At 63.3% G+C, this 55,448-nt stretch carries 60 protein-coding genes and 1 pseudogene (2 of these 61 running past the window's edge); 35 read left to right on the top strand and 26 right to left on the bottom strand.

The annotated features are described in order from the left end of the window. Positions 1-469, bottom strand: partial view of a helix-turn-helix domain-containing protein gene (locus AWB70_RS27235; protein ID WP_053569973.1) — the start only. It extends 635 nt beyond the left edge of the window; 469 of the gene's 1,104 nt are visible here — the first part of the coding sequence; the start codon lies at positions 467-469; its stop codon lies off the left edge, out of view. A 158-nt stretch (positions 470-627) separates the two neighbouring features. Between AWB70_RS27235 and AWB70_RS27230 the strand changes: the two genes are divergently transcribed. Continuing rightward, a complete protein-coding gene (locus AWB70_RS27230) occupies positions 628-1,488 on the top strand; it encodes an AraC family transcriptional regulator (protein WP_235024361.1) in 861 nt (286 codons plus the stop codon). Between the two features lie 40 nt (positions 1,489-1,528). On the opposite strand, the gene AWB70_RS27225 is transcribed toward AWB70_RS27230, so the two are convergent. Next, on the bottom strand, positions 1,529-2,590 hold the full coding sequence (locus AWB70_RS27225; protein ID WP_053569972.1) for a Glu/Leu/Phe/Val dehydrogenase dimerization domain-containing protein: 1,062 nt from the start codon (positions 2,588-2,590) through the stop codon (positions 1,529-1,531). A gap of 46 nt (positions 2,591-2,636) precedes the next feature. Continuing rightward, a complete protein-coding gene (locus AWB70_RS27220; protein WP_235024360.1) occupies positions 2,637-3,662 on the bottom strand; it encodes a dihydrodipicolinate synthase family protein in 1,026 nt (341 codons plus the stop codon). A gap of 225 nt (positions 3,663-3,887) precedes the next feature. Between AWB70_RS27220 and AWB70_RS27215 the strand changes: the two genes are divergently transcribed. The 4 genes from AWB70_RS27215 (at position 3,888) to AWB70_RS27200 (ending at position 6,685) form a co-directional block, all read left to right on the top strand. Then, positions 3,888-4,655, top strand: a complete 768-nt coding sequence (locus tag AWB70_RS27215) for an SDR family NAD(P)-dependent oxidoreductase (protein ID WP_053569970.1) — start codon at positions 3,888-3,890, stop codon at positions 4,653-4,655. Between the two features lie 127 nt (positions 4,656-4,782). Further along, entirely contained in the window at positions 4,783-5,529 is a 747-nt protein-coding gene (locus AWB70_RS27210; RefSeq protein ID WP_053569969.1) for an enoyl-CoA hydratase-related protein, read from the top strand. A 51-nt stretch (positions 5,530-5,580) separates the two neighbouring features. Further along, positions 5,581-6,009, top strand: a complete 429-nt coding sequence (locus tag AWB70_RS27205; protein ID WP_053569968.1) for an RrF2 family transcriptional regulator — start codon at positions 5,581-5,583, stop codon at positions 6,007-6,009. Between the two features lie 220 nt (positions 6,010-6,229). Next, entirely contained in the window at positions 6,230-6,685 is a 456-nt protein-coding gene (locus AWB70_RS27200; RefSeq protein ID WP_053569967.1) for a RidA family protein, read from the top strand. Positions 6,686-6,713: 28 nt separating this feature from the next. On the opposite strand, the gene AWB70_RS27195 is transcribed toward AWB70_RS27200, so the two are convergent. Continuing rightward, on the bottom strand, positions 6,714-7,598 hold the full coding sequence (locus AWB70_RS27195) for a LysR family transcriptional regulator (RefSeq protein WP_053569966.1): 885 nt from the start codon (positions 7,596-7,598) through the stop codon (positions 6,714-6,716). A 124-nt stretch (positions 7,599-7,722) separates the two neighbouring features. Here AWB70_RS27195 and argC point away from each other — a divergent pair, with 124 nt between their 5' ends. Further along, positions 7,723-8,655, top strand: coding sequence for an N-acetyl-gamma-glutamyl-phosphate reductase (gene argC / locus AWB70_RS27190; protein ID WP_053569965.1), 933 nt, complete (start codon positions 7,723-7,725; stop codon positions 8,653-8,655). Between the two features lie 33 nt (positions 8,656-8,688). Here argC and AWB70_RS27185 read toward each other — a convergent pair whose 3' ends face one another. Together AWB70_RS27185 and AWB70_RS27180 are read right to left on the bottom strand one after the other, a co-directional pair. Then, positions 8,689-9,522, bottom strand: coding sequence for an AraC family transcriptional regulator (locus AWB70_RS27185; RefSeq protein WP_053569964.1), 834 nt, complete (start codon positions 9,520-9,522; stop codon positions 8,689-8,691). Continuing rightward, positions 9,519-10,241 (bottom strand): NAD(P)H-dependent oxidoreductase, encoded by a 723-nt coding sequence (locus tag AWB70_RS27180; RefSeq protein ID WP_053569963.1) that lies wholly within the window; start codon positions 10,239-10,241, stop codon positions 9,519-9,521. The genes AWB70_RS27185 and AWB70_RS27180 overlap by 4 nt, the downstream gene beginning before the upstream one ends. A 267-nt stretch (positions 10,242-10,508) precedes the next feature. Between AWB70_RS27180 and AWB70_RS27175 the strand changes: the two genes are divergently transcribed. Next, on the top strand, positions 10,509-11,051 hold the full coding sequence (locus AWB70_RS27175) for a cytochrome P460 family protein (protein WP_053569962.1): 543 nt from the start codon (positions 10,509-10,511) through the stop codon (positions 11,049-11,051). A gap of 26 nt (positions 11,052-11,077) precedes the next feature. Here the strand turns inward: AWB70_RS27175 and AWB70_RS27170 are convergent, their stop codons facing one another. Both AWB70_RS27170 and AWB70_RS27165 read right to left on the bottom strand, forming a co-directional pair. After that, positions 11,078-11,992, bottom strand: coding sequence for an alpha/beta fold hydrolase (locus AWB70_RS27170; RefSeq protein WP_053569961.1), 915 nt, complete (start codon positions 11,990-11,992; stop codon positions 11,078-11,080). A 61-nt stretch (positions 11,993-12,053) separates the two neighbouring features. Then, a complete protein-coding gene (locus tag AWB70_RS27165) occupies positions 12,054-12,701 on the bottom strand; it encodes a cysteine hydrolase family protein (protein WP_053569960.1) in 648 nt (215 codons plus the stop codon). A gap of 409 nt (positions 12,702-13,110) precedes the next feature. Here AWB70_RS27165 and AWB70_RS27160 point away from each other — a divergent pair, with 409 nt between their 5' ends. Beyond that, positions 13,111-14,016, top strand: coding sequence for a helix-turn-helix domain-containing protein (locus AWB70_RS27160; protein WP_053569959.1), 906 nt, complete (start codon positions 13,111-13,113; stop codon positions 14,014-14,016). A 20-nt stretch (positions 14,017-14,036) separates the two neighbouring features. On the opposite strand, the gene AWB70_RS27155 is transcribed toward AWB70_RS27160, so the two are convergent. Further along, entirely contained in the window at positions 14,037-15,053 is a 1,017-nt protein-coding gene (locus AWB70_RS27155; RefSeq protein WP_063786710.1) for a LysR family transcriptional regulator, read from the bottom strand. Positions 15,054-15,176: 123 nt separating this feature from the next. On the opposite strand from AWB70_RS27155, the gene AWB70_RS27150 reads away from it, so the two are divergent. Then, positions 15,177-16,880, top strand: a complete 1,704-nt coding sequence (locus tag AWB70_RS27150; RefSeq protein ID WP_053569958.1) for an arylsulfatase — start codon at positions 15,177-15,179, stop codon at positions 16,878-16,880. Continuing rightward, the gene (locus AWB70_RS27145; protein WP_053569957.1) at positions 16,858-17,928 is read left to right on the top strand and encodes a formylglycine-generating enzyme family protein; all 1,071 of its coding nucleotides are present in this window, start codon (positions 16,858-16,860) and stop codon (positions 17,926-17,928) included. The genes AWB70_RS27150 and AWB70_RS27145 overlap by 23 nt, the downstream gene beginning before the upstream one ends. Positions 17,929-17,964: 36 nt before the next feature. On the opposite strand, the pseudogene AWB70_RS39395 reads toward AWB70_RS27145, so the two are convergent. Together AWB70_RS39395 and AWB70_RS27140 are read right to left on the bottom strand one after the other, a co-directional pair. Continuing rightward, positions 17,965-18,054: pseudogene (locus AWB70_RS39395) on the bottom strand (alpha/beta hydrolase); the annotation flags it as partial. Positions 18,055-18,110: 56 nt separating this feature from the next. After that, on the bottom strand, positions 18,111-19,019 hold the full coding sequence (locus AWB70_RS27140) for an alpha/beta fold hydrolase (protein WP_053569956.1): 909 nt from the start codon (positions 19,017-19,019) through the stop codon (positions 18,111-18,113). 86 nt (positions 19,020-19,105) lie between these two features. On the opposite strand from AWB70_RS27140, the gene AWB70_RS27135 reads away from it, so the two are divergent. After that, entirely contained in the window at positions 19,106-19,492 is a 387-nt protein-coding gene (locus tag AWB70_RS27135) for a MerR family transcriptional regulator (protein WP_045458169.1), read from the top strand. Between the two features lie 13 nt (positions 19,493-19,505). Here the strand turns inward: AWB70_RS27135 and AWB70_RS27130 are convergent, their stop codons facing one another. Continuing rightward, a complete protein-coding gene (locus AWB70_RS27130; protein ID WP_053569955.1) occupies positions 19,506-20,918 on the bottom strand; it encodes an aminotransferase-like domain-containing protein in 1,413 nt (470 codons plus the stop codon). Between the two features lie 302 nt (positions 20,919-21,220). On the opposite strand from AWB70_RS27130, the gene AWB70_RS27125 reads away from it, so the two are divergent. The 10 genes from AWB70_RS27125 (at position 21,221) to AWB70_RS27080 (ending at position 27,892) form a co-directional block, all read left to right on the top strand. Then, positions 21,221-21,856, top strand: coding sequence for an FMN-dependent NADH-azoreductase (locus AWB70_RS27125; RefSeq protein ID WP_053569954.1), 636 nt, complete (start codon positions 21,221-21,223; stop codon positions 21,854-21,856). 9 nt (positions 21,857-21,865) lie between these two features. Further along, the gene (locus AWB70_RS27120; protein WP_075644276.1) at positions 21,866-22,159 is read left to right on the top strand and encodes a DUF3331 domain-containing protein; all 294 of its coding nucleotides are present in this window, start codon (positions 21,866-21,868) and stop codon (positions 22,157-22,159) included. 13 nt (positions 22,160-22,172) lie between these two features. Further along, positions 22,173-22,883 carry an SDR family NAD(P)-dependent oxidoreductase gene (locus tag AWB70_RS27115; protein WP_053569953.1) on the top strand — a complete coding sequence of 237 codons (711 nt, stop codon included), beginning with the start codon at positions 22,173-22,175 and terminating at the stop codon, positions 22,881-22,883. Between the two features lie 31 nt (positions 22,884-22,914). Beyond that, positions 22,915-23,871 carry an AraC family transcriptional regulator gene (locus tag AWB70_RS27110; RefSeq protein ID WP_053570304.1) on the top strand — a complete coding sequence of 319 codons (957 nt, stop codon included), beginning with the start codon at positions 22,915-22,917 and terminating at the stop codon, positions 23,869-23,871. Between the two features lie 159 nt (positions 23,872-24,030). Then, positions 24,031-24,666 carry a nitroreductase family protein gene (locus AWB70_RS27105; protein ID WP_053569952.1) on the top strand — a complete coding sequence of 212 codons (636 nt, stop codon included), beginning with the start codon at positions 24,031-24,033 and terminating at the stop codon, positions 24,664-24,666. An 89-nt stretch (positions 24,667-24,755) separates the two neighbouring features. Further along, positions 24,756-25,301 carry a carboxymuconolactone decarboxylase family protein gene (locus tag AWB70_RS27100; RefSeq protein WP_053569951.1) on the top strand — a complete coding sequence of 182 codons (546 nt, stop codon included), beginning with the start codon at positions 24,756-24,758 and terminating at the stop codon, positions 25,299-25,301. A 32-nt stretch (positions 25,302-25,333) separates the two neighbouring features. Continuing rightward, a complete protein-coding gene (locus AWB70_RS27095) occupies positions 25,334-26,251 on the top strand; it encodes an NADP-dependent oxidoreductase (protein WP_053569950.1) in 918 nt (305 codons plus the stop codon). Between the two features lie 24 nt (positions 26,252-26,275). After that, entirely contained in the window at positions 26,276-26,725 is a 450-nt protein-coding gene (locus tag AWB70_RS27090) for a GNAT family N-acetyltransferase (protein ID WP_053569949.1), read from the top strand. A gap of 127 nt (positions 26,726-26,852) precedes the next feature. Then, positions 26,853-27,380 (top strand): YkgB family protein, encoded by a 528-nt coding sequence (locus AWB70_RS27085; RefSeq protein ID WP_053569948.1) that lies wholly within the window; start codon positions 26,853-26,855, stop codon positions 27,378-27,380. 56 nt (positions 27,381-27,436) lie between these two features. After that, positions 27,437-27,892, top strand: a complete 456-nt coding sequence (locus tag AWB70_RS27080) for a DUF3788 domain-containing protein (RefSeq protein ID WP_053570303.1) — start codon at positions 27,437-27,439, stop codon at positions 27,890-27,892. Positions 27,893-27,965: 73 nt separating this feature from the next. Here the strand turns inward: AWB70_RS27080 and AWB70_RS27075 are convergent, their stop codons facing one another. From AWB70_RS27075 to AWB70_RS27035, 9 genes are all read right to left on the bottom strand, one after another. Beyond that, positions 27,966-28,205 (bottom strand): hypothetical protein, encoded by a 240-nt coding sequence (locus AWB70_RS27075; RefSeq protein WP_053569947.1) that lies wholly within the window; start codon positions 28,203-28,205, stop codon positions 27,966-27,968. 277 nt (positions 28,206-28,482) lie between these two features. Then, positions 28,483-29,310: an ABC transporter permease gene (locus tag AWB70_RS27070; protein WP_053569946.1), complete on the bottom strand. Its 828-nt coding sequence runs from the start codon at positions 29,308-29,310 to the stop codon at positions 28,483-28,485. A 1-nt stretch (position 29,311) separates the two neighbouring features. After that, a complete protein-coding gene (locus AWB70_RS27065; protein WP_053570302.1) occupies positions 29,312-30,607 on the bottom strand; it encodes an ABC transporter permease in 1,296 nt (431 codons plus the stop codon). 12 nt (positions 30,608-30,619) lie between these two features. Then, positions 30,620-31,660, bottom strand: a complete 1,041-nt coding sequence (locus AWB70_RS27060; RefSeq protein WP_087086348.1) for an ABC transporter substrate-binding protein — start codon at positions 31,658-31,660, stop codon at positions 30,620-30,622. Between the two features lie 29 nt (positions 31,661-31,689). Then, positions 31,690-32,796: an ABC transporter ATP-binding protein gene (locus tag AWB70_RS27055; RefSeq protein ID WP_014192882.1), complete on the bottom strand. Its 1,107-nt coding sequence runs from the start codon at positions 32,794-32,796 to the stop codon at positions 31,690-31,692. Positions 32,797-32,804: 8 nt separating this feature from the next. Further along, positions 32,805-33,869, bottom strand: a complete 1,065-nt coding sequence (leuB, locus tag AWB70_RS27050) for a 3-isopropylmalate dehydrogenase (protein ID WP_053569945.1) — start codon at positions 33,867-33,869, stop codon at positions 32,805-32,807. Continuing rightward, positions 33,866-34,456 (bottom strand): 3-isopropylmalate dehydratase small subunit, encoded by a 591-nt coding sequence (gene leuD / locus AWB70_RS27045; RefSeq protein ID WP_053570300.1) that lies wholly within the window; start codon positions 34,454-34,456, stop codon positions 33,866-33,868. Before leuD ends, leuB begins: the two co-directional genes overlap by 4 nt. Beyond that, positions 34,434-35,855: a 3-isopropylmalate dehydratase large subunit gene (gene leuC, locus AWB70_RS27040; protein WP_053569944.1), complete on the bottom strand. Its 1,422-nt coding sequence runs from the start codon at positions 35,853-35,855 to the stop codon at positions 34,434-34,436. Before leuC ends, leuD begins: the two co-directional genes overlap by 23 nt. A gap of 132 nt (positions 35,856-35,987) precedes the next feature. Continuing rightward, on the bottom strand, positions 35,988-36,950 hold the full coding sequence (locus AWB70_RS27035) for a LysR family transcriptional regulator (protein WP_143281710.1): 963 nt from the start codon (positions 36,948-36,950) through the stop codon (positions 35,988-35,990). Positions 36,951-37,158: 208 nt separating this feature from the next. Between AWB70_RS27035 and AWB70_RS27030 the strand changes: the two genes are divergently transcribed. The 14 genes from AWB70_RS27030 to AWB70_RS26965 all read left to right on the top strand — a co-directional run bounded on the left by AWB70_RS27030 (position 37,159) and on the right by AWB70_RS26965 (position 51,091). Continuing rightward, positions 37,159-38,205, top strand: a complete 1,047-nt coding sequence (locus AWB70_RS27030; RefSeq protein ID WP_053569943.1) for a Gfo/Idh/MocA family protein — start codon at positions 37,159-37,161, stop codon at positions 38,203-38,205. Beyond that, positions 38,202-39,017 (top strand): shikimate dehydrogenase family protein, encoded by an 816-nt coding sequence (locus AWB70_RS27025; RefSeq protein WP_053569942.1) that lies wholly within the window; start codon positions 38,202-38,204, stop codon positions 39,015-39,017. Before AWB70_RS27030 ends, AWB70_RS27025 begins: the two co-directional genes overlap by 4 nt. Before the next feature lie 66 nt (positions 39,018-39,083). Next, positions 39,084-40,112 carry a LacI family DNA-binding transcriptional regulator gene (locus AWB70_RS27020; protein WP_041732450.1) on the top strand — a complete coding sequence of 343 codons (1,029 nt, stop codon included), beginning with the start codon at positions 39,084-39,086 and terminating at the stop codon, positions 40,110-40,112. A gap of 211 nt (positions 40,113-40,323) precedes the next feature. Beyond that, positions 40,324-41,310 (top strand): TRAP transporter substrate-binding protein, encoded by a 987-nt coding sequence (locus tag AWB70_RS27015; protein ID WP_053569941.1) that lies wholly within the window; start codon positions 40,324-40,326, stop codon positions 41,308-41,310. A gap of 23 nt (positions 41,311-41,333) precedes the next feature. Then, positions 41,334-41,903 (top strand): TRAP transporter small permease, encoded by a 570-nt coding sequence (locus AWB70_RS27010; RefSeq protein ID WP_053569940.1) that lies wholly within the window; start codon positions 41,334-41,336, stop codon positions 41,901-41,903. Further along, positions 41,900-43,165, top strand: coding sequence for a TRAP transporter large permease (locus AWB70_RS27005; RefSeq protein ID WP_014192872.1), 1,266 nt, complete (start codon positions 41,900-41,902; stop codon positions 43,163-43,165). The genes AWB70_RS27010 and AWB70_RS27005 overlap by 4 nt, the downstream gene beginning before the upstream one ends. Next, complete coding sequence (locus AWB70_RS27000) at positions 43,141-43,932, top strand: 3-ketoacyl-ACP reductase (protein WP_053569939.1); 792 nt, start codon at positions 43,141-43,143, stop codon at positions 43,930-43,932. Before AWB70_RS27005 ends, AWB70_RS27000 begins: the two co-directional genes overlap by 25 nt. A gap of 20 nt (positions 43,933-43,952) precedes the next feature. After that, entirely contained in the window at positions 43,953-45,119 is a 1,167-nt protein-coding gene (locus AWB70_RS26995) for a dihydrodipicolinate synthase family protein (protein ID WP_053569938.1), read from the top strand. A 10-nt stretch (positions 45,120-45,129) separates the two neighbouring features. Next, positions 45,130-45,888 (top strand): enoyl-CoA hydratase/isomerase family protein, encoded by a 759-nt coding sequence (locus tag AWB70_RS26990; protein ID WP_053569937.1) that lies wholly within the window; start codon positions 45,130-45,132, stop codon positions 45,886-45,888. Positions 45,889-45,892: 4 nt separating this feature from the next. Continuing rightward, positions 45,893-46,711: an aldo/keto reductase gene (locus AWB70_RS26985; protein WP_053569936.1), complete on the top strand. Its 819-nt coding sequence runs from the start codon at positions 45,893-45,895 to the stop codon at positions 46,709-46,711. A gap of 13 nt (positions 46,712-46,724) precedes the next feature. Beyond that, a complete protein-coding gene (locus tag AWB70_RS26980) occupies positions 46,725-47,183 on the top strand; it encodes a MaoC family dehydratase (RefSeq protein ID WP_167351006.1) in 459 nt (152 codons plus the stop codon). A 1-nt stretch (position 47,184) separates the two neighbouring features. After that, positions 47,185-48,714: an acyl CoA:acetate/3-ketoacid CoA transferase gene (locus AWB70_RS26975; protein WP_053569934.1), complete on the top strand. Its 1,530-nt coding sequence runs from the start codon at positions 47,185-47,187 to the stop codon at positions 48,712-48,714. A gap of 6 nt (positions 48,715-48,720) precedes the next feature. Then, positions 48,721-50,319 carry an acyl CoA:acetate/3-ketoacid CoA transferase gene (locus AWB70_RS26970; protein ID WP_053569933.1) on the top strand — a complete coding sequence of 533 codons (1,599 nt, stop codon included), beginning with the start codon at positions 48,721-48,723 and terminating at the stop codon, positions 50,317-50,319. Continuing rightward, complete coding sequence (locus tag AWB70_RS26965; protein ID WP_053569932.1) at positions 50,312-51,091, top strand: enoyl-CoA hydratase/isomerase family protein; 780 nt, start codon at positions 50,312-50,314, stop codon at positions 51,089-51,091. Before AWB70_RS26970 ends, AWB70_RS26965 begins: the two co-directional genes overlap by 8 nt. A 25-nt stretch (positions 51,092-51,116) precedes the next feature. Here the strand turns inward: AWB70_RS26965 and AWB70_RS26960 are convergent, their stop codons facing one another. The 5 genes from AWB70_RS26960 to AWB70_RS26940 form a co-directional block, all read right to left on the bottom strand. Then, positions 51,117-51,962 carry a sugar phosphate isomerase/epimerase family protein gene (locus AWB70_RS26960; protein ID WP_053570299.1) on the bottom strand — a complete coding sequence of 282 codons (846 nt, stop codon included), beginning with the start codon at positions 51,960-51,962 and terminating at the stop codon, positions 51,117-51,119. 9 nt (positions 51,963-51,971) lie between these two features. Beyond that, positions 51,972-52,739, bottom strand: a complete 768-nt coding sequence (locus tag AWB70_RS26955) for a 3-ketoacyl-ACP reductase (protein WP_082378121.1) — start codon at positions 52,737-52,739, stop codon at positions 51,972-51,974. 2 nt (positions 52,740-52,741) lie between these two features. Next, entirely contained in the window at positions 52,742-53,875 is a 1,134-nt protein-coding gene (locus tag AWB70_RS26950) for an acyl-CoA dehydrogenase family protein (protein ID WP_200826441.1), read from the bottom strand. Between the two features lie 116 nt (positions 53,876-53,991). Continuing rightward, positions 53,992-55,209, bottom strand: a complete 1,218-nt coding sequence (locus AWB70_RS26945) for an MFS transporter (protein ID WP_053569930.1) — start codon at positions 55,207-55,209, stop codon at positions 53,992-53,994. 38 nt (positions 55,210-55,247) lie between these two features. Continuing rightward, positions 55,248-55,448 carry the end of a hypothetical protein gene (locus AWB70_RS26940; RefSeq protein ID WP_045458247.1) on the bottom strand. The gene runs 351 nt beyond the window's last position, so 201 of the gene's 552 nt are visible here — the last part of the coding sequence; its start codon lies off the right edge, out of view; it ends in the stop codon at positions 55,248-55,250.

Here is a 55,448-nt window from a genome sequence, read left to right as displayed (position 1 = left end):
AGTCGACCTGCGCCGCACCTCCGCTCTGCATCACAATAGCCGGCGCGCTCGTGCCCATCGCCTCCTCCGACAGATCGACGCCGACGCGACACCATTGCCGTACGAGCTCGCCCGATGCCGGGTGTTCGGAACCCGCGTGAATGACGACGCCCGCCGGATCGAGAAGCGACATCACACAGCCCGTATGCGTGAGCGCAGCGTCGAGCTTGCGCAACGCCGGATCGGCCGCATCGACGATCTTCTGGCTACGCCGCAGACTGTGCTTCATTGCGTGCTTCGGCAGGAGCGTCGGCACAACGCATTCGTGCGTCGAACGGCCCCGGCTCAGGCAACGTTCCCACGATTGAATGATCGACTCGCTGACCAGACCTGAAGGACGCTGTCCGTCGAGCACGAATCGTTCGCGCGCGCGTATCTTGCGCAGTTCCGCGCCGAATATCGTCGACAGGCCGTCGCTCCCGCTGCTCATGCATCACCTCCCTCTCCCGATGAATGAAGTATGCAAAGTCATTTCAGCGATCGATAGAACGATTTTGCGCACGCGCATCTGCGCGCAATCCGACAAAAACGTTCTATCATCCGCAACGAGATCGCCCGATACTTCGACGAATACCCGCGACCCTGACGATGCGTTCAAAGAACGGTTCGACCACTGACTTCGTGCATTTCACCGCCGGTGCGCACTTGCGCGCGGGCGTGGAAGTCATGCACGCGAGTTTTGGCACACACCGTTTCGCGCCGCATCTGCATGAGACGTGGTCGTTCGGTGCGGTATTGTCCGGCGCGCAGAACAATGCCATCGGGCCTGAGCGCAACATCATCGAGACAGGGCAGTTGATCCTGATGCCGCCGTATCGGCCGCATGCGGGCTGTGCGGTCGGCGAGCAGCCCTGCCAATACGTCATGCTCTACGTCAGCGACGAGCAGTTGCGCGAGCGCGCCGACGCCCTCGGCCTTCATGAAGTCAATTTGCCCGCCACTGGTGTAAGCGATCCGTGGCTCGTCGATTTAATGGCGTCGTTCGTGTTCGCGGCAATCGAGAGCGAGCGCGCCGGCAAGCATCCGTCTCCGTCGCTGGACCGCGCGTTCGAGCGTGTCGTCGATCAGATTCTGATCCGTCACGCATTCGCGCCGGTCGATTCCGACGATTTCTACGCGCAACGATACGAACGTCGCCTCGACGCCGCGCTCGCACATCTGAAGGCGAATCTCAATGAAGCGATCCCTTTGAACGAACTCGCACGCCACGCGTCGCTCTCGCCCGCGCATTTCTGCCGGCGCTTCAGTCAGGCGTATGGCTTGCCGCCGCATCGCTATCAACTCGTGCTGCGCATTGCGCAAGCCAAGTCGATGTTGTACGCAGGCGAAGACATCAGCCGCGTCGCGTTGCTCGCAGGCTTTGCCGATCACAGCCACTTCGGCCGCCAGTTCAAGAGTTGTTTCGGCTTTCCGCCTGGGCATCTCACGAGAAGGTTCACCGCACGCTAGCCGCGCTTTGCGCATGCGGTGAAGCTTCGATTGTGCGACGTCAGACTCGCTTGCTTGCGGCGTCGAGACGCGCGAGTGCGAGATCGATCGCGGCGGAATGCGTTGATATCACCGACCGCTCCGCTTCGCTCAGCACGATATCGACATTGCGGGCGATACCTTCGCGCGTGTGCGTCTCCGAGCCAGCCTCCGAGCGGTGATGAAACTCGATGCCCGACGCGTACATCAGACCGCCCGCATTCGCGATGAAATCCGGAACATAGACGATGCCGCGCGCCTTCAACGCATCGGCGACATCGTCGGTCGCGAGTTGATTGTTCGCGGCGCCGCAGATGATCTTCGCCGACAAATTCGGCACCTTGCAGTGCGTCAGCACGCCGCCGAGGGCGCATGGCGCGAGCACCTCGCAATCGGCAAGCATCGCTTCTTCCGGCTCGACCCACTTCGCGCCGATTTCCTCCGCAAAATCCCTGCGCGACCGATCGATGTCGGACACCGTCAGCGTTGCGCCCTCCGCCGCGTAGTCGCGCGCGATCAGCGTACCGATCCCGCCCAGACCGACGATGCTCACGCGCGAGCCCTTCATCGACGTCTTCTTCAGCACGCGCCGGACCGCCGTGCGGATCGCCGTATCGAGACCGATGTACGTGCCGTACGTCGTGCCGCCCGCCCCGCCCGCTTCCTTCGAATAGCCACCCGCAAACGGTGTGCGACGGCGAATCACGTCGATATCGAGCGGCCCCGTCCCGACGTCCGGCGCAACGTGATAGTTGCCGCCGAGCGCATGCACGTGATCGGCTACGTCGAGGAGAATCGCTTCCTTGATCTGCGGCGTCAACATGAAGTCTTTCGGCAAGGGAACAACCGTCTTGCCGCCGCCGCTGCCGTTGTCGATGGCGGCCGCCTTCAAGGTCATCGCCTGCGAAAGGCGCAACACGTCTGCGATGCCCGCGGCACTGTCGTCGTAAGTCTTGATCCGCAAGCCGCCGATTGCCGGACCCAGCGCAGTCGAATGCACACCGATCATCACGGGTAGTCCCGTGCGTTTTCCGGGCTTGATTTGAAATACTTCGTGATCGGTGGGAATAGCGAGGTTGCTCACTTCAGGCTCCAAGAATGAATTTAAATAATGCGGAATCGTCGAACGCTTACGACATGAGCCGCTCGACAGCGGCCTTCATCGCCCGGTCCTTCAGGATCGAATCGAGCTCCAGCAGACGGATTGTCCTGAGCGGCATGCGCGAGGGACCGCAGTCCACGCCGGCCAGGACGCTGATGGCCTTGAGTACGTTGGTCAGTCCATACTGCATCGCCAGCTTGAGCAGATTGCTCACGTCGGCTTGCATATCTTCGACTTCGACATCGCGTTCGCGCGTATAGGCGTCGAACATGCGGTGGAAATACTTTCCGGAAAAGTTGTAGCTCATTCCGACTGCGCCACGCACGCCGATCTGAAGCGCCTTGAGCAACAGATCGTCGCGTCCGAAATAGACTTTTCCTTGCGCGCCTAGCTGATCTTGCACACGCGCAAGTTCAGAGAGATTGTCGTCGGTGAACTTGACGCCGGCGAAGTTGGGAATACGTTGCTGCGCACGCACGACGATCTCCGAGGCCGGCACATTGAAGTTCGTCAGCATCGGGATATGGTAGTAATACAGATCAGTGTCCGGAGCCGCTTCAGCGATGTGCTGAAGACACGCAACGGCATCGTCGGCATTCGACGGCTTGAGGAAATACGGCACGACGGCTGCCACACCATCGGCGCCAATCGATTGGGCGTGCGCGGCGAGATCGGCCGCTTCGCGCAAACTGGTGTGGCCAACGTGCACCATGACCTTGAGCTTGCCTGCTGACTTCTCTCGCCAGTATGAGGCGAGCCGCTTGCGCTCCGATGTGTCGAGCGAACTGCCCTCGCCCGTCGTACCGCACACGAATGCGCCGTCCACGCCATCGTCGACGAGACGATCGATCTGTCGATTCACCGCGTCGAGCGCAAGTTCGCCGTTCGCGCCAAATGGCGAGAATACTGCCGCAATCAATTCCAGTCTGTTCATGATTTCTCTGCTGTGAAGAGATTCGTTCAATGCATCTCTGCAGTATGCGAACGACATGCGTGGACGGATAGAACGTTTTTGCGCTGTACGATTCCCAGCTCGTGCGACGGATGAATGCACTGTTCCACTTCGAAACAGTTGGGCGCGTGCGATCGCGGTTTGTTCGATTCTTCGGTGCGTTCGAGCGAAGTCCATTAGCCGCGAACACGCCGTCGCGCGGACCTTCGCGCGACATTCACGGCGCATGTACCGGCCACGATGCGTTGTTCGAACAGGAATTCGTTTGAAGCAGCTATGTCTATTGACTAAGCTGAACGGCTCAAACCAATCCTCAAGAGGAACATCATGTCTCTGCTGCAAGACAAAGTCGTACTGATAGTCGGTGGCACATCGGGTATCGGCGCTGAAGCCGCGAAACTGTTCGCCGATGAAGGTGCGAAGGTCGTCGTTACAGGGCGACGCCGTGTTGAAGGTGAAGCCGTTGTCGACGCGATCACGAAGGCCGGTAAGGAAGCCTTGTATCTGGAAGTGGATGTCGCAAATTCATCGAGCGTGAACACGATGATGGACACGATCGTCGCGCTCTACGGCCGTGTCGATTGCGCGTTCAATAACTTCGGTATCTCCGACGGGCACCGCATGTTGATCGATCAGGACGAGGACACGTGGAATGAAGTCATCGACGTGAATCTGAAGGGCGGATTCAATTGTCTGAAGGCGCAGTTGCCGGTGATGTACGAGCAAGGCAGCGGCTCCATCGTCTTTACTTCGTCGGTCCTCGCGCAAGTGTTCATTCCGGGCGAATCCCTTTACAGCGCGAGCAAAGGCGGCCTCGAAGCACTGGCCAAGGCGGCTGCGCTCGAATCGGCCGATAAAGGCGTACGCGTCAACGTCGTATCGCCGGGTCTCACACGCACGCCGATGACGGAAGGATCGTTCAAACTGGATGAAGCGAAAGGCTACGCCGTGCATCCACTTGCCGCGGCTCACCCGATCGGACGCACGGGCGAACCGGTCGAGATCGCTCAAGCGGCGTTGTTCCTGTTGTCCGACCGGGCGTCGTTCGTCACGGGACAAGTGCTCTCCGCCGACGGCGGATACACCGTCAAGTAACGCCCCCCCGCGCAGACGCTATCGCCGACGTTGGCAACCGGGGTCGATGAGGTTATAGTTACGATAACCATTACATACGAACGTCGGCCGTGGTTGAAATGCTGCGGCGACGCACAGTGAGGCGCTTATGTCCAGCTATGTTCAGTCGGCGATGCACGGCGGCGTGCTCGAATTGAGAATCGATCGGCCCGCTTCGAAGAACGCGATCACGAGCGACATGTACGCTCAGCTCGCACGCGCATTGCAGGATGCGGACGCATCGGACGAAGTCGAATCGATCATTTTGATGGGCGGTGACGGCATATTCACCGCAGGCAACGACATCGAGGACTTCGTCACCTTCCCCCCGGTTACGGACGATGCGCCCGTCTGGCGCTTTTTCCGCGCGCTGATGCACGTCCGGCAGCCGGTCATCGCCGCGGTGGACGGCCCCGCTATCGGAATCGGCACGACCATGCTGTTGCACGCGGATTTCGTGTTTGCAACGCCACGTTCGTTCTTCGCCATGCCGTTCACGAGTCTCGGCATCACACCGGAAGGTGCGGCAAGCGTTCTCCTTCCGCTGCTGGTCGGCCGTGTCAAAGCCGCCGATCTGCTGCTTTGCGGTAGCCGCATGTCCGCCGAGCAGGCGGCGTCCTGGGGTCTCATCAATGCCGTCGTGGATGCCGACGCGCTGCGCGCCACGGCATACGACCGGGCGCGTGCACTCGCGAAGTTACCTGCGGACGCCGTGCAGCGGACCAAGCGGCTGATGAAAGAAGGAGTCGAGCAATGGGTGATGCGTCAGTTTGCGTCTGAACAGCAATCGATGGTTGAGACCGTCACCTCGCCCGCAGCGAAGGACGCGTTCGCGCGCTTTTTGCAGCGGCGCTGAGCGTCGCGGACGATCCGTCATTCCGGCAACCATTCAATCGCGTCTTGTCTCATGAAGTCGACCAAATTCGTGACGTGCTGCTACATCATGTCGTTCGTCGCAGCGCATGACCCGCAACAGTTGTCCACGGCGACCATCGCGAAGTGGGTCGATACGCATGCGGCGCGAGCGCGCCAGCTCGTCTCGCTGCTCGTGAAGGCCGAACTGTTGAAGTCAGTCAGAGGCGGTGCCGGCGGCGTGATGCTCAATCGTAAGCCAACGCAAATCACGCTGCTCGATATCTACGTCGCCGCCGGCGATGCGGACGCTTCGTTCTTTCATATCGACAATCCATTTTCCGCATGGTCGGATCATTGCAGCGTGCATGACGTGCTAGTCGGCGTCAGGACTGATGTCATGAAGCAGACGCGGAAGTCGCTGAAGGCGGTCAAGCTCTCCGACGTGTTCGTGCCGTGGAAGGAAGTGGCTTCGGATCGGTGAACGCCCTGCCGCAAGCACGAAGTTCAAATCTTGCATGCTGACCGGCCAGTTGATCCAGCTAGACGGCGCCGCGCATCTCGGGCCGGGCCTGCACATGATGTGCCGCGTGATCAGAGCACGTGAGCATCTTCCTGCCATTCAGGCGACAATCCGAGAGACATGCGCCCCTATTCGATGATTCGCTCACGGCCTGAAAACGCCACATCACTCTGAACCGAACATGAACGTATCCGAACGCCTTGCACAAGCGGGCTTTACATTGCCGCCGCCCATCAACCCGCTCGGCTCCTATCGAACGGTCTCCGTGTCGGGGAGTCAAGTCTATGTCTCCGGTCTCGGGCCTTTCGAGGATGGCAAGCCAATCGTCGGCGTAGTCGGCGACGATATATCTCTGGAACAGGCTCAGCACGCGGCACGTCTGACGATGCTCATGATCCTGGCCTGCGTCGATCAGGCATGCGGGCTCGACAACATCGAGCGATGCAGCCGGCTGACGGTCTACGTGCGGGCCGAACAGTCGTTCACCCAGCATCCGCAAGTCGCCAATGGCGCCAGCGATCTCTTGCTGACATTGTTTGGACAAGACAAGCTTCCGGCGCGAAGCGCGCTCGGCGTGCATACGTTGCCGATGGGCATCCCGGTCGAGATCGACAGCATCTTCGAATTGAAGCGCTAAAGATGGGCCGATCGGGCGCCTGCAACGCCTACGCTAATCGCAGATCCCACAAGACATCGAGTACGTGTTGCGTGGCGCGCTCAACGTGCCCGGCATGGTGCGCAATGCCAAGCCGACGCCACAAGGCCGGGCGCAGCGGACGCATGACGATGCGCGTGTCCGGTGATGGCGTCGTGGCCTCGTGAGGCAAAAGCGCCGCACCATAGCCTGCCGCGACCAGACTCTTGATCGCGTCGTTGTAGTTGAGCTGAATGCGCGGCGCAGGATGATGTCCCGCGGTCGCAAACCACTCCGTTGTGAGGCGCGATAGACCGGTAGTTGCGTCATTGAGAATGAGAGGCTGCGCGGCGAGCCATTCAGGCGTTACACGGGCGGGGCATCGCCAATGCACCGGTACGAAGGCCATCACAGGGTCGCGGCGCCAGGGTTTTATCACGAGTCCGGCCACGGGGGGCTGAGGCAGCGCGACCAGCCCGACATCCAGCGTCCCATCCGCCAATCGGGACAGCGTTTCCTGGGACGTGAGCACCGCAAGCTGAATATCGATGGCGGGATGGTGCTGGCGCAGCGCCTCGAGGGCTTGCGGCAACAAATACGCGATCACGCCGGTCGATGCACCGAGCCGCACGCGCCCTTCCAGCCCCTGCACCTGGCGTTGAATATCGTCCAGCGCCCGCTCCGCGTCGGCCAGCAATCGACGCGCGCGCTCCACCAGTACCTCTCCTATCGCCGACGGTCTTACCTGCCCGCGCTTTCGCGACAGCAGCGGCGCCCCGATGCGGTCTTCCAGTTCAGCGATATGGAGGCTGACCGTCGGCGGCGCCAGATTCAACGCGCGCGCCGCATCGGCAAACGAGCCGCGCTCGGCAATCGCGATCAAGGTGCGCAAACGGTCCAGGCTGATCTCTCGCATCTTCGCGTCCGGATTCAGAAAAACTGAATGTCTAGGTCATGATATTCAACTTTCATTAGTTTAGCGGTTCGGGAAACAATGGGCGTTCGTTCTGCCCGCTACCACCACTCGGAGTATCCCGCGTATGAGCGCTCCCCTTGTTTTCATCGATGGCGATCAAGGCACCACCGGACTGCAAATCCACGAACGGCTGCGCAATCGAACCGATATCACGCTGTTCACGCTCGCCGCCGCAGAACGCAAGGATGCGCGCCGTCGCGCAGAAGCCATCAATGCCTGCGACATCGCCATTCTCTGTTTGCCCGATGCCGCTGCACGCGAGGCCGTGGATGCCATCGTCAATCCGGCCGTCAGAGTCATCGACGCGAGCTCGGCCCACCGCACACAGCCGGGCTGGACATACGGCTTTCCGGAAATGACGCCGGTACAACCCGAGCGCATCGCGAGCGCCCGCCGGGTCACCAATCCCGGCTGCTATCCGACGGGGGCAATCGGCTTGCTGCGTCCCTTGATGCAGGCCGGGCTCTTACCGGGCCACTACCCCATCAGCATTCATGCGGTGTCCGGCTACTCCGGACGCGGTCGTGCCGGCGTAGAGGAACACGAGGGGCAAGGTGCCGTCAACGCACCTGCATTCCAGGTATATGGTCTGGCACTCGCACACAAGCACGCCCCGGAAATCCAGACGCACGCCGGACTCACGCATCGGCCGATCTTCGTCCCTGCGTATGGTTCGTTTCGTCAGGGCATTGTGCTGACAGTGCCGCTGGACCTGCGGCTGCTCTCACCCGATGTGAGCGCCGCCACGTTACAAGCCTGCCTCGCGCGGCATTATGCGGACGCAGCCCACGTGCATGTCTCGCCGTCGCATGAAGCGGGTGCATCGACGCACCTGGATCCGCAAGCGCTCAACGGTACGAACGACATGCGCCTGAGCGTATTTTCGAACACGGAACACGGGCATGTTCTGCTGTCCGCGGTGTTCGATAACCTTGGCAAAGGCGCATCCGGCGCTGCGGTTCAGAACCTGAACCTGATGCTCGCGCACGAAAAGTGACCGATGCCGTGAGCCGATGTGGGGCCGAACGATTTATAAAAAGGCGGATTGATAGACCTTTGGGGTCACGCCGGTTAGCTGCTTGAAAACGCGCGTGAAGTGCGACTGGTCCGCGAAGCCGGTTCGTGCGCCGACCTCTGCAATAGGCCTGCCGTCGCGCAGCATCGGCATGGCTGCACGCAGGCGCTCCTGTTGCTGAAAGGCATGCGGACTCAGGCCCGCTTCGCGCACGAAGGCGCGCAACAGAACAAACGGCGTGACGTCAAACTCGGAGGCGAGCGTCGACAGCGTCACCCGCGCGTGAAGGTCGTCGCTCAAACGGCGCCTTACCGCGCGTACCAGAGCAGGCTCGTTGCGCACAGGCGGCAGGTCGGCGGAGCGCCCGGGGCGGCGCGCATAAAGGCCCACGATCGCGCAGGCCAGGGCCTCACTGCGCTTGAAGGGATCGTCGTCTGTTTCGGAACACCAGTTGACGCCGTAGAGGTGCCGCGAGAGTTCCGCATCGAGGACGAACGGGCTCGCCAGCTCGAAGCGCTCGCGTCGCGCAATGCCAAGCCGATCGCAATAGGCCGCCAGTTCCCCAGGCTGCACGTGTTCGACGCGCATCTTCCATTTGCCGTCGCCGGCAGCGGCGCCCGAATGCACCACGTCGGCGTCGATGACGATGACGTCACCGCGCCGGCATACGCGCCGCTGCCCTCCAACCTCGACGGCCAACGCCCCGCCGGTAATGACCGCGAGGCAATGCGTATCGTGTGCGTGCGGCGGATACCGGTGGCCGACGAACTGGCCCTTGAGCATGACCGCGTCCATGACGTCGGGTGCGCGCCAGACCTTGACCGAACGAATCGCCGATGTGGCTTTCATGGTGAAACCGTCCGTGGAAGTGCTCTGAACACGTCATCATAGTCCTCCAGCAGCGGCATCGCGATACGCGGTTGCGTCTCGAGACGCTCGACGAAATCGCACCAGCGCGCCAGTGTGTCGGCCCGCTCCGCGTCCGAGCAATAGGGAACGTGCCAGGCAAAGAACGGCTCAACCACGTCATAACCCACATATCCCAACGTGCCTTGCAGCAGATGACGCAGCATGCCGCTCGCCAGCTCGCCATGAATACCTTTGGGCCCGAACATGTGTTCCCGTCCGCCCAGGCTCACGCCGATCACAGCGCGCTTGCCCGCCATGCCACCGCGCCCGTAGATGCGCTTGCCGCCATACATGGCGCCCGACAGGAAGCAGCGGTCGATCCAGCCCTTGATCAGCGCGGGCACCGAGAACCAGTAAAGCGGAAACACCAGCACGAGCGTGTCGCTGTCCAGCAAGGCCTCGACTTCTCGCCGCACGTCGGGTGCAAGCGCATCGTGCTCGCGCGCATGCCGTTGCTCCAATGCATAGATCAGATAGTCGCCTTTCGCGCGCTCGGCGAACTCGCTGGCGCGAGCCACAGGATCGAAGTCGAGCGCATACAGATCCGAAAAGCTCACTTCGTCGCCGCGTGATTTCAGTACGCGTTCGGCTTCGCGGGCCATTGCCGAACAGAATGAGCGTGGTTCGGGGTGGGCATGAACAAGGTGAATTTTAGCCATGAGAAATCGATCTCCAGGTGCATGCGGGAATGAAGGCGTTGAGAGGGAAAAGCGCTCGTTCGATCGCCTCTCGCGCTGACCTTGGAGAGCATGCTAAGTGTTCCGTTGCCGAAAGTATTGGACGATTTTGCAGCGGGACGACTGAGACGCGAGGACCGCCAGCGCCTGCTGAGGTCGCACACCATGGCTAACCTTGACAAAGATAAGTCGCAGAACTAGCTTGAAATCAGGCTCGAGCGGTGCGCATTCGATTCGGAGGCCCTCAAGATGACTCGGAAACTTATCGTCCTGGCGTTGATATCGACGTCACTCTCCGGTTCGATTGCCCTATCGACCGCGGCAGAAGAAAGCACCTCGTCGGGCTCAGACGGGCGGGCCTCGCCGGTGTTCGGCGTAACGCTTCCCCCAGGCTATCGCGACTGGCAATTCGTCAGCGTTGCGCATGAGGCGGGCAACAACAATGACATCCGCGGCATCCTCGCAAACGACATCGCAATGAAAGCGCTCAAGGAAGGCACGTTGCCCTTCCCCGATGGTTCCATCATCGTTCGGCTTGCCTACGAGTACGTATCGTCTGAACGGAACAATGCCATTTTCGGCCGCGAACAATCTTTCGTCGCTGGAGCCCCAACCAACGTTCAGATTGAGGTGAAGGACTCCAAGCGTTACGCGAAGACGGGCGGATGGGGCTACGGGCAGTTCGAGAACGGCAAGGCTAATCCGAGTTTGAAGATCGTCAATAGCTGCTTTGCTTGCCACGCGAAATTGCCGGCTACCGCGGATTTCGTGTTCACGACGTATTCAAAGTAGCGCCGCTCGCAGACGTCGGCCTCACCTCATCGACGCTTCGAATCCACGTTTCGCGCAAGAAAGTCCCGTATCAGCGGCACCATCTCATCCGCCTTGTCTTCCAGCGCAAAATGGCCCGTGTCGATTAAATGGGTCTCGACGTCCGGCAGATCGTTCTTGTACGGATGCGCGCCGTCCACCGGGAAAATGAAGTCGTTCTTGCCCCACACGATCAGCATCGGAGGTTTGAACTCCCGGAAATAGGCCTGCACGTGCGCGTATAGCGGCAGATTGGTTCTGTAGTCATAGAACAGGTCGAGCTGGATGTCATTATTGCCGGGGCGATCGAGCAAGGCTTGATCGTGGACCCAGTTGTCCGGCGCTATACGCGTGCGATCGGAAACGCCATCGGTATATTGAAAGATAGTCGTCTCAAGCGTGAGTAGCGACAGCAACGCTTTGCGGCTCGCATCCGAGCCGTCAGCCCAATAGGTTTTGATAGGATCCCAGAACGTCTTGAGGCCTTCGTCGTATGCGTTCCCGTTCTGGACGACGAAGCCCGTCACGCGATCCGGATGCTTGAGAGCAAGTCGCCAGCCGACCGGCGCGCCATAGTCCATGACATACATCGCGTACCGGTTCACGCCGAGCTGATCAAGAAGGCCGTCCACCAGTTCGCTGAACCGGTCGAACGTGTAGGCAAACTCCCCGCGATCCGGCATGTCGCTTTGACCATAACCGGGATAGTCCGGTGCAATCACGTGGTAATGGTCGGCAAGTGCGGGAATCAGGTTCCTGAACATGTGGGACGACGTCGGAAAACCATGCAATAGCAGAACCACAGGCGCATCCAGCGGCCCGGCCTCCCGGTAAAAAATCTTTAGTCCTTCGATCGTCGCCGTTCGGTGATGGGTGACAGGAAAGATAGCCTTTGACGTGGCACTCGAATCGACACTGTTCATAACCATGCTCCTTGGGCTGATGGGCGACTGAATCGCGACTCAGACGCCCACAAGCAGAACTTCAACCCATCTTCGCGACGACCTCGTCAGTCGTCACCACAGCGTGGGCGAGAAACGCGTAGTTGATCATCGCGGCTTTATAGCCGTCGCCCCAAACGGGATGGCGAGGCCCCGCGGTCGCGTCGGATACGACGTAGACCTCGAAGCCCTGTTCGAGTAAATCCCGCAGATGCGCCTCGACACACATGTTGGCGAGCATGCCGCCGAGGATCACCTTGCGCACATTGCGTTTGCGCAATTGCAGTACGAGGTCGTTGGTTTGCGGCCCGAAAACCTTGTGAGGACTCACGACGACGGTGCGGCCGTCTTCGATGTAGGGCTTGAATTCTTCGAGCCAGTCCGCGCCGGACCCTTGAAAGCCCGACAGGTTCAAGGGACCCTCGCGTGAGAACGTGCCGGTTAAAAACTCGTCTGCTTCCAGTGGGCCATTGAACTTCCACGCACGATCGGTCGGAAAGAAGTAATGCGGCGATATGAAAACATTGAAATCTGCGGATTTAGCCGCCGCAAATATTCTCGACATGTTTTCAACCGTCTTGTTCTCCGTGACGCTCGCGCCTACCGCCCCCCAGTTTTTTCCGGACGGGCTCAGAACGTCGTTTTGCGGGTCGATGAAGACCACCGCCGTATCGCTTCGATCGAAATTCATCACAAGGCCTTTTCGCAAGAGGTAAAGGGGCAGCGTAAGAAGTCGCTCACGTGCTATGGATCCGGGGCGTGGACATCTTTACTGCCCCGGACCTTCCGCATGACCAATACCGTACTTTCATGGCGCTGGCGAGTCTTCGGTTCCATTCTGATAGCTCTGAATCGCCGATGATTGGATAAACCTGCGGAAAGTTGGATCTTCCTGATAACCCTGGAAACAAAGCATGACGCTACCGATATTGTCTGATCGGAACAGTTTCGACGGGATCGCTGCTACGGCTTCGCGCCGGTTCGATCGCACCTGGCGCGCCTTGAAAATATCAAGCTGCCTGCCTATGCTCAAACGTTAAGACGCCGGCCAGCTTTACTCCCGGCAACGATTGGCGCGATGCAGATCGGAATACAGCAGGATGAAAAGCGACGCATACGGTGACTCGATCGCCCGGATATTCGGGCTTCGTCGCGCCCGGTCGCATAAGCTGGTACAGATCGGCGGTGACACGTCCTTCGCCGCAACCCGTTTGGTCTCCGGGCCCGCCGGACTCCCGCGTTCATTGCCGATCAAGAAAGAGCGCGCGCTGATTGTCGTGCTGCAGTTATGCCCGCTTCTCAGCCATAAGATGTGGATGGACGACCGTCCGAAACCAGTCGATCCCTGGCCGACGGGAGGACTGGCTGTGGTCGATCTGGAGCAATCGCCCTCCTCGCATGTCACGGGCGCAATCGACTGCATTCAGTTCTATTTTCCTCGATCGGGACTCGAAGCTATCGCGGCGCGCGATGGCGTGCAACCCATAATCGATCTCGTGATTCCGGACGGTGTCTATGATCCCGTCGTCCATCAATTGGCGCGATTGATGCTACCCGCAATGGACGCACCGGATCAGGCCAACGACCTGTTCCTCAGCGGACTGATAAATGCACTGCATGCCCACCTCGCGCGCAAATATTGCGGCATTCGTCCGGAAGCGGCGAGTCCGGCAGGCGCTTTGGCGCCCGCGCGATTGGCCCGTGCAAAAGACCTCATCTCGTCCAAGCTGTCAGGGGCAGTTTCGATTGCCGAAGTCGCATCCGAGTGTGCACTGTCGCCCGCTCATTTTGCGCGCGCGTTCAAGGTGTCAACGGGCGTGGCTCCGCATCAGTGGCTTCTGTTGCGACGTGTTGAAGTCGCTAAAGGGCTATTGAGAAAACGCGAGCACACGGGCGCGGAAATTGCGGTGATGTGCGGCTTCACGGATCAAAGCCATCTGATTCGGGTGTTTTCGTCGATGGTCGGCACGACACCGGGAGAATGGCAACGCCGCTATGCCAAGTGAACCGAGGCGGACCCCACTCTCTATCGGCCGCGTTCACGCAATGGCTCGCCTTCCCGGCTAGCCGCCTGCAGCGCGGCTAGCACCGCGGACACCGCCGCGCTTTGCGGCTCAGTGGTCAATGCACCGATGCGCGACACGGCCGTCGACACCTTCAACGGTAGTTGCTGCAGTTCTCCGTTCAAATCCGTCTCGCCGCGCCGCAAGCGCGTCGAGACGAACAGGCACGGCACGCGCCGCGCCACGGCGCAGTTGGTCAAATGCGATGTCGACTCCATCAACACGTGCGGTGCGGCGACGCCCGCATTGGCGAATTCGACTTCGAGAGCAGTCCGCATAGGCGAACCCATCGACGGCACGATCCAAGGCCAGGCCGCAGCGTCGCGCCAGGTGACGCGACTGTGCCGATGCAGCGGATGATGTTTCGGCGCGACCACCAGAATCTCGTCGCTGTATAGCTCCGTGACAGAAAAGCCCGCGGTCAGCACCGCTGGCTCGAGTCGACAAACAACCATATCCAGCTCACGGCGCTGCATCAATGGCAGTAAATGATCGAGCGTGTTTTCCGTGTAATTGATCTGCTGCGTAGGTGCATGCTTCGCCAGATATTCGACAACACCGGGCAACAGGCGCATGGAGATATACGGCAGCATGCCGAGCTTCAATGGCACGCTCGTGCCACGCTTCAAGGCATCGAACGCAGGCTGGATCGTTCGCAGGTCGGTGAGGATGCGCGCGACGCAGTCGAGCATGGCTTCGCCATAGGCCGTGGGCGCAACACGCCGCGAGGTGCGCTCGAACAGCGGCAGGCCCAACGTGTCCTCCAGTTCGCGCAGCCACTTCGATAGCGCCGGTTGCGTGATCGACGCCTCTTCGGCCGTTCGTGCAAAGCTGCGATGGCGCCCGAGCCAGTCGAGTGTCTCCAGATCTCGTATGCGAAGCCTGCGCAATACGTGCGGCAAATGTTCGATGCGACCGCGGGAAGCGCCGGCCGGCACCACGTCGGGAAGCAATACGGACGGTCTTTTCGCAGCAGCCATCTCACTCTCCCATCCATTACCGCACGGTTATCGATCGACGCTCATCTTTCATCGAATCGTACCGTATATCGCTACACAATTGAGCACGCAAGTTCAGACCAAAACAACATTGACGGAGACACCATGAAGCACCTCATCAGCGCATGCGCGATCGCATCGGCCATGCTCGTGACATCCGGCGCTTATGCCGCCGACAAGCGCCCAAACGTGCTGCTGATCGTCGCCGACGATCTCGGCTATTCGGACATCGGCGCGTTCGGCGGCGAAATCAACACGCCGAATCTCGACCGCCTCGCGAAAGACGGCCTGCGCATGACGGACTTCTACGCGTCGCCGTTCTGCTCGCCGACGCGCGCGATGCTGATGTCGGGCGTCGACAATCATCGCGTGGGCCTCGGCGGCATGGCCGAGTTGCTGACACCGAAACAACGCAGCGCAGCGGGCTATGAAGGCTATCTGACGCATTCGGTCGTCACTTTCCCGACGCTGCTGGAGAAAGCGGGCTATCACACGTATATGGTCGGCAAGTGGCATCTCGGCCTGACGGAGGAATACAGTCCAGCGCAGCGCGGCTTTGAGCAGTCGTATGCGATGATCCAGGGCGGCGCGAGCCACTTCGACCAGACCGGCATCATCACGACCGATCCCGACAAGACGCCAAAGGCGATGTATCGCGAGAACGGCAAGCTCGTCGATCTGCCGGACAACTTCTATTCGACCACGTTCTATACCGACAAGATGCTGTCGTACATCGACAGCAACAGGAACGACGGCAAGCCTTTCTTCGCCTACGTGGCGTATACCGCGCCGCACTGGCCATTGCAGGCGCCCGACGAATACATCGCCAAATACGAGGGAAAGTACGACGCCGGCTATGACGCGATCCGCGCCCAGCGTCTTGCGCGCATGAAGGCGCTCGGCATCGTGCCGAAGGACATGCAGGCCTATGAAGGCAACGACGCATGGCCGAAGTGGAGTTCGCTGACGCCGGTGCAGCAGCGCATCGAGTCGAAGCGCATGGCCGTCTATGCCGCGATGGTCGAGGCAATGGATGCGCAGATCGGGCGCATCGTCGCGCATCTGAAAGCGACGGGGCAGTACGACAACACGCTGATCTTCTTCATGTCGGATAACGGCGCGGACGGCAACAGCATTCTCGACGAAGCCGCCGACCGCGACTGGATCAGACGTCACGCGGACAACAGCATCGCCAATACGGGACGCAAGGGCTCGTTCGTCGAATACGGACCCGGCTGGGCACAAGTCAGCGCGACGCCGCTGCATCTGTACAAGGCCTTCGCCCACGAGGGCGGCATCGCGGTGCCGAACATCGTCGTGATGCCGCGTTCCTCGCGTACCGGCGAGATCAGCCGCGTGCCCGCGCACGTGACGGACATCGCACCGACGATCCTGCAACTCGCGGGCGTGCAGCCGCCCGATGGACGATACGACGGGCGGCCGGTGTTTCGCATGCAGGGCACGTCGATGGTGAGCTTTCTCTCCGGTCAGAGCAGCAAGGTTCACACGCAGTTCAAAGAAGGCTGGGAACTGAACGGCCGCCGCGCGATGCGCAAGGGCGACTGGAAGATCGCGTATGCGAACAAGCCCTGGGGCAAGGACCGCTGGGAGCTGTATCGCGTGAGCGTCGACCGTTCGGAGCTGCACGATGTCGCCGCGCGTTATCCCGCGAAGCTGAAAGAACTCGTCGCCGACTATGAGCGGTATCAGACCGCGAACGGCGTGCAGGACATTCCCGGTCTCGCCGACCGCCCCGGCTACAGCAACGGCACGCATTACTATCAAGATGAACTCGACACGAATCAGTAAGCGCCGCGTGTGCGCCGCCGCCTTGCTAACAGTGCTTTGTTCGCCGGCGTTTGCGTCGGCGGACAAGCCGCTGTGCGAGGCCTATCGCGGCGTGCCCGCAGGCTTTGGCCCGATGCGCAGCGGCACGCCGAATCACGCGGGGATGATCGCGATTGCCGCCGGGCGCTTTCGCATGGGCTCGACCGAAGGCTATCCGGAAGAGCGCAACGTGCAGCCGGTGAAACTCGATGGCTTTCTGATCGACGCGCACGAAGTGACGAACGCGCAGTTCGCGATGTTCGTGCGCGCGACCGGCTATGTCACCGAAGCCGAACGGCAGCGCGATCCCCGCGATTTTCCCGGCGTGGCCGGGGAGCAGTTGCAGCCGGGCTCGGTGGTTTTCGTTTGGCCGAAGGGCGCGCAGCAGTTCGAGCAGTCGTATCGATGGTGGCGCTTCCAGCCGGGCGCGAACTGGCGTCATCCGTATGGACCGGGAAGCGGCATCGCCGGCAAGGATAATCATCCGGTCGTGCAGGTGACCTACCGCGATGCACAGGCTTACGCGAAGTGGCTCGGCCATGATCTTCCGACCGAAGCGGAATACGAGTATGCGGCGCGCGGCAGCAGGGAAAGCGAAACCTATCCGTGGGGCAACACGCCGAAGGTGAGCGGCAAGTACATGGCCAATACCTGGCAAGGCGACTTCCCCGCGCATAACGAAGCAGGCGACGGGCACAAGGGCACCGCGCCCGTCGGCTGCTATCCCGCGAATGATTTCGGGCTACTCGATCCGGTCGGCAACGTGTGGCAATGGACGAAGGATGTCTATCAGGACCGGCATCCGGCCGAAGAGGCTCAGAACCCGCTGGTCGTCAGAGTGTCGGCGCCGTTCGATGATGGACGTCAACCGGCTCGCGTCATCAAGGGCGGCTCGTTTTTGTGCGCGCCGAATTTCTGTGTGCGCTACAGGCCGTCATCGCGTCAGCCGCAGGATCCGACGCTAGGCACGGTTCACATCGGGTTCAGGACGGTTTTGAGGATGCCGTCGGACTCGGCGAGTACGGACTGACACGCGCGCGATATCGATGGATCACATTAGCGCGATCGCCGCCAGCATCCGCTCCGGCAAATCGGCGGGCTGCGCCAGGAAGAACCCGTGCCAGGCGTTGAGCGCGAAGGTCTTGTCGACGCCCGCGACGTCGAGGCTTGCAAAGCCCGGAAAGAGGTCCTGCTCGACTTCATGCGCCATGGTTATCCCCTCGACGCCGACCTGACGAACTCGGCCAGATCGCGATTGAAACGCCCGGCTTCCTCGATGAACGGCGCGTGACCCGAAACCGCATACACCTTGCTGACGATGCGCGGATTCAGCGCGGCCGCGCGAGCCAGTGTCGCATGCGTGTCGACCAGCGCGTCGTGACCGCCGTAGATGAAGAGCAGCGGTACGCGCGCCTTGCCGAGCCCTTCCGCGGCGAACACCGTCATCGTCGGCACTTCCTTTTGCATGTCCCACGATGCCATCGCGGCGTTCGCGAGCAGCCGGTCGAATGTATCGGCGTCAGGCCGGTGATTGAAACACAGGCCGACGAACGTGCGCTCACCGTCGAGATGCGTCTTCAGATCCGGCGAATTCATGTCCCGATAAACCTCGGGATGATCGACGATCTGACCCGCCGCGAGTTCGACCACGCCATCGACATACACCGCGCCCGCGATCGCGCGATCGCCATACTTCGCGAGGTAGTTCGATATCACCACGCCGCCGAGCGACCAGCCGACCACAACGGGTTTGCGCGCGTGCGAGCCCTGGATCACCGCGGCGAGGTCGTCGCCCCAGAGGTTCCCGTCGTGATAGGGCGCCGTGCCAGATGGTTTATCCGACAGACCGTGGCCGCGCAGATCGTACGTAATGATCCGGTATTCGCGCAAATCGGGGCTCTGCACCTGCGCGTCCCAGTTCAGGCGGCTGCCGAGCAGCCCATGCACCAGAATGATCGGCGGGCCGTTCGGGTTGCCGCTTTCCTGAACCGCCAGTTTCACCCCATCCGTCGATGTAACCGTATAGCGGGTCGGTGCCGCGATTGCGCCGGGTGCGGACGTGAACAGCGTCGCCACAGAGAATGCGGAAATCAAAAAGTGAAGGAACGTTCGTAAGCGCATTGCTTTTCCCGAGAGAGTGTCAGTGCGCCTAGTCTCAACCCTTACACTGATGTGAGAGTCAAGCGAATTGTGTTAGCCTGCTCTTCATGGATGACACGCCTTCACAGGACCTGCTGACGATCGGACAACTCTCGCAACTCACCGGCGCGAGCGTGCGATCGATCCGGCACTACGACGAACACGGTCTGCTCGCCTCGGTACGTGCTAGCAACGGCTATCGCATGTTCCCCGAGAAGGCCGTCACGCAGGTCAAGCAGATTCAGCGCATGATCGCGACCGGTTTCACCATCGACGATATTCGCGGCTTTCCCGACTGCATGCTTCTGATCGAAGGCGCGCGCTCTTGCGACCAGATCACCGACGTCCAGCGAGTAAGGCTCGAAGCCATCGATCGTCAGATCGCGGACCTTGAAAAGCGTCGCGCGCGGCTTATCAAGACCTTGCTGGAAGGTGCGGTGCCGCCCGTCGAATGATCCCCAGCACAGTTCACGACCGATATCGGTCGATGATCTCAAACAGTTTCCGGCACGATTCGGCCAGGTGTTGTTCAGGGGCCGTCGCAACCCCGAGCAGAAGGCCGGGTAACGTCCACGACGGATTGGCGAACCACACCGACAAAGGCGATGGCGCCATGCCAACGGTCATCGCTTCTCGAACGATCCGCACATCGGGCGCGCCATCCGGGAGTCGCAGAAGCACGGCCAGACCGGCATTGACCCACTCGGCATCGTACATTCGCAACTGCTCGCATAGCCCGTCGCGCTGAGCAACGTAAAGACGCTTGAGCCGCCGCACGCGCCGGATGTAATGGCCCTCGCGCATGAATTGAGCGGTGGCGAGTTGAACCACGGGTGACGGCGCGGGCGCGAGTGTAGCCGCTACCTCCGAGAATGCGTTGGTCAATTCGATGGGCGCCACGACGAAACCAAGCCGCAAAGCCGGGCTGACAGTTTTGCTGAAAGAACCGATATGGATGACCCGCTTGCCATCGCCTAGCGACGCCATGGCGGGCGCCGGCCTGCCTTGCAGCTGCAACTCGCCAAGGTAGTCGTCTTCGATGATCCAGGCGCCGCTCGAAGCCGCCCAATCCAGCATTTGAAGACGCCTCCTCAACGAGAGGGTTGGACCCAGCGGAGCCTGTTGCCCGGGCGTCAGCACCGCCAAGGCCGCGTCCGCAGCGCGTTCGAGACCATAGTCAACATTTAGACCGTCCCCGTCCACAGGGACCGGAACGACATTCAAGCGAGCGAGTTCCAGTCCTCTTCGGGTGACCATGAAACCGGGCTCTTCCATCCAGACCTTCCTGCCGTCCAGACCTAACACCCGCAGCGCCAGGCCCAGACCCGAGCTGTATCCCGAAGTGACGAACACTTGCTCAGGATGGCAATGAAAGTTTCTCGCAAGCGAGAGATGGCCGGCGATCTCCCTGCGAAGTTCGAACTCCCCTCTTGGATCAGGATAGAGCAAGGACGTCAGGGTTCCGGTTTTCAGCAGGTTAGAGGAGCGCGCGCGTGAAAAAAGCTTTTCCGGCAAGCCGTCAAACGCCGGAACGCCTAGCTGGAAAATCGCCGGTCCGGCGTTCATTTCCTCATACGCCCTCATGAAGGCGCCAAGCCGCGGCGCTGTGGGTCGAGCCGCCGCCACATAGGGGCGCGGGGCAACTCGCGTGCCCCCTGCCCCGAATGTTTCGATCATCTGGGCATCGGACAGCCGTTCATAGGCCGTCTGAACGGTCCCGCGTGCCACGCCGAGCTGCGCCGCCAGGTCCTGCCACGAGGGCAGTCGAGTCCCGGGTGCGAGCAGGCCTGACTCGATCGCCCTGCCGATGCTCCCGCGTATCTGTTCAACGAGGGACAGCCTCGCTGTCCGGTCCAGTTGGATTTCGAAGTCTGAGTTCACGGTCTTTGGTACACATAGAAATGGATATTCTTGGTTCTTTTGTCCGCACCGTCGATGGTACAGAATTCTCGCACCGTACTTGATACATACGTGAGTCCGATACGGTGAACTTCCGGCCATGACTGCGCCTGCCTTACCAATGAGAATGTCGCAGATTGATTTGCATACCTACCTATATTGCCACGATTAGCACCGGCGATGTCAAATGCAGTCGTCGAATGTGTCTTGGGCCACCGCCCTTCGGGGCGTCGACCCTGATTTACGCAGCCCGATGAATGAGTCAGGCTGCCGGAGAAAGTGCCATGAACATCCTGCATATCGATTGCAGCCCGCGACAGGAGTCGCATAGTCGACTGCTGTCGGCGGCGGTCGTCGAGAAGCTTCTCGCGATCTTTCCTGATGCCCGCATTTGCCGCCGGGACCTGGGATATGAACCGATACCGCATACTGGAGCGGCCTATGCCGCCGCACTTTCGACGCCCTCGTCACTAGCCGAGGCGGGGCGCACCGCCGACGCAATACTCCCCGCTGAGCAACTCATTGAGGAAGTCGAGCGTTCCGATGTTCTCGTCATCGGAACGCCGATGAACAACTTCACGGTCCCGTCTGTCCTGAAGGCGTGGATTGACCAAATCCTTCGCGTCGGCCGCACGATGCAGTCGACACCCGCAGGAAAAGTCGGGTTGCTTCGAGACCGGCCCGTATTCGTCGGAATTGCTTCCGGTGGCGTATTTAACGGAGATCGAGCCAATCAGCCGGATTTTCTCACGCCGTATCTTTCCGCCGTATTCGGCTCCATCGGGTTGAGGTCGGTCCACTATCTGCCTTTGCAGGCGACCGCTTTCATCGATGAAGCGCGCGCAGCCGACCTTCGCAATACGCTCGTTGAAAATGTCCGGCCGGCGGTGATGAGCCTCGCTACCGGTCTGCATTCGTGACACTTGGCAATGCAAACTACAAACCATGAACGTTTGCCTCTTCACGTGTCGGTCGTGGAAAAGCTGTCATCGACGACGATAAGCATCCGGTGGAGCGATCCGTGTTCGGGTCACTACGCAAGCCAGATCTGGGGTGTCGCCGTTGCCCGCGCCGATTCAATCTGCGTGCTGTCCGGAAAGCCGATACGCATGGGCGACGCTGTCTTCCGGCCACGCGCATATGGCGCTCAGACGCCGATCAATCGCCATCGGATGATTCTTGCTTCGGCAGTAACCGGGTTTGCCCCCGAACCATCACTTTAGGACGAACTGAAGCATGAGCACATCACGAAAGGTTGTCGTCGTCACGGGCGCATCGCGAGGGATCGGCGCCGCGATCGTCCAGGCATTCCGAAGACTCGACTACGCGGTCGTAGCGACGTCACGTTCGATCGAGCCATCGGCCGATGCGAACGTCCTGACGGTCGCCGGCGACATCGCCGATCCGGCAGTCGCGCAGCGCGTCATGACCGAATGCATCGCCCGATTTGGCCGGATCGACACACTGGTGAACAACGCGGGAATCTACATTGGAAAAGCGTTCACCGAACACACGGACGAAGACCTCGCAGCGGTGATGAACGTGAATATGAAAGGCTTCTTCTACATGACCCAACTCGCCATCGCAGAGATGGATCGGCAGTCGAGCGGCCACGTGGTTAGCGTGACTGCAAGCATCGCCGACACCGCCTACAGCGGCGTTTATTCGGCACTCGCTGCGTTGACGAAGGGCGGTTTGAATGCGGCCACGAAGTCGCTCGCCATCGAGTTTGCGCACAAAAGGATCCGTGTCAACGCCGTTGCCCCTGGCATCATCAAAACACCGATGCACGCGACGGACATGCACGATGCACTCGGCGCGGTGACACCGCTCGGACGTATCGGGGAGGCAAGCGATATCGCGGACGCCATTCTCTATCTCGATCGCGCGCCGTTTATCACGGGAGAAATTCTGCATGTCGATGGTGGGCTCAATGCAGGTCGTTGAGTTGAGCAACGCCGATCAACGACGCAAACCCATGCCCCAAGTCGACTGGTTGAGCCAACTGCTGAAAATGATAACCGTCACCGGACGGCTGGAGGTTCGCTGTAACTACGGCGCACCCTGGCGCGTTGCATGGGCGCACGCCGCGCCGCATGAGATCCCCTTCCACATGGTCCTCGAGGGCCTCGCCGTCGTTGAGGATCCGGAGACAGGAACGGCCTGGGAACTGACAGGCGGCGACATCCTGCTACTGCCCCACGGCGCGGCACATGTTATGCACGATGGTAGCCGGCATAAGCCCCTACGGACTCACGAACGCGAAGGTCTTGCTGGCATAACCTTCAGTGAAAACGAAGGAAAAGGCCAGCGTCTGTACATGCTGTGCGGCCGGTTTTTAGTCGGACCGCCCCATGATCGCCTGATCCGCAATTACCTGCCGACCAATCTGATCGTACGGACAACCCTTGGCAATGGCCAAGCGGGACCAGGCTCAGATTCGAACCATCTGGCCAGTCTCGTGGCATTGATGCGAGAAGAGTCGACAGGCGACAAGCCAGGCGGATACGCGATTCTCAACGCGCTGAGTTCTGCGCTGTTCGCCCTTGTACTGCGCGAGGCGAGCCAATCCGCACACACGTCGCCCGGTTTGCTTGCGCTCGCAGGTCATCAACGACTCGCGCCCGCCATTTCGGCGATGTTCTCGGAGCCCACTCGCAACTGGAGTCTTCCCGATCTCGCGGGGTTGTGCAACATGTCGCGCGCTACCTTCATGCGGCACTTCCGCGATGCGCTCGGCCGCTCGGCGATCGACCTGCTCACCGATATTCGCATGAGCCTCGCGGCCAACGAACTCAAGAACTCGACGATCACCACCGAGGCAGTCGCGGAAACGGTGGGGTATCAATCGGTGTCGTCCTTCCGCCGGTTATTTGCAGAGAGGATGGGAATGACGGCTGGCGAGTGGCGCCGTCTGGCGCGCGATGGCCAGTAACAGCGGCATCGTCTCGCTTCGGATTGATCCTTTTGGATATTCAAATGAGCACATTTAGTCGTGAAATGGATGTGTCGTAAGCCTAAAGTAGTGACCAAGCCAACCGGTGCAACGGAAGTTCGAATCCTCCACAACTTATCTTCATCCATAGGAACCACCATGAACAATGGATCAAATGCGAGCAATGCGGTCATCGAATGTATTTTGAGCCGCAGCGCCACGAAGTATTACGACCGTTCTGCTGCCTTGAGCGACGAACAGATCCGCGAACTCGTGCGGATTGGCACCAGTGCTCCGACCTCGTTCCACTTGCAGAACTGGCGCTTCATTGCAGTACGCACGCCTGAGGCCAAAGCCCGTCTGAGCCCAATCGCCTGGAGCCAGCCCGCAGTCACCGATGCCGCCGTTACCTTTATCGTCTGCGGTCAGTTGGTCGATACGAGTGTCATTCCGGAACGTCTGGCGCCGCTCGTCAATGCAGGCGTCATGCCGGCCGCATTGGTGGCGGAATGGGAGAATCCCGCACGCGAGCTTTACATGGCCTACCCGCAACGCCGGCGCGACGAGGCGGTACGCACTGCCACCTTCGGGGCATCGGCCATGATTTACGCAGCCCGCTCGATGGGTCTGGGTTCGACGCCCATGATCGGATTCGATGCCGACGCCGTGCACCGCGAATTCGAACTGGCCGCAGACGAAGTGCCGGTGCTGCTGTTGTCGGTCGGCGCTGAGCGAGAAGGAAACTGGTCCCAAAAGCCGCGTCGTCCCGTGCACGACGTGTTGACACTCGTGTAAGCGAACCGTTGCGCGCCCAGTGCGCGGAGGGAATGTCTCCCTCATGTATTTTCCTCAAGTGGTACAACCAGTAACTTAGAGAGCCTCAAATGACAAGGACTACTATCTTGACGCCGGAACAAGTACCGGCAAACTCGAAGCCTACGCTCGACGCCTTCTCCAAAAATATCGGGTTCACCCCGAATATGATGGCAGCCTTCGCGCAGAGCCCGATCGCGTTCAACGCATGGGCGACACTGCTTGGTGCCTTGAGCAAGGCACTCGACGTAAAGACGCGCGACAGCATCGGCCTGGCCGTCTCCGAAGTGAACGGTTGCAACTACTGCCTGTCGGTTCACAGCTTTACGGCCGATCACATGGCGAAGCTACCCGCCGATGAAATCATTCTCGCTCGCAAAGGCCATGCGACCGATTCAAAGCGGGATGCCGCCGTTCAGTTTGCGCGCAAAGTCATCGAAACGCGCGGACAAGTCAGCGATGCCGATCTGAAGGCTGTTCGGGACGCCGGCTACACCGATGCGAACGTGATGGAAGTTATCGCGCTCGTGGCGATGTACTCGCTGACGAACTTTTTCAATAACGTGTTCGATCCCGAGAAGGACTTTCCGGCTGTTCCGCCAGCCGGCTCGATCTGAGTACGCCCCTGCCACTCACGAGGAGATGGACGATGAAGGCAATCATTGTGACAGACCAGGCCGCAGGAACCGCCGGGATGCAACTGACCGAGCGGCCTGAGCCAGAGGCAGGCATAAACGACGTCGTCGTACGGGTTCAGGCGTCAGGTTTCACCCGGGACGAGCTGACGTGGCCTCCGACCTGGACTGATCGTCAAGGCGGTCACCGCACACCGTCCATCCCCGGGCACGAAGTCGCCGGCGTAGTCACGGCTCTCGGCTATGGCACAACGGGCCTGTCGGTGGGACAGCGCGTGTTCGGCCTCACAGACTGGTATCGCAACGGAACCCTGGCCGAGTATGTGGCCGTCGAGGCACGCAACCTCGCGGCACTGCCAGGCGACGTCGAATTCGCAGTCGGCGCAAGCCTGCCCATGCCTGGTCTGACTGCATGGCAAGGACTCTTCGACCATGGCCATCTCACGGCGGGACAGAGCGTGCTGGTGCACGGCGCCGCAGGCGTGGTCGGATCGATGGCCGCTCAGCTCGCGCGTGAGCACGGCGCCTATGTCATCGGGACCGGCCGTGCTGCTCATCGTCGGATGGCGCTCGATTTCGGGGCGCAGGAATTTATCGACCTTGAGAACGACGTCTTGGAGGACGTTGGCGGCGTCGACCTGGTTTTCGATGTCCTCGGCGGCGAGATCGCCAAGCGGTCTGCGGGCTTGATTCGAGCCGGAGGCACGCTCGTGACCATCGCCGGACCGGTCCAGACGCGCCCCGTTAATGTCCTGACGGTGGACTTTGTCGTCGAATCCGACCGCGCGCAACTCGGTGAGATCGTTCGGCGTGTGCGGGACGGGCGGCTGCGGACGCACATCGGTGAAGTCACGACCCTCGCCGACGCCGTTGCCGCCTTCAACGCGACGCAGCGGATCAATGGGAAGACCATCGTCCGTGTCCGTTCGTGACAGCAGCGCAAACTGGAGCCTTCTATGCCTTCCGTCGAAATCAGACCCATCGAAGACAAAGACTTTGCTATCTGGTTGCCTCTATGGAAAGCGTATCAACGCTTCTATGGAGTCGATATTCCTGAGTCCATAACCCTCGAAACATGGGCGCGCTTCCTGGACCCCATTGAGCCGATGCATGCAGCGCTTGCAACGGTGGGCGAACATGCCTTCGGACTGGCGCACACGATCTACCATCGATCCACCTGGACAGCGAGTGACTACTGCTATCTGCAGGACCTGTTTGTAGCGCCTGATGCGCGCGGCGGTGGCATTGGCCGCGCGCTGATCGAGCATGTCTATGCCGAAGCGAGACGGCGCGGGGTGTCCCGCGTGCACTGGCTCACACACGAGACCAACCATGTCGGCATGCGGCTCTACGACACCATCGGTGATCGATCAGGTTTCGTCCAGTACCGGAGGTTACTGGACTGATGGACATGCGGACCTGTGGCTTATGAGGCATGCGTCCGATCTCGATAAGACGCAACAACGCCAGCCAAACAGCCTCTCGCCGAATTTGATCTTTTCGCAATGAACATAACCTTGGATAGCATCGCAAATGAGCACTCGCGCCAAACAAATCCGCTTTCAAATTGCAGAAAAGAGTGCTGGTTCCTTCTCTAGCCTGGCACTGCTGAGGTGGGCGCTGGTCGTCGTCTTTCTCTGGTTTGGCGGAATGAAATTCACCGCTTACGAAGCCAACGGCATCGCCCCTTTCGTCATCAATAGCCCGATCATGAGCTGGTTGCACACGCTTTTCGGCGTTCGAGGGGCGAGCTACGTCATAGGTGTACTTGAGCTTTCGACGGCAGCAGCGCTGGTTGTCGGGGCATTCCGGCCGCTATTCTCAGCATTGGGCGCAGCGATGTCCGCCGCGACCTATCTGATCACGCTCACCTTCTTCCTGAGCACGCCCGGTGTGGCGGAAGCGACCGCGGGCGGGTTTCCAGCCATTTCGGCTATGCCCGGACAGTTCCTCCTGAAGGACGTGGTCTTGCTGGCTGCATCGCTTTCTCTACTTCTTGCGTCCGTCCCATGGGCCGCCGCTGATTTGCCCGAGCGGTCCGATCCAGGCGTACTCAGATGAACGTCGACACTGCGATTGCAGCTTCTTTGATTACGAAAGACGAAGAGGAACGTCACATGCACCAGGCTACCCAGATCGGGGACAGGATGGCAGACAAATCCGTGCAACCTGATGAGCGCACTGTCCGCGACTGGATGGGACCCGAAGCCTTCGACCATTGGGTCGAAATGCGCGACTGGATCGCGGCATCCTACCCCGGTCTGTTTGAGCCGGACTGGATATATGGCGGCAAGAAACGCGGTTGGTCATTGAGATACAAGAAGACCAAGGCCTTCTGCACGCTCCTGCCGGAATACGGGCAGTTGTCGATCCTGATGGTTTTGGGGCGCGCCGAGCGAGAGAAGTTCGAGGAGCGGCGGTATTCCTGGAGCCCACAGCTAGTCAAGCTTTACGATGAAACGCGTGCGTACCCCGATGGGAAATGGCTGACTGTCCCGATCTTGTCCGCTGATAACCGGCATGAGATGACAGAGCTTATGACGTTGAAGCGTCCTGCGCTTTCACGCGGTTAAATATCGGAAGGCATTGGAGGCCTGCGCGCCGCACCTGCCGCGCGTGCGGTAGATGCGGCGCATCGTTTCGCGTTCAGAGCAGACGCGGGTCCTGCGTCTGAGGAACCGGTTGCCCAGGCCACGGCACCGGAAGGTGCAGATCCTTCAGAAGCGCGGCGACGCCGGGCCACGACGCCGGAATGGACGGCGGCAATGGACCGGGGTTGCCGTTCGGCGGCAGCGTGATCGTGGCGATCCCTCCGCGAATGGCGGACATCGCGTCGCGATGCAGGGTGTCGGTGCGTGGCAGATCGTTGATGGTGAGCGTAGTCATGGCTGGTCTCCGGGCAAAAGTAAAGTAGATGGCGTGAAAGTCGCCACCCGATCCTTTGCATGGTGCGTGCCAATGAGCGCGAAAGACGCCGATTACCGGTTTGCGTCGAATTTATGGGCGGATACAGCTTGTTCGAAGTCGAATCCGCGCGTGTGTTGTGCATCATGCGATGGACGCGAACAACAGTCCGATCGCTGGATGTCTGCAAACGCCAGACATTTCAGGAGAGCCGTCTCCGAATTTCTGCGGGCGCTGGATTGGCCTCGATACAAACCAGTCACGCCCGCGAAGCGCCCCGCATGCGCAGGCGTTCCACCACGCATAGCAACGCAGTGGAGAACAGCACGAGAACGGTGGCGAGCGCGACGATGGTCGGCGTAATGCTGTCGCGAATGCCGCTGAACATCTGGCGCGGAATCGTCGCCTGATCGGGACCTGCGAGAAACAGCGTGACAACCACTTCGTCGAACGATGTCGCGAATGCGAAGAGCGCGCCCGACAGCACGCCCGGCAGAATCAGCGGCAGCGTGATGCGCCAGAACGTTTCGAAGCGCCCCGCACCCAGACTCAGGCTCGCGTTCACGAGGGTGCCGTTGAAGCCCTTGAGCACCGCGCCGACCGTCGTCACGACGAAGGGCGCGCCGAGCAGCGCATGCGCGATCACGAGACCGGTGAACGTCCCGGCCAGATGCAGCTTCATATAAAACAGGTACATCCCCACCGCCACCACGACGAGCGGCGCGACCAGCGGCGACAGAATGATCGCGGTCAGCACGCGCTTTCCGGAAAACGACGCGCGATCGAGGCCGAGCGCACAGAGCGTTCCGAGCACGGTGGCGAGAACCGTCGCGCCGGGCGCCACGATGAAGCTGTTGCGGATCGCACGCCACCACGCATCGGAGGCGAAGAGCGTCTCATACCAGTGCAGCGACCATCGATGAATCGGATAGACGAGAAACGAATCCGCCGAAAACGACAGCGGCACCAGCGCCGCGATCGGCAGCACGAGATAGACGAGCACGCCATAGCACAGCACGCGTTGCGTGACGTACCAGACCTTCTCGGGCCTGCGTGCATAGGGCTGGAAAGCAGGCACGATGCGCATCTCAGACTTCCCTCCCCGCGCCCGGCCGCCACGCCGCGAGCAGACGATAGACCCCGAACAGGAGCGCGGTCGCGACCAGCAACAACAGGCTCAGCGCAGCCGCGAGCCCCCAGTTGATCGACGTGTTGGTGAAGTACGCGACGTAATAGCTCAGCATCTGATCGCCCGCGCCGCCCAGCAGCGCCGGCGCGATGTAATACCCGAGCGCGCTGATGAACACGAGCAGCGCCCCGGCCGCCACACCCGGCGCGGTCTGCGGCACGTACACGCGCCAGAACGCGCCGAACGGATGGCTCCCGAGCGAAATCGCCGCGCGCTGATACGTCGAAGGAATGCCGCGCATCACCGCGAAGAGCGGCAAGACCATGAACGGAATCAGGATGTGCACCATCGAGATAATGACGCCCGTGCGGTTGTAGAGCAGCGCGAGGGGGCTGTCGAACAGATGCATCGACATGCCGATCTTGTTGACGAGGCCTTCGCGCGGCAGCACGACCATCCATGCGCAGATGCGCACGAGGATCGACGTCCAGAACGGAATCAGCACGGCCATCAGCACGCGGCGCTGACGCCGTTCGGGCAACTGTGCGAGCCAGTACGTGAGCGGATAGCCGAGCGCGACGACGATCGCCGTCACGATCAGGCTGATCCAGAAGGTGCGCGCGAGAATCGGCACGTAGGCGCCCTCGTCCGCGCTCATCGCGACGATGCTGCCATCCGCCGCACTCCGATGATCCACGGCGCGCAGCAGATACGCCGCCGTCAGCGGACGCACCGCGCGGGAGAGCACGTTCCAGGTATTCGCGTCACCCCAGCGCGGATCGGTGGCGATGAGTTCACGCTTCGCATCGGCGGGCGTGGCGAGCGGCGTGCCGTTCATCGCGAGTTCGTCGAGGTGGCGGCGCGTGCGCAGCATCAGCGCGCGCATGCCGGAGGCGTCCTGATTCAGCCGCGACGCCGCTTCGCCGAGCGTGCCCGCCGCGTCCGCTTCGACGATATCGCGCGCCACGGCCGCATACGCATCCGCGGGCGGCGTACCTTCCCGCCAGCCGGCGAGCGCATGCGCCGTCTGCGGAAACGCCACGGCAACGACCGGGTCCCACACCGCGCGCGTCATCAGACTCACGATGGGCGTGATGAAGAACACCGCCATGAAGATCGCGAGCGGCGCGATCAGCAGCATCGCGCCGGGCACGTCGCCGCGCGTGCGTGCACGGCGCTTGCGCGGCGCACGCGTGTGCCGTGCGGACGCGGGCTGCGCGGGCACATCCGGCGCGCGCTGCGTTGCGGTCGACATGCGCATCCCCTCTTAACGCGCCGCCCACGCGGCGAAGCGCTGATCGAGATCGTCGCCGTGCTCGTCCCAGAACTCGCGATCATTGACCACGCCGATCTTCGCGTGCTCGGGCGTGTTCGGCAGGTTCTTCAACTGCGCGGCGTCCATCTTCGCGAGTGCCTGCGTATTGACCGGGCCGCCCGGCTGGAGCGCGAGAAACGCGTTCTGCTGCGGCGCGGCCACCGTGTAGTTGATGAACTTCATCGCGTCGTCCTTCATCGGCGAGCCTTTGGGAATGACCCAGTAGTCATAGTCGGCGATCGCCCCGTTCCAGACGATGTCGAGCGGCTGCCCCGCCTTCTGCGCGGTGATGATGCGTCCGCTGAACACCGTCGACATCGCGACATCGCCGGACACGAGAAACTGCGCCGGCTGCGCGCCCGCGTCCCACCACTGGATGTTCGGCCGGAGCTCATCGAGCTTTTTGAACGCGCGATCGACGCCTGCGGGCGTTGCAAGCACCTTGTAGACATCGGCGGGCTTGACCCCATCGGCCATCAGCGCGAATTCGAGGTTGCCGCGCGCCGACTTGCGCATGCCGCGTTTGCCGGGATATTTCTTCGTGTCCCAGAAGTCGGCCCAGCCGGCCGGCGGCGTCTTCAGTTGCTGCGTGTTGTAGGCGAAGGTATTGGCCCACGCGAACAGGCCCACGCCGCAGCGCGTTTTCGCGGCGGGCGTGAGATGCGCGGCGTCCGGCACCTTGGCCCAGTCGATGCGCTCGTACATGCCCGAATCGCAGCCGCGTCCTACATCCGTCGATTCGACTTCGACCACATCCCAGCTCACCTGCTTCCCATCGACCATCGCCTTGACCTTGGCCTGCTCGCCCGAATACGGCGTCGCGGTGACATCGACGCCCGTCGCCGTCTGGAACGGCTTGATGAACGCCGCCTGCTGCGCATCGGCGAGCGTGCCGCCATAGTTGACGACCGAGAGCGGCCGCGCGGCCGCGACGTGCGACATCTGCGCCAGCGTCAGCGCGATGACCGCGCCCCAACCTACCTTCTTCAGCATGATGACCTCCCCGGAATGAAAACGACGCCTCAAGCAAAAATCCGCACATGACGCTCGTGAAACCGCAGCGTCAACGCTTCACCGACGGGCCGCTCCGCGCGACCCGCTTCATCGAGCGGCAGCTTGACGAAGCCGCCCTCCTGTTCATGCAGCCTGAAGCGCACGCGCACGTGATCGCCGAAATACAGCGTGCCCGCCGTGTTCGCGCACAGCGTATTGAGCGGCGGCGCCGTTGCATCCAGTGTCGATGCGAGCGTCATGCGCTCGGGCCGCACGCACGCGCGCACCGTGTCGCCCAGGCGCGGCGCGCCCACGACATGCCCGAAAAGCCGTTCGCCTCCGGGCAAGCCGACTTCGCCGCGCTCGCCCTGCAACGAGAGCAGCCGCCCGACGAACACGTTGTTATCCCCGACGAAATTCGCGACGATGCCGTTCTCCGGCGTCTCGTAGAGCGAATCGACGCGGTCGATCTGCTGGATGCGCCCGTTGTCGAACACCGCGACGCGATCGGACATCGTGAGCGCCTCGCTCTGGTCGTGCGTGACGTAGACGAACGTCACGCCGAGCGTGCGATGCAAATCCTTCAGTTCGATCTGCATGTGCTCGCGCAGCCGCTTGTCGAGCGCGCCGAGCGGTTCGTCCATCAGCACGAGACGCGGATTGAAGACGAGCGCGCGCGCCAGCGCGACACGCTGTTGCTGGCCGCCCGACAGGCTTTTCGGCAGGCGCGCGGCAAATTCGCTCATGCGAACCATGTCGAGCGCGCGTGCAACGGCGGCAGCTTTTTCGGCCTTCGCGACGCGCCGCACCGTGAGCGCATACGCGACGTTCTGCGCCACCGTCATGTGCGGAAAGAGCGCGTAGTTCTGAAACACCATGCCGATGTCGCGCTTGTGCGGCGGCGTGGTGTTGAGCAAGGTATCGCCGAGCCAGATCTCGCCTTCGCTCGGCGATTCGAAACCCGCAAGCATCATCAGGCAGGTCGTCTTTCCCGAGCCGGACGGCCCGAGCAGCGACAGGAATTCGCCTTCGCGGATGTCGAGGTCGAGGCCTTGCACGACATGCGTGATGCCGTCGTAGGTCTTGCCGACTTGCCGGAAGCGCACGAGCGGTGAAGCGTTGGCGTTCATAGGCATCTCCAGGCTCAAGCCAGCGCCGCGACGACGAGATCGCCCATTTGCGCGGTGCCGATCTTCTTCGTGCCCGGTTCCGCGATATCCGCCGTGCGATAGCCCGACGCGAGCACACGCCGCACCGCACGCTCGATGCGCGCCGCCGCCTCGTGCTGATCGAAGCTCATGCGCAGCATCATCGCGGCGGACAGAATCGAGGCGAGCGGATTGGCGAGGTCGCGCCCCGCGATATCCGGCGCGCAGCCATGCACCGGTTCGTACAGCCCTTTCTTGCCGTCGCCCATCGACGCGGACGGCAACATGCCGATGGAGCCGGTGAGCATCGACGCTTCGTCGGAAAGAATGTCGCCGAAGAGATTGCCTGTGACGATCACGTCGAAGTGCTGGGGCGTGCGCAACAGCGACATCGCGGCGGCGTCCACGTAGAGATGTTCGAGCGTGACGTCCGGATACTCGCGCGCGACGTCATCGACGACTTCGCGCCACAGCTCCATCGATTCGAGCACGTTGGCCTTGTCCACCGAGCACACGCGATGACGCCGCCCGCGCGCCGTCGCGAACGCCACGTGCGCGATGCGGCGGACTTCGTTCTCGTCGTAACGCATGGTGTTGATGCCCACGCGCACGCCGTTTTCCATATGCACGCCGCGCGGCTCGCCGAAGTACAGATCGCCCGTCAGTTCGCGCAGAATGATGAGGTCGAGGCCATCCAGACGCGCGGCCTTCAGCGGCGACGCGCCGACGAGTTCGGGCCACGCCACCACGGGCCGGAAGTTCGCGAACAGATCCAGTTCGCGGCGCACGGTGAGCAGTGCATCGCCGGGACGCAGGCCGCGCGGCAGCGTTTCGTACTGAAAGCCGCCTTCCGCGCCGAACAGAATTGCGTCGGCGTCGCGGGCGAGCGCGAAGGTCGCGTCGGGCAGCGGATGCCCCGTCGCGTCGTACGCGCAGCCGCCGATCAGCGCCTGCTCGAATTCGAGCGGCAGGCCTTCGCGCGCGAAGACGTCGAGCACTTTGAGCGCTTGCGCGGTCACTTCCGGGCCGATCCCGTCGCCGGGGAGCACTGCGATCTTCATGTCGTTTCCTGTGATGTGCCAATGCCGTGGGCGCGCTCGTAGGCGTCGATAGCCGCCGCGTAGCGCAAGGTCATGTCGATCTCGTCGAGCCCTTCGACGAGCGCTTCCTTCTGAAACGGATCGATGTCGAACGGCGCGCGCTCGCCGTTTGGCGCGATCACGCATTGATCCGGCAAGTCGATGCGCACGTGCGCGCCGGGTGTCGCTTCGAGCGTCGCGAGCAGGCGTTCGACAAACGCGGCGTCGGTGCAAATCGGCAGCACGCCGTTCTTCAGGCAATTGGTGAAGAAGATGTCGCCGAAACTCGTGCCGACGAGCGCGCGGATGCCGTAATCCGCGAGCGTGTGCACCGCCTGTTCGCGCGACGATCCGCAACCGAAGTTCGGCCCGACCGCGAGCACTTGCGCGCCAGCGTACTCATCGCGATTCAGCACGAAGGCGGCGTCGGCACGCAGATCGTGGAAGGCATAGCGCCCGTAATCGATGCGCCGTGCATGCATGAAGCGCGCGGGCAGAATCTGGTCGGTGTCGATGTCGGCGGCGCGCAGAGGCACGCCGGGCGCATCAAGTCGCGTCAGCGGTTGCATCGCGCAAAAGCTCCCGGTAGTCGATCAGCCGTCCCGCGACGGCGGCGCCCGCGGCCATGCCCGGGCTCATCAGATGCGTGCGCACGCCGCGTCCCTGGCGGCCCACGAAATTGCGGTTCGTCGTCGATGCGATACGCTCGCCGGGATGCCCTTCGTCGCCGTTGATGGCGAGGCACATCGAGCAGCCCGGCTCGCCCCACTGCGCGCCCGCCTGCGCGAACACGCGGTCCAGCCCTTCCGCGACGGCCGCCGACTGCACGGCGCGCGAACCCGGCACGATGAGCGTCGGCACGCGCACGCGCCGGCCTTCGAGCACGGCGGCCGCGGCGCGCAAGTCCTCGATACGCCCGTTGGTGCACGAGCCGATGAACACGCGATCCACCGGCACGCCTTCGAGCGGCGCGCCCGCCTCGATGCCCATGTAGTCGAGCGCCTGCTGCACACGCGGGCCAAAGTCGCCGGCGGCGATGCGTCCATCGATCGGCGCGGACTGCGCGGGATTCGTGCCCCATGTGACCATCGGCGCGACGCGGCTCGCATCGAGTTCGGCTTCGCGATCGAAACGCGCGGCGGCGTCGCTCGCCAGCGTGCGCCATGTGGCGAGCGCCGCGTCCCATGCCGCGCCCGCCGGCGCATAGCGGCGGCCGTGCAGATACGCGAACGTGGTTTCGTCGGGAGCGATCATGCCGGCGCGCGCGCCCGCTTCGATCGACAGATTGCAGAGCGTCATGCGCGCTTCCATGCTCATCGCCGCGACGGCCTCGCCCGCATATTCGATGACATGGCCCGCGCCGCCCGCCACGCCGATGCGCGCGATCATCGCGAGCGCGACGTCCTTCGCCGTAACGCCGAACGCGCGCTTGCCATCGATACGCATGCGCATTGTCATCGGGCGCTTCTGCCAGAGCGTTTGCGTCGCGAGCACGTGACTCACTTCCGATGCGCCGATGCCAAAGCCGAAGGCACCGAGCGCGCCGTGCGTCGACGTATGGCTGTCGCCGCACACGACCGTCATGCCGGGCAGCGTCAGACCGTGCTCGGGCCCGGTGACATGAACGATGCCGTGACGCGCGTCGTCGAGCGCGAACATCGGCACGCCTTCGGTGCGCGTGAAGTGAATCAGCTTCTCGACGAGCTCGCGGCGATCGGCATCGACGACATCGGCGATCGAGCGGCCGCGCGAAGACGCGTAGTGATCGGCCATCGCGAAGGTCGCATCCGGACGGCGCACGCTCAAGCCCTTGCGAGCGAGCGTGTCGAAGGTATCGCGCGGCAGGTCGTCGCCGACGTAATGCCGGTCGATATACAGCAAGGTGTGGCCGTCATCGCGCGCATGTACGACATGCCTGTCCCACAGCTTGTCGAACAACGTGCGCGCGGCAAGCGCGTTCGAACTCACGCAGACTCCGTGCAATCACATTGATTGAGACCGAGTCTGCGGATGTCAAAAAAACGGCTGAAGACGTATTTCGGAACGCACGCAACGTGATCCGCGATGGCTGAAATGCTGCGCTGCGCGAGCAGCGCGCGTTCAGGCGCTGAGAAAATCGACCAGCAGGCGCGTCGCGGTCGCCATGTCGTCGTCTTCGCGCACGCAGAGCTTGTGCAGGCGATTCGCCCACGGCTCGTCGAGCGGAACGTCGGCAATGTGCATCGCGGCGGCGCGATCGGTGACGAAGTAGTCCGGCACGATGCCGATGCCGAGCCCCGCCTGCGCCATCCGGCACACGGCGTCGAAGCCCGCGACGCGGATGCGCGAGCGCAGCGTGCGGCCCGCTTCGGCAGCGAGGCGCTCGGTCAGGTTCTGGATCGAGCTGTACTGCTCCTGCAGGATGAGCGGATGATCGAGCAGATCGACGAAGCCGAGATGGCGCCGGCGGCTGAGCGGATGCCCTTGCGGCACCACGACGACGAGGCGATCCACGTAGCACGGCATCACCTTCAGGCCGTCTACCGGTTGATCGCCCCAAAAAATGCCGAAGTCGACGACGCCTTCGCGCACCGCCTGCACCGCGCCCGTGCTCGTATTGGGCTGCAGCTCGACGGTCACGTTCGGGTAATCACGCATGAAGCGCGAGAGCGCATCGGGAAAGAAACCGAACAATGCCGACTCGTTCGCCGCCGCGCGCACATGGCCGCGCGCGCCGTGCGAGGCGGATGAAAACTCGGCCATCTCGCATTCGAGCTGTGTCAGATCGCGCAGGATCTTGCGCGAGTGGCGCAGGAAAGCTTCGCCGGCCGGGGTCGGCGAGACGCCGCGCCGATGCCGTTCGAGCAGCGGTACGCGCACCGACTGTTCGAGATCGGCAAGCCGCTTGCTCACGGCTGAAGGCGCCATGTGTTCGCGCTCCGCCGCCTTCGCAATGCTCGCCTCCTCGACGACGGCAAGAAACAGCTTGAGCGTGACGATATCGACGCGTCCGGCCAGGTTCGCGCGAACGTCGATGAAGGGTGCGCCGGGATCGTCTGACGCGGAATGATCGGAGCGGAACATGTCGGACGGAGCAGGGACACCGGTTTCGGTGGGAATCGAAGTATCCCACGCGAAAAAAGCGGCGGCCAGAAGCGTTCTCGAACGAGTCGGCTTCACAGCCCTCCGGAAAAGTGCCGCGGCCCGAAAGCGTCACTGCGCGCTGGACAATTAGATCGATCTACCTTATTGTCACTCCGTGTTGTCGAGATGACCTGGACGGAGACAATCAATGAGCGAGACAGGCTTCAATATCGCCGTGGTCGGGGCGGGCATGGCAGCCGCGCCGCACCTGGCGAGCCTTCTGGAATTGCGGGACCGGGTGACGGTGCGCCACGTCGTCGCGCGTTCCGAGGCGCGCGCGAACGCGTTCGCCCGTCAGTTACCGCACGCGCGCGTGACGCTGGATCTCGATACCGCGCTCGCGGACGAAAGCGTCGAAGGCGTGCTGCTGCTGACGCCGCCGAACACGCATCTCGAACTCGGCGCCAAGATCGCGGCGGCCGGCAAGCATCTGTTGATCGAGAAGCCGATCGACGTGACCACATCCCGCGCGCGCGAACTGGTCGCGCTATGCGAAGCGCGCGGCATTGTCGCGGCGGCGGTGCTGCAACACCGCACGCGCGACGCATCGCGCACGCTGCGCCGGTTGCTCGACGCGCGCGCGCTCGGCGACATCCACAGCGCGAGCATCGCCGTGCCGTGGTGGCGTCCGCAGTCCTATTACGATGAACCCGGACGCGGCACGCTGGCCCGCGACGGCGGCGGCGTGCTGATGACGCAGGCTATCCACACGCTCGATCTTTTCCTCTGGCTGGTCGGCTGCCCGGACGAAGTCTTTTCCTATGCGATAACCAGCCGCGCGCACCGCATGGAATGCGAAGACACCGTGGCGGGCGTCATGAAATACGGCAACGGTTGCGTCGCGTCGCTTCACGCGAGCACGGCCGTGTTCCCCGGCTTTCCCGAACGCATCGAAATCAGCGGTAGCAACGGCAGCGCCACGCTCGGCGGCGGCCGGCTCACGGTTCATTTCACGGACGGCAGCGTGATCGAAGAAGGCGAAACGGCTTCGCTCGGTTCCGGGGCGGACCCGATGGCCTTCTCGCATCACGCGCATCAGGCCGTCATCGCCAATTTCATCGACGCCGCCACGCACCGCGCCGAGCCGCTCGCCTCGCTGAAGAGCGCGCTCGACGTCCATCTGCTGATCGATGCGCTGATCGCGTCGTCGGCCCACCATCGGCCCATGCCCGTCAACTCAGGTTCGCCATCATGACTTCAGAATTGAATGCCGCCGTCGCCGGCGACACGCGCCTCTTCGCCATCGTCGGCGACCCGATCGCCCAGGCGCGCTCGCCGCTCGTCTTCAACGAGATCTTTCAGCGCATGGGCGTGAATGCGGTGCTCGTGCCGATGCAGATTCCCGCCGCCTCGCTCGCGACGGCGATCGCCGGGCTGAAGGACATCGGCAATCTCGATGGCATCGTCGTCACGGTGCCGCACAAGATATCGATGACCCCTTTGGTCGACCGGCTGCAGCCGATCGCGCAGAAAGTGGGCGCGATCAACTGCATGCGCCGCGCGCCATCCGGCGAGTGGATCGGCGAGATGTACGACGGCGAGGGCTTCACGCGCGGCCTGCGCAAACAGGGCCACGAACCGCGCGGCATGGCGGTGTTTCAGGCGGGCGCGGGTGGAGCGGGCAAGGCGCTGGCGCATGCGCTCGCCAGCGCGGGCGTGACATCGCTGCAATTGATCGACGTGGACCGGGCGAAGCAGGACGCGCTGATCGCGGATCTCGCAAAGGCCTATCCGGACGTGAACGTCTCGGCCGGGAGCACCGCACCCGAGGGCGTCGATATGGTCGTCAACGCCACGCCGTGCGGCATGGGCGGCGACGATCCGCTGCCCTTCGATATCGAACGGCTCGACCGCCGCGTGCTGGTGGCCGACATCATCATGAAGCCGGAACGCACGCGCTTGCTGCGTGAGGCCGAAGCGCGCGGCCATCGCATCCATCTCGGGCGTCATCTGCTGGAGAATCAGGCGGAAATCATCGCGGAGTTCTTCGGCGTGAAGACGGTCTGACCGAAAGCGAAGCCTCGCGGCCGATTCGGATACACTCCGGGCATACGACTCATCACGACCGCTCCAATGGCCCGAGGCAAACCAGGTTCACCCGTCACGCTGCTGGATATCGCCAACGATCTCGGCCTCTCCAGGGCCACGGTCTCGCTCGTGCTGCGCAACAGCCCGCGCATCTCCGAAGCCACGCGGGAGCGCGTGCTGGAAGCGTTCAAGCGCAAGGGCTACGTCTACAACCGCCATGCGGCGGGCATGCGCAGCAATCAGACCAACACCGTGGGCGTCGTCGTCAACGACATCGCCAACCCTTACTTCAGCATGTTGGTGCGCGCCATCGAGGCCGGCCTGAGCACGCAGGGATTCGTCACGCTGCTCGGCAATACGGACGAATCGCTCGAACGGCAAAGCCGCTTTCTCGACACCGTGCGGCAGCACAACATCGACGGCCTCATCGTCTGTCCGACCGAATCGACCACCGCCGCGCAGATGCGCCAGGTGCTCGCGTGGGGCATTCCGTGCGTGTTCGCGTCGCGCTATGTCGCGGGGCTTCAGGCCGATTACGTCGGCGTGGACAATCGCCGCGGCATGGCGCTCGCGACCTCGCATCTGATTTCGCTCGGCCATAAGCGCATCGCGATGATCGGCGGCATCATGCGCGCCTCCACCGGCAGCGACCGGGCCGAAGGCTATCGCGAGGCATTGCGCGCCGCCAAGATCAAGCTCGACGAACGGCTGCTGGTGCCCTCGCCGCTGACGCGTCACGACGGCAAGCGCATCATCACCGAACTCTTGGCGCTGAAGAATCCGCCGACGGCCGCGGTGTGCGGCAACGACATCGTCGCGTTCGGCGTGATGCTCGGTTTGCGCGCCCACGGCATCGAGCCGGGCGCCGATTTCGGCGTCGTGGGCTTCGACGACGTGCCCGAAGCCGAGCTCTGGGAGCCGGCGCTGACCACGGTCCAGGTCTTGCAGGACGACATCGGCCGCGCCGCCGCCGACCTGCTGCTCAAGCGCATGACGGAGCCGTCGCGCACACCCACGCGCATCGTCTCCGAGCCGGTTCTCATCGTCCGCGGAACCTGCGGCGCGCGCGCCTGACCGCCCTGCCCGGACGGGTCCGTTCGGGTTTCCCTTAGCAAAATCCGCTTGCACCGTATCGACGCTGCTTTTACCCTATAGTAGATCGATCTAACAGCAAGGATCGACTCAAAAGTAGATCGATCTACCTGATCGTCGCAATCTGGCGCGGCAGCACGGGCCGCCTTCGTCGCAGTGCCATCTCGACACCAGAACCATAGGAATCCGATCCATGCATGACTACCTTCTCTCTCGCCGCAAGATGTTGATGCTCACCGCGGCGTCCGCGGCCGCGGGTTGCCTGCCGCGCTTCGCCGCAGCACAAAGCCAGACGATCCGCATCGGCGATGTCGTCGATCGCCACAATCCGGAAGTGATCACCGAGAACGTGATGGCCAAGCGGCTCAAGGAAACGGCCGGCTTCGACGCGCGGGTGTTCCCGGACGGCGTCCTCGGTTCCCACACGCGCATGAACGAGCAACTGCGCAACGGCACCCTGGAGATCACGGTTACGAACGTGGCGGACCTCGAAGGCTACGACAAGCGCCTCGGGCTGTTCGCGATGCCGTTCGCGTTTCCCGACCGGAAATCGCTCTTCGCGGCCCAGGACGGCGCGCTCGGCAAGGCGTACGCCGGCATTCTCGACAGTCTCGGTTTCGTGCTGCTGGGCTGGTTCGACTCAGGTCTGCGCAGCGTCTACAACCGCACCCGCCCCATCCACGAACCTGGCGATCTGAAGGGCCTGAAGATCCGCACGCAGGGCAATCAGATCATGATCGCGACGTTCAACCAGCTCGGCGCGCAGGCCACGCCGCTCGACACGACGCAGATTTATTCGGCGCTGCAGCAAGGCGTCGTCGACGGGGCCGAGAATTCGGTCACGTTCTTCGTGCAGCAGCACCATAGCGAAGTGGCGAAGTACTACTCGTACACCAACCACTTTTTCTCGATCGATCCGATGCTCGCCAGCAAGAAGTGGTTTGGCGCGCTCGACCCCAAGAAGCAGGACGCCGTGAAGGAAGCCGCCGCGCAGGCTCAGCAGCACGAGCGCGATCTGTGGCTGGCGTCGGACGCGAAATATCTGGCCGAAGCCAAGAAGAACGGCGCCGCGTTCAACGACGCGAATCTCCCCGCGTTCCAGGCGGCGGTGAAGCCGATCTACACGAAGTACCGCGCCAACTTCGCCGAACTGGGCACCTATCTGCCCGCCCTCGGATAAACCCCTGCGAGAGGTTCCCCGACATGAAACCCGATCCGCAATCGCGCGTGTCCCGGGACGGCATCAACAACACTGCGGCGTTGCGCGTGCTCGCGAACGTCGAAGACATGCTGATAGCGGTTCTGGTTTTCGCGATCTTCTGCGTCGTGCTGGCGGGCATCCTGTCCCGCTTCGTCTTCCACGTCTCGCTGTCGTGGAACATCGAGGTCAGCGTCACGCTGATGATCTGGATGACCTTCATCGGCATCGCGGTCGGCGTGCGCGACAAGGTGCATGTCGCCTTCGAGCTGTTCGAAGACAAGCTGAGCGGCCGCTGGCTTATGCTCGCGTCGCTCTTCCAGATGTTGCTCATGGGCTTTCTGCTGGTCGCGCTCGCCTGGGGCGGCTGGCAGTTCATGCAGCTCGGGCTCGATCAGATGACACCGAGCGGCATCCCGCAATGGATCTCGTTCACCGCGATTCCCGCGGGCAGCGCGCTGGGCTTGCTGCATCTGGCGGCGCACGCATGGGACCTGGCCGCCCGCGCGGGACTCGACGCCGCGCCGCAAGGTCACAACCAAAACCATGGCCATACCGAGACGAGGGCGCAATGATTCTCACCGTCGGACTACTCGCTCTGTTCGTCGTCGCGGGCGCACCGATCATCGCGTCGCTGGGCGCGGTCGGCACCATCGACGGCCTGATGCAAGGCCTGCCGCTGACCAACATCGCTCAGGCGATGTATCACGGCGTCGATTCGTTCACGCTGCTCGCCGTGCCGCTCTTCATCCTCGCCGGGGAGATTCTGTTTCACTCGGGCTCGGCGGGCCGGCTCGTCAATTTCATGAATCTGCTGGTGGGCCGCGTGCCGGGCGGACTGGGCGTCTCCGCCGTCGCCTCGACGATGGTGTTCTCGGGCCTGAGCGGTTCGGTCAACGCCGATGCCGCCGCGATCAGCTCCGCCATGCTGCCGTCGATGGAAAAGGCCGGCTACCGCAAGGAATGGTCGTCGGCGATCATCGCGGCGGCGGCCGGGACCGGCATCCTGATTCCGCCGTCCATCACGATCATCGTGCTGGCGACGGTCGCGAACATGTCGGTGACGAAGCTGTTCCTCGCGGCGACGCTGCCCGCGATTCTCGTCGGCGTCACGAAGATGTTCATCATCATGTACCGCGCGCGCTCGGAGCCGCCGGTCGCGCCGGTCCACTTCAGCGTGCCGGAGCTTTGCCGCGCGTTCGTGCTCGCGATTCCCGCGCTGGGCGCGCCGGTCATCATCCTCGGCGGCATCTTCATGGGCTTCTTCACCGCGACCGAATCGGCTGCGGCGGCGGTGGCCTACGTGACGATCATCACGCTCCTTCAGCGCTCGATTCCGACGCGTGCGTGGCTCGGGATTCTGATCAAGGCCGGCCGCACCAGTGCGATCGTGCTGTCGCTGGTCGGCGTCGCGCAGATTCTCGGCTACATGCTGGCGTACAACTCGGTGGGCGAGCAGGTGGCCGAGTTCGCGTCGCAACTGACCGGCAACAAGATCGTCTTCACGGTGTTCATCGTGATCGTGTTCTGGCTGCTGGGCGCGCTGCTCGACGGCATTCCCGCGCTGATCCTGCTGATTCCGCTGTTCCTGCCGATCGCGCAGGACGCGGGCTTCAGCGACATCCACTTCGCGATTCTCGCCATCGCCATCGTCGGCATCTCGCTTGTGACGCCGCCGATCGGCACGGCCTGCTTCATCGTCACCGGCGTCGCCAACATCAGAATGGTGAATCTGGTGCGGCCCATGTTGCCCTTCATGGCGATCATGTTCGTGACCATCCTGCTGCTGGCATTCGTGCCGGCGTTCTCCGAATGGCTACCTCATCTCCTGTACTGACGCCGCGCCGCGAACGGCCGCTCGCGCTCGTCACGGGCGCGCGGCGCGGCATCGGCGCAAGCATCGCGGCGGAGCTGGCGCGGCGCGGCTTCGACCTCGCGCTGATCGATATCGACGACGGCGCGCACGACACGATGGCCGCGGTCGAATCGCACGGCGTGCGCGCGCGCTTCTACCGGCACGATCTGGCCGACAGCGGCGGACATCGCGCGCTGGTCGAGCACGTCGTGTCGGACTGCGGGCCGATCGCGTGTCTGGTCAACAACGCGGGCGTGTCCGCCGAGATGCGCGGCGATCTGCTGGAGCTCGGCGAGGCGTCCTACGACCGCGTCGTCGATATCAACATGCGCGGCACGTTCTTTCTCACGCAGGCCGTCGCGCGCCATATGGCCGCTCATGCGAGTGAGCACGCCCGCAGCATCGTCACGGTGTCGTCGGTGAGCGCCGAGCTGGCGTCAACGGAGCGCGGCGAATACTGTATGTCCAAGGCCGGGCTGGGCATGCTCACCAAACTGTTCGCGCTGCGGCTCGCGCCGCTTGCCATCGGCGTGTTCGAAGTACGGCCCGGCATCATCCGCACGCCGATGACGGAAGGCGTAGCCGCGCGCTACGACGAACGCATCGCCGGCGGCATCGTGCCGATGCAGCGCTGGGGCATGCCGCAGGACGTCGCTTCGGCCGTCGCCGCACTGGCCTCGGGACAGATGACGTTCGCCACGGGCAGCGTGCTCAACATCGACGGCGCGCTGTCCATTCCGCGTCTCTAACTCAACCCATTCATCGCGACATGCACACCCTACAACTGCCGACGCCTGCCGGCGCGCTGGAACGCTACACGCTCACGGGCACGCCGCTTCACGACGCGCGCCCCGCCGCGCCTTTCAATCGCATCGCGCTGTCGGCCGCGCACGTGGTCGCCGATCCCTTCGCGGACGCCGATCCCTCCGATGGCGGCAAGATCGACTGGGACAAGACGCTCGAATACCGCCGCTATCTGGCCGGTCTCGGCCTGGGCATCGCCGAAGCGATGGACACCGCGCAGCGCGGCATGGGCCTCAGTTGGCAAGCGTCGCTGCAACTGATCCGTCGCACGCGCGCGGAGCTTGCCGACAGCCGCGTGCCCATTTTCAATGGTTGCGGCACGGACCATCTCGATCCCGCCTCGGTCGATTCGCTCGACGCGGTCGTCGATGCCTATCTGCAACAGGTCGATGCGATCCAGACCGCGGGCGGCCGTCTGATCCTGATGGCGAGCCGTGCACTCGCCCGCGTGGCGCGTTCGCCCGAAGACTACGTGGCGGTGTATCGCCGCGTGCTCGCGCAAGTGGATCAGCCGGTGATCCTGCACTGGCTCGGCGACATGTTCGATCCCGCGCTCGCCCGCTACTGGGGAACGGACGATCTGACCGCCGCGCGCGACGTGGCCTTGCAGGTCATGGCCGAGTCGGCGGCGAAGGTGGACGGCATCAAGGTGTCGCTGCTCGACAAGCAGCGGGAGATCGACATGCGCCGCCTTCTGCCCGCCGGCGTGAAGATGTACACCGGCGACGACTTCAACTATCCCGAACTGATCGCCGGCGACGAGCACGGCTTTTCGCACGCGCTGCTCGGCATCTTCGACGGCATCGCGCCGGCCGCATCCGCCGCCCTCTCCGAACTGGCGGCCGGACGGCGCGAGCGCTTTCTCGAGATTCTCGCGCCCACGGTGCCGCTGTCGCGCCACATCTTCCGCGCGCCGACGCGCTTCTACAAGACCGGCATCGTGTTCCTCGCCTTCCTGAACGGCCATCAATCGCACATGACGATGCTGGCCGGACATCAGGCGATGCGTCCGCTGCCGTATTTCGTCGATCTGTTCAAGCTCGCCGATGCGGCGGGCCTGCTGCGTCAGCCCGAGCTTGCGGTCGTGCGCATGAAGACGTTCCTCGCCGGCTACGGCGTGACGCAGGACTGAGGCGCCATCGATGGGACAGATCCTTTCAAGCCGCACAAACGCGGTGCTCACGCTGGAACTCAGCAATCCAGGCAAGGCCAATGCGCTCGATTTCGCGATGCTGGCCGCGCTCGACGAGCACATCGCGCAGATCGGCGAGGACGACACGATCCGCGCCGTCGTGCTGCGCGGCACGGCGGGCGGCGCCTTTTCTTCCGGCGCAGACATCCGCGAATGGTCCGCGCTCGACCCGCAAGCCTTCGCGACGCAGTGGATCGGTGAAGGCAACGCGGTGTTCCGGCGCTTCGAGCGGCTGCGCTGCCCGACCGTCGCCGTCATCGAAGGATTGTGCTTCGGCGGCGGCCTGGAGCTCGCGCTGTGCTGCGATCTGCGGCTCGCGGGCGCGGGCGCGCGGCTGCGCTTCCCGGAAGTCGCCATCGGCGCGATTCCCGGCTGGGAGGGCGGCGACCGCCTGCAGCGCATCGCGGGCCGTGGACGCGCGCTCGAAGCGGTGTTGCTGTCGCGCGAAATCGATCCGACGACCGCGTTGCAGTGGGGCGTCGTCAATGCCGTCTGCGCACCGCAGGACATCGAAACGCAATTGCAGGAATGGACCACGCGTCTTTGTGCGATCTCTCCGCGCGCCGCCGCGCTCGCCAAAAGCCTGATCGTCGATGACGACAAGGACCCGCACGCGGCCTATCCCGCCGCCGCGCTCGCGGTGCGCATCAGTCCCGACGCGGAGCTGGGCATCCGCGCTTTCTTTGCGAAGACGTCCGCCATCTTTTAAGGCCATGAACATACTTTTCCAACGCACTCATGAACGCGCTTTCGGCACCTGGCCGCTGAACGGCCAGCAACTGAAGGACGCGCTGCGCGACGCGATCGAGACCGGCTATCGTGCGATCGACACCGCGCAGCTCTACGACAACGAAATCGGCGTCGGCTCGGCGCTGCGCGCGATCGGCATGCCGCGCGACGCGCTGTGCATCACCACCAAGATCGCGCCCGCCAACGATTCCGACGAACGCTTCATGCCGTCGCTGCGCGAAAGCCTCGACAAGCTGAAGATCGAGCAGGCCGACGTGCTGCTGCTGCACTGGCCGCCCGCCGATGGCGACGTCGCGCCTTCCGTGCGACGCCTCGAAGAAGCGGCGCGCGCGGGGCTGACGCGCCATATCGGCGTCAGCAACTTCAACGCCGCCATGATGCGCGCCGCGAAAGCCGCGACCGCGTTGCCGCTCGTCACCAATCAGGTCGAGTTTCATCCGCTGCTGAATCAGCGGGTATTGCTGGACACCGCCATCGCGACCGGCATTCCGCTCTCGTCCTATTGCTCGGTCGCGCGTGGCGAGATCTTCAAATATCCGCTCTTCGATGAAATCGGTCAGGGCTACGGCAAGTCGGCCGCGCAAGTCGCGCTGCGCTGGATTCTGCAAAAGGGCGTGACGATCAACACGATGTCGACCAAGCGCCAGAACATCGAGGCCAACTTCGACGTGATGGACTTCACGCTGTCCGGCATCGACATGCATCGCATCGACGCGCTGAACGATACCAACTACCGCGTCGTCAATCGCGAGCGGGTGCCGCATGCGCCCGTGTTCGACTGATAAGGACAAGCCCATGAGTCATCCCCTGCTCTTCGACGAAATCGAGCCCGGTCTCGCGTTCACGACGTCGGGCATCGTCGTCACCGAGAGTCACGTCGTGCAATTCGCGGGCATTTCGGGCGATTTCTTCGATGTCCACATGGACGACGAATTCGCGCGCGACGCCGGCTTTCCCGGTCGCGTCGCGCACGGTCTCCTGTGCCTCGCGATGCTCGACGGTCTCAAGAACCGTGCGGCGACGCGCTTCGCCGCGATCGCCACGCTGGAGTGGACCTATCGCTTTCACAAACCGGTGCTGATCGGCGACCGGATTCAGGGGCGCATTCGCGTGCTGGACAAGCGCGCCACGCGCCGCGCCGATCGCGGCATCGTGCGTTTGCAGGTCGAAGTGCATAACCAGGATGGCGTGCTGATCCAGGAAGGACTCAATGTACTGATGGTCCGCGCGGGCGCGCGTAACGAGGACAAATAAGATGAAACGTGCAAACCTGACGGATGCGGATTTCATGGCGGCGGCGATTTTCGATGGCGCGACCGTCGTGCTGAGCGGCTCGGGCGGCGGACTGGTCGAGCCCGATCACATCACCGAGGCCATCGAGCGGCGCTTTTTGGCGACGGGCCATCCGCGCGATCTCACGCTGATCCACGCGCTCGGCATCGGCGACGGCTTGACGAGCGGCATCAGCCGTTTCGCGCACGAAGGCATGGTGAAGCGCGTCATCGGCGGCCATTGGACCTGGTCGAAGCCGATGCAGAAGCTCGCGCGCGAGGAACGCATCGAGGCTTACACCCTGCCCGCCGGCGTGATCCAGACGCTGATCCGCGAAGCGGGCGCGGGCCGTCACGGGCTCGTCACTCACATCGGCCTCGATACCTTCGCCGATCCGCGCCACGGCGGCGGCCGCGTCAACGCCAGTGCGCGCGAGGATCTCGTCGATGTCGTCACGCTGGGCGGCAAGGAACTGCTCTGGTACAAGCCCTTCGCGATCGATTTCGCGATCGTGCGCGGCACTACGGCGGATGTGCAGGGCAACCTGACATCGCGTGAAGAACCCGCCGATATCGACGCGTTCGCCGCCGCGCTCGCCGCGCACAACAGCGGCGGCCGCGTGTTCGCGCAGGTGCGCGACGTCTGTGCCACGCCGATCACGCCGGCGCGCGCGGTCACGGTGCCGGGCGTGCTCGTCGACGACATCTGCGTGTACGCCGCCCAGAAGCAGACCACCGCCGCGGGCTACGACCCGGCCATCAGCGGCGAGCAGCCCGCGCCCGACACGCGCACGCCGCCGCCGCTGCCCACGGGCATCCGCTACCTCATCGCGAAGCGCGCCGCGCAGGAGCTTGCGCCCGGCGCGTGCGTCAACTTCGGCTATGGCCTGCCCGACGGCATTCCCGCCGTGGCGCACGCGGAAGGCGTGGATATCAGCTGGACCGTGATCGAACAGGGATCGCATAACGGCGAACTGCTCGGCGGCGATCTCTTCGGCGCCACGCGCCACGCGAGCGCGATCCTCAAATCCAACGACCAGTTCGATCTCTTCAGCGGCGGCGGCATCGATATCGCCTTCCTCGGCATGGGCGAACTGGACGCGCAAGGCAACGTCAACGTCTCGTGGCTGGGCGAGAACATCGTCGGTCCCGGCGGTTTCGTCGACATCACGCAGCGCACACGCAAGGTGGTCTTCTGCGGCACCTTCGAGGCGAAAGGGCTGGAAGTCGAACTGGAAGACGGCGAGGTACGCATCCGGCGTCACGGCGCGGTGCCGAAGCTGGTGCCGCAGGTGCGTCACATTACCTTCAGCGGCAAGCGCGCACGCGCGGACGGCCAGCAGGTGATCTATGTGACCGAACGCGCCGTCTTCGAACTGACGGCCGACGGCCTGCAACTGATCGAGGTGGCGCCGGGCGTGGATCTCGTGCGCGATGTGCTCGACCGCATGCCGTTCGAAGTCGCACTGCATGCGTCGCTGCGCGGCGCTGCCCTATTCGACCTTCATCGTTAAGACACCATGAGCAAAGTCATCACAGCGGATGCGGCGGCGCGACTCGTGCGGTCCGGCGATGTCGTCAGCATCAGTTCCTCCAGTGCGCTCGGTTGTCCCGACAAGATTCTCGCGGCCATCGGCGAGCGCTTCGAGCGCGAGGGACAGCCGCGCGATCTCACCACGCTGAACCCGATCGCCGCGGGCGACATGTACGGCGTCAAGGGCATCGACCATCTCGCCCGGCCCGGCCTGCTCGCGCGCACGCTGGCGGGCTCGTATCCGAGCGGCCCGTCGTCGCTGCCGATGCCGGACGTGTGGCGCATGATCGTCGACAACGAAATCGAGGCCTACAACATTCCGAGCGGCATCCTGTTCGACATGCACCGCGATGCCGCCGCAAAACGCCCCGGCGTGCTGACCAAGATCGGCATGGGCACGTTCGTCGATCCCGACTTCCAGGGTTGCGCGATGAACGCCGCCGCCGCCGCGCGGCCGGTCGTGCGCAAGGTGTCCTTCGACGGCGACGACTGGCTCTACTTCCCCGCGATCGCGCCGCGCGTGGCGATCATCCGCGCGACCACCGCCGACGAAGCGGGCAACCTCGCCTACGAACACGAAGGCGCGCTCCTGGGCGGCATCGATCAGGCGCTGGCCGCGCGCAACAACGGCGGCATCGTGATCGCGCAGGTCAAGCGCGTGGTGAAATCCGGCACGCTGCGGCCGCACGATGTGCGCGTGCCGTGCAATCTGGTCGATTACGTCGTCGTCGATCCGGACCAGTGGCAGACCACGCAGACGCCTTACGATCCGGCCATCAGCGGCGAAATCACGCTGCCGATGGAAGCGTTCGCGCCCGCGCCGTGGGGACCGGAGAAGGTCATCGCCCGGCGCGCGTCGATGGAGCTCGCGCGTGGCGACGCGGCCAATCTCGGCTTCGGCATTTCCGCCAACGTGCCGCGCATCCTGCTGGAAGAAGGCCTGCACGGCGAAGTGACCTGGGCTATCGAACAGGGCGCGGTCGGCGGCATGCCGCTGCTCGGGTTCGCCTTCGGCTGCGCCTCGAATGCCGACGCGATCGTCGCGTCGCCGAATCAGTTCACCTATTTTCAGGGCGGCGGCTTCGATGTCGCGCTGCTTTCCTTCCTGCAAGTCGATACCGACGGCAGCGTGAATGTCTCGCGGCTTGCATCGAAACCGTATCTGACGGCGGGCTGCGGCGGCTTCGTCGATATCACCGCGCATGCGCAGCGCATCGTGTTTTCGGGCTTCTTCACGGCCGGCGCGCAACTCGAAGTCGGCGGCGGCAGGCTCGTTATCCTGAAAGAAGGCCGCACGCGCAAGTTCGTCCGGACGGCCGAGCAGATCACGTTCAGCGGACGCGTCGGGCGCGAGCGGGGCCAGCGCGTGACGTATGTCACCGAGCGCTGCGTCATCGATCTGCTCGACGACGGGCTGACGGTCCGCGAGATCGCGCCCGGCGTCGATCTGCAGCGCGACATACTGGATCAGGCCGATATCGAGTTGAAAGTCGCCCCGGACCTGCGCGAAATGGATGCCGCGCTTTTCACCGACGCGCCCTTCGGACTCCGCCTCCTCGAACCCCGCGAAAATCGCCATGACTGATCGCTTCGTTTCCATCGTCCGCGATGCGGCCATCGCCACCGTCACGGTGGACCGGCCGGCCAAACTCAACGCGCTCACGCCTGCCATGCTGGACGCGCTGGAAGACGCGGCCCGCGAACTGGAGGCCGACCTTCAGACCCGCGTGGTCATCCTGACGGGCGGCGGCGCGAAGGCATTCTGCGTCGGCGCGGACATCAACGAATGGGCCGCGCTCGCGCCGCTGGACATGTGGCGACACTGGGTGCGTCGCGGCCATCGGGTCTTCGACCAGTGGGCGCGGCTGCGCCAGCCCGTGATCGCGGCGATCAACGGTCATGCCTTCGGCGGCGGGCTGGAACTGGCGATCACCGCCGACGTGCGCATCGCGTCGGAGGCGGCCGGTTTCGCGCTGCCGGAGGCTTCGATCGCGACTTGCCCCGGCTGGTCGGGCACGCAACGGCTGGTGCGGCTGATCGGCGCGAGCCACGCCAAGTATCTCGCCCTGAGCGGCGCACGCGTGACAGCCGCCGAGGCACAGGCATGCGGCCTCGTGCATGAAGTCGTGCCGCACGCGCGCGTGCTGGAACGCGCGCATCGGCTGGCGCTGGAGATGGCGTCGCGCGCGCCGGTATCGCTGCAACTGACCAAGCAGTTGATCAATGCGGCCAGCGGCGAGGAAACCGGCTCCACACTGGAAGCGATGGCGGGCGCGCTCGCCGCCAGCACCGAAGACGCGGCGGAAGGCATTCGCAGCTTTCAGGAGAAGCGCCCGCCGGTGTATGCCGGACGCTGAGACTCAGCCTAAACTCAACCGAACCTCAGCAGCACTCGAACAGACGCTCGCGGCAAATCCGCAGCGTCTCGTCGGCAGGGCGCGCCCACCAGTCGAGCTTCGAGAAAATCTCCACTTCGACGGGGCCGTCGTAACCGGCGGCTTCCACCGCCGCGCGCAGCCGCTTGAGATCGATGACGCCATCGCCCATCATGCCGCGATCCTGCAACGGATCGCGGGTCTCGACGAGCCAGTCGCACACGTGCAGACCGAGGATGCGTCCGGCCGCGCGCGCAATGGCAGGCATCAGCGCCGGGTCCCACCAGACGTGGTAAGCATCAATGGCCACGCCGAAGCCGCCCTCGCGCGACGGATCGAGCCGGTCGCACCAGTCCAGCGCCTGATCGAGCGTGTTGAGCAGGCTGCGATCGGCCGCATACAACGGATGCAAGGGTTCGAGCGCGATACGCACGCCGGTCTCTTTCATCGTCGGCTGCAAGGCGGCGAGGCCATCGAGAATCTGCGCGCGCGCGTCGTCGATATCGCGCGAACCGGGCGGCAATCCGCCGACGACCGCGACCAGCACCGGCGCACCCAGCACGGCCGCGGTCTCCAGCGCGCGGCGGTTGGAATCGATCGCGGCGCGGCGGCCGGCGGCGTCGCTGGCCGCGAAATACGCCGTGCGGCAATACGCATTGACCTTCAGTCCGGCCGCGCGGATCGCATGGGCGGCGGCCTGCGGCCGGTTCTCGTCGATCTCCTGCCGCCACGGCGAGATCCAGCCGAAACCCTGCTCGGCGATGCGCGCGGCCGTCACCTCGATCGGCTCGCGATAGCCGAGCGTGCCCGTGTTGATGCAGCAGAGATCGCCGCGTCCGTTCAGCTCACGCATGTCCATGCCTCAGAAACGTTGAATCATCAGGCCGCCGTCGACGCGCACTTCCTGCGCGACGGTATAGGGCAAAAGGCCGGCCGCCATCGTGCGGATCACGCGCGCCACGTCTTCCGGCTGCCCCCAGCGCGGCGTCGCGGTCATGCCCTCGGCGATCAGCGTGTCGTACCTGGCCTTGGAGGGCGCCGTCATCTCGGTCAGGATGAGGCCCGGCTGTACCTCGAACACGCCGATGCCGTGAGGCGCGAGGCGCAGCGCGAAGAGGCGCGCCGCCATCGACAGCGCGCTTTTCGACATGCAGTATTCGCCGCGCTCGATCGTCGCGACCACCGCGTTCGACGACGTCACGAACACGATGCTGCGCGCGCCCTCGCCCGCCGGCGCCTGCGCCGTCATGTGCCGGGCCACGGCCTGCGTCAGAAAGAAGGTGCCGCGCGTGTTGATGTCGAGGCAGCGGTCGTAGCTTTGCGCGCTCACGTCGAGCAGGTCGCCGCGACTGAGCACCGAGACGCCGGCGTTGTTGACCAGACAGTCGATGGCGCCGAAACGCTCGATGATCGCGTCGAGCACGTTCGCGTGTTTATCGATATCGCCGATGTCGAGATCGAAAGGCACGCACACGCGGCCGAGCGCCTCGACCTCGGCGACGAGCGTATGAAGCCGCGCCTGATCGTCGAGGGCGATGGCGGCGATATCGAAGCCCTCGGCGGCGAGCGCGAACGCAGCGGCTCGCCCGATTCCGCGCGAAGCGCCGGTTACGACAGCAGTCCTTGTCATGTTCATGCCTTCAGCAGTTGACGCGCGATGATGACCCGCTGGATCTGGTTCGTGCCTTCGTAGATCTGCGTGATTTTCGCGTCGCGGTACAGGCGTTCGACTTCATAGCCGCGGATATAGCCGCTGCCGCCGAAGATCTGGATCGCGTTGCTCGTGTGCTGGACGGCCGCATCGCCGGCGAAACACTTGGCCATCGACGCCACGGCGGTCGCCTCGACGCCCGCATCGATCTTCGCCGCGGCGGAGCGCACGAGCAGGCGGGCCGCCTCCGCATCCTTGGCCATGTCGGCGAGCATGAACTGGATCGCCTGAAACTCGGCGATGGCCTGACCGAACTGCTTGCGCATCCGCGCCTGTTCGATGCTCGCTTCCAGCGCGGCCTGCACGATGCCCACGGCGAGCGCGCCGATACCGACGCGCCCCTTCTCCAGCACGCTCATCATCATGTGAAAGCCGCGGCCTTCTGTGCCGAGCAGCGCGTCCGCCGGCAGCTTCACGTCGTCGAAATGCAGTTCGCCGACCTGCGATGCGCGCTGGCCCAGCTTGTGTTCCTTGGGCCCGCGCGACACGCCCCGCGACGCGCAATCGACGATGAAAATGCTCATGCCGCGCTTGCCCGCCGCCGCATCGGTGCGCGCCAGCACGAGCGCGACGTCGGCGACCGGCGCGTTGTGTATCCACAGCTTCGAGCCGTTGAGCGACCAGCCGTCGCCCTCGCGCACGGCGGTGGTTTTCACGCCGGAGACGTCGCTTCCCGCGCCCGCCTCGGTGATGCAATACGCGCCCTTCAGTTCGGCGCGCACGAGCGGGCCGATCCAGCGGTCGATCTGCGCCGGCGTGCCGTGCCGGCTCAGCAAGGTGCCGAGCAGCTCGACCAGACCGCACTGATCCGCGACGGAGGCATAGCCGCGGCTGATCTCTTCCATCACGATCGAATAAGCGAGGCAGTCCAGCCCCGCGCCGCCCATGGATTCCGGCACCGTGATGCCGAATAGTCCGGTCTCGCCCATCTGCCGGTAGATGTCGGCCGGAAAGCGCTCGTCGCGGTCGAGCGCTTCGGCCTGAGGCCGGATGACCTCGTTGGAAAAACGGCGAGCCATATCGGCCACTTGCTGGTGCTCGGTGGACAGAATCACCTCGTCTCCTCCATTGCGCGGCGTTTCGGGCCGCAACACGTTGAATGGCGGCGCCGGCGCATCAGTCTCGATGGATCGCCGATCCGGTGACGAAACTTTAAGCCAAGTAGATCGATCTAGCAAGTGGTTGGATCACGGTGAAGTCTGCACGCTTTTTTTAGCGCAGTGCCGAAAAACAGCCAGAGCGCAAGCGAACCCGTCGACACCGCGCCCAGCACGAGAAAGGCGCTCGCGTATCCGAAACGTTGAGCGAGCACACCGCCCAGCGCAGGACTCAACGCAGCCCCGATGCCTTGCACCGTCATGACGACGCCCTGCCCGACATTCACCCGTCCCGTGCCCTGCAGCAGCCTTACCACCAGCGCGGGCACCGCGACGCTCTGCAACCCCGCGCCGATGCCGTCGAGCGCCTGAACCGGCCATACGCCCCACGCGCTGATGAACATGGCGGCGACCATGCCGCGCAGCGGCAGTGCGAGGAACGTGATCAGGATCACGCCCCAGTAGCCGATGCGCTGAATCAGGCGGTTTGCAAAACATGCCGCGACGACCATCACGAGTTGCGCGACCACGATGGTCTGAGCGGTAAAGGCGCTCGGATCGCCCTGACGCGCCGCGACGACCGCGAGGCCATACAGCGGCAGCATCGCCGCATTGCCCAGGTGAAACATCGCGAGCGATGCGGCGAGAAGCAGCAAGGGCCGGCAGGTCAGCAAGACGCGAAACCCGCTCGCATGCTCATGCTCGCTCGACTTCGATGCTCCGAGACCGCGCGCGCTGTCGTGATCGATCGCGTCGCGCCGGATCAAGAGCGTCGAGATGACCGTCAAGAGGCCGAACACGCCGGCGAGCACGAACACCGCGCCGAATCCGTAGCGCCATCCGAGCCAGCCCGAAAGCGCGGCACCGACCACGTTGCCCGCGTGATTGGCGACCTGATTACGGCCGAACTGCCGGTCGAAGCCCTTTTCGCGCACGATACCGAGCGTCACACCGGCCACGGCCGGACCCAGCGCGGCCCCGGTCACGGCAGTGAAGATCTGCGACGCGGCCACCATCGGGAAACTGTGCGACACCCAGAGCGCGAGCGACGCGAGTGTCGTCATCACCCCCGCGATGACGATGACGCCGCGCTTGTGATGCGTGGCATCGACCAGCGCGCCCGCCGGAGAGGTCGCGAGCATGCCCGCGATGCCGCCCAGCGTCATGACGGTGCCGATCGCCTCGGGAAGCCAGCCATGCGCCTGAAGAAAGACGCCAAGGAACGGCCCGATGCCCGCCTGCACATCGGCCATGAAGAAATTCAGTCCTTCGAGCGCGTATCGAGGATTCATGGCTCACCCATGGCGTCCGTTCCTGGGATGCAATCGCGTCAGGCCGCCTGCGGCGCATCGACGGATTCCGCTATTTCAGCGACCTCGATCGTGCGTCCGTGCCTGTTCTTCACGCCCTCTCCCCAGGCATGAACGTGCGCCCCCGGAGTCAGATAAGCGGCCAGCTCCGCAGCAGCGTGAGGCGGCATGCGCAACGACGTGCCATCGTCGAGCAGCGCCCCGCGCAATTCACCTTTCGG

Source organism: Caballeronia cordobensis, from assembly GCF_001544575.2.
Lineage (GTDB): Bacteria > Pseudomonadota > Gammaproteobacteria > Burkholderiales > Burkholderiaceae > Caballeronia > Caballeronia cordobensis.
Note: the sequence above shows the minus strand (reverse complement) of the source record. Positions and strands in the feature narration are given on the sequence as shown.

Bases quoted from the DNA above. Each gene is read 5' to 3' on its own strand.
- AWB70_RS27105 (WP_053569952.1), top strand. From the start codon at position 24,031: ATGAACAATGGATCAAATGCGAGCAATGCGGTCATCGAATGTATTTTG.
- AWB70_RS26945 (WP_053569930.1), bottom strand. From the start codon at position 55,209: ATGAATCCTCGATACGCGCTCGAAGGACTGAATTTCTTCATGGCCGAT.
- AWB70_RS26960 (WP_053570299.1), bottom strand. From the start codon at position 51,962: ATGCGTGAGCTGAACGGACGCGGCGATCTCTGCTGCATCAACACGGGC.
- leuD (WP_053570300.1), bottom strand. From the start codon at position 34,456: ATGCAACCGCTGACGCGACTTGATGCGCCCGGCGTGCCTCTGCGCGCC.
- AWB70_RS27030 (WP_053569943.1), top strand. From the start codon at position 37,159: ATGAGCGAGACAGGCTTCAATATCGCCGTGGTCGGGGCGGGCATGGCA.
- AWB70_RS27205 (WP_053569968.1), top strand. From the start codon at position 5,581: ATGAAGTCGACCAAATTCGTGACGTGCTGCTACATCATGTCGTTCGTC.
- AWB70_RS27210 (WP_053569969.1), top strand. From the start codon at position 4,783: ATGTCCAGCTATGTTCAGTCGGCGATGCACGGCGGCGTGCTCGAATTG.
- AWB70_RS26975 (WP_053569934.1), top strand. From the start codon at position 47,185: ATGAAACGTGCAAACCTGACGGATGCGGATTTCATGGCGGCGGCGATT.
- AWB70_RS27165 (WP_053569960.1), bottom strand. From the start codon at position 12,701: ATGAATTTCGATCGAAGCGATACGGCGGTGGTCTTCATCGACCCGCAA.
- AWB70_RS27195 (WP_053569966.1), bottom strand. From the start codon at position 7,598: ATGCGAGAGATCAGCCTGGACCGTTTGCGCACCTTGATCGCGATTGCC.
- AWB70_RS27155 (WP_063786710.1), bottom strand. From the start codon at position 15,053: ATGGCTGCTGCGAAAAGACCGTCCGTATTGCTTCCCGACGTGGTGCCG.
- AWB70_RS27175 (WP_053569962.1), top strand. From the start codon at position 10,509: ATGACTCGGAAACTTATCGTCCTGGCGTTGATATCGACGTCACTCTCC.
- AWB70_RS27140 (WP_053569956.1), bottom strand. From the start codon at position 19,019: ATGCGCTTACGAACGTTCCTTCACTTTTTGATTTCCGCATTCTCTGTG.
- AWB70_RS27150 (WP_053569958.1), top strand. From the start codon at position 15,177: ATGAAGCACCTCATCAGCGCATGCGCGATCGCATCGGCCATGCTCGTG.
- AWB70_RS27025 (WP_053569942.1), top strand. From the start codon at position 38,202: ATGACTTCAGAATTGAATGCCGCCGTCGCCGGCGACACGCGCCTCTTC.
- AWB70_RS27095 (WP_053569950.1), top strand. From the start codon at position 25,334: ATGAAGGCAATCATTGTGACAGACCAGGCCGCAGGAACCGCCGGGATG.
- AWB70_RS27200 (WP_053569967.1), top strand. From the start codon at position 6,230: ATGAACGTATCCGAACGCCTTGCACAAGCGGGCTTTACATTGCCGCCG.
- AWB70_RS27160 (WP_053569959.1), top strand. From the start codon at position 13,111: ATGAAAAGCGACGCATACGGTGACTCGATCGCCCGGATATTCGGGCTT.
- AWB70_RS27070 (WP_053569946.1), bottom strand. From the start codon at position 29,310: ATGCGCATCGTGCCTGCTTTCCAGCCCTATGCACGCAGGCCCGAGAAG.
- AWB70_RS27100 (WP_053569951.1), top strand. From the start codon at position 24,756: ATGACAAGGACTACTATCTTGACGCCGGAACAAGTACCGGCAAACTCG.
- AWB70_RS27110 (WP_053570304.1), top strand. From the start codon at position 22,915: ATGCCCCAAGTCGACTGGTTGAGCCAACTGCTGAAAATGATAACCGTC.
- AWB70_RS27075 (WP_053569947.1), bottom strand. From the start codon at position 28,205: ATGACTACGCTCACCATCAACGATCTGCCACGCACCGACACCCTGCAT.
- AWB70_RS27135 (WP_045458169.1), top strand. From the start codon at position 19,106: ATGGATGACACGCCTTCACAGGACCTGCTGACGATCGGACAACTCTCG.
- argC (WP_053569965.1), top strand. From the start codon at position 7,723: ATGAGCGCTCCCCTTGTTTTCATCGATGGCGATCAAGGCACCACCGGA.
- AWB70_RS26995 (WP_053569938.1), top strand. From the start codon at position 43,953: ATGCACACCCTACAACTGCCGACGCCTGCCGGCGCGCTGGAACGCTAC.
- AWB70_RS26980 (WP_167351006.1), top strand. From the start codon at position 46,725: ATGAGTCATCCCCTGCTCTTCGACGAAATCGAGCCCGGTCTCGCGTTC.
- AWB70_RS26955 (WP_082378121.1), bottom strand. From the start codon at position 52,739: ATGACAAGGACTGCTGTCGTAACCGGCGCTTCGCGCGGAATCGGGCGA.
- AWB70_RS26990 (WP_053569937.1), top strand. From the start codon at position 45,130: ATGGGACAGATCCTTTCAAGCCGCACAAACGCGGTGCTCACGCTGGAA.
- AWB70_RS27145 (WP_053569957.1), top strand. From the start codon at position 16,858: ATGAACTCGACACGAATCAGTAAGCGCCGCGTGTGCGCCGCCGCCTTG.
- AWB70_RS27120 (WP_075644276.1), top strand. From the start codon at position 21,866: ATGCAAACTACAAACCATGAACGTTTGCCTCTTCACGTGTCGGTCGTG.
- AWB70_RS27115 (WP_053569953.1), top strand. From the start codon at position 22,173: ATGAGCACATCACGAAAGGTTGTCGTCGTCACGGGCGCATCGCGAGGG.
- AWB70_RS27085 (WP_053569948.1), top strand. From the start codon at position 26,853: ATGAGCACTCGCGCCAAACAAATCCGCTTTCAAATTGCAGAAAAGAGT.
- AWB70_RS27170 (WP_053569961.1), bottom strand. From the start codon at position 11,992: ATGAACAGTGTCGATTCGAGTGCCACGTCAAAGGCTATCTTTCCTGTC.
- AWB70_RS27180 (WP_053569963.1), bottom strand. From the start codon at position 10,241: ATGGCTAAAATTCACCTTGTTCATGCCCACCCCGAACCACGCTCATTC.
- leuB (WP_053569945.1), bottom strand. From the start codon at position 33,869: ATGAAGATCGCAGTGCTCCCCGGCGACGGGATCGGCCCGGAAGTGACC.
- AWB70_RS27065 (WP_053570302.1), bottom strand. From the start codon at position 30,607: ATGTCGACCGCAACGCAGCGCGCGCCGGATGTGCCCGCGCAGCCCGCG.
- AWB70_RS27185 (WP_053569964.1), bottom strand. From the start codon at position 9,522: ATGAAAGCCACATCGGCGATTCGTTCGGTCAAGGTCTGGCGCGCACCC.
- AWB70_RS27080 (WP_053570303.1), top strand. From the start codon at position 27,437: ATGCACCAGGCTACCCAGATCGGGGACAGGATGGCAGACAAATCCGTG.
- AWB70_RS27125 (WP_053569954.1), top strand. From the start codon at position 21,221: ATGAACATCCTGCATATCGATTGCAGCCCGCGACAGGAGTCGCATAGT.
- AWB70_RS27000 (WP_053569939.1), top strand. From the start codon at position 43,141: ATGGCTACCTCATCTCCTGTACTGACGCCGCGCCGCGAACGGCCGCTC.
- AWB70_RS27090 (WP_053569949.1), top strand. From the start codon at position 26,276: ATGCCTTCCGTCGAAATCAGACCCATCGAAGACAAAGACTTTGCTATC.
- AWB70_RS26970 (WP_053569933.1), top strand. From the start codon at position 48,721: ATGAGCAAAGTCATCACAGCGGATGCGGCGGCGCGACTCGTGCGGTCC.
- AWB70_RS27230 (WP_235024361.1), top strand. From the start codon at position 628: ATGCGTTCAAAGAACGGTTCGACCACTGACTTCGTGCATTTCACCGCC.
- AWB70_RS27060 (WP_087086348.1), bottom strand. From the start codon at position 31,660: ATGCTGAAGAAGGTAGGTTGGGGCGCGGTCATCGCGCTGACGCTGGCG.
- AWB70_RS27010 (WP_053569940.1), top strand. From the start codon at position 41,334: ATGAAACCCGATCCGCAATCGCGCGTGTCCCGGGACGGCATCAACAAC.
- AWB70_RS27035 (WP_143281710.1), bottom strand. From the start codon at position 36,950: ATGTTCCGCTCCGATCATTCCGCGTCAGACGATCCCGGCGCACCCTTC.
- AWB70_RS27055 (WP_014192882.1), bottom strand. From the start codon at position 32,796: ATGCCTATGAACGCCAACGCTTCACCGCTCGTGCGCTTCCGGCAAGTC.
- AWB70_RS27005 (WP_014192872.1), top strand. From the start codon at position 41,900: ATGATTCTCACCGTCGGACTACTCGCTCTGTTCGTCGTCGCGGGCGCA.
- AWB70_RS27020 (WP_041732450.1), top strand. From the start codon at position 39,084: ATGGCCCGAGGCAAACCAGGTTCACCCGTCACGCTGCTGGATATCGCC.
- AWB70_RS27015 (WP_053569941.1), top strand. From the start codon at position 40,324: ATGCATGACTACCTTCTCTCTCGCCGCAAGATGTTGATGCTCACCGCG.
- AWB70_RS27215 (WP_053569970.1), top strand. From the start codon at position 3,888: ATGTCTCTGCTGCAAGACAAAGTCGTACTGATAGTCGGTGGCACATCG.
- AWB70_RS26985 (WP_053569936.1), top strand. From the start codon at position 45,893: ATGAACATACTTTTCCAACGCACTCATGAACGCGCTTTCGGCACCTGG.
- AWB70_RS26965 (WP_053569932.1), top strand. From the start codon at position 50,312: ATGACTGATCGCTTCGTTTCCATCGTCCGCGATGCGGCCATCGCCACC.